Here is a 55,795-nt window from a genome sequence, read left to right as displayed (position 1 = left end):
TGTGCCGAGGCGATCCGGCTTGCCGAACTCCTGCACGAGTTGCTTCCGGAGCAGACGATGCCGGCCTCCGTTCTGGCACTGCTGCTCCTCACCGACGCCCGGCGGCCTTCGCGGGTCGACGACCAAGGGGACGTCGTCACCCTCGACAAACAGGATCGGAGCCATTGGGACACGCCGGCGATCACCCGCGGTATCGACCTGCTGAACGAGTCACTGCTCCGCACTCACGGCCAGGCGGACGCCTACCAACTCCAAGCCGCCATTGCAGCCGAGCACGCTCGCGCTCCGAGCTATGCCGAGACCGATTGGGCGGAGATCCTGCGGCTGTACGACCTGCTCATCTCGATCGCCCCCAGCGATGCCGCCGCGCTGGGCCGAGTAGTCGCTGCAGCCGAGGCAGCCGACCCCGCGACCGGCCTTGCCTTGCTGAACGACCTCCCGCCAAGCCCTCGCTGGCACGCAGTACGAGCTGAACTGCTGGCCCGCGAGAACCGCTTCGCCGAGGCCGCCCAAGAGATGACAGAAGCCCTCGCCGGCGCGTCTACCCAGCCAGAACAACACCACCGCGAACGCCGCCGAGCCCGATTCCTCCACCTGGCAACCTCACCGGACGACGTCGCTTGATCAGGCTTGGGTGCGGGCGTGTTCCGGGGTCCGGCCGGTCCACGTGTGGAAGGCGCGGTAGAAGGAGTTGGTGTCGTCGTAGCCGAGGAGGTACGAGATCTCGCCGGCGGTGAGTTGTGGGGTCGAGAGGTAGTGGCGGGCCAGGGACTCGCGGGTCTCGCGGAGTACGAGTTGGAAAGTGGTGGACTCGAGGTTCAGGCGCCGTTGGAGGGTGCGGGTGCTGACGGCCAGTTCACGGGCGACGGCGGGCATCGTCGCCGAGCCGGCCGGAAGGAGCCGCAGCAGTACCGCCCGGACGAGTTCCGTCGTCGAGGAGTCCCGGTCCAAGTCGCTGAGGCGCCGGCGGAGGCCGGGTTCGAAGTACTCCCACATCTGGGAGTTGGCGGTGAGGAACGGCTTCTCGGCGTCGCGGGCGGAGAAGGTGATCGACGCAGTGGCGGCGTGCTCGATCGTCACGCCGAGGTACTCCGTGTAGGCGGCGGGATCCGCGAGCCGCAGTGGAGCATGGACGTGGACGGGCCGGACCTCGGTGCGGGTGGCGATCCTGGCCAGCGCGACCCAGAAGATCAGCTCGGTGAGCACCAGCGCGTCCGGCGGGTTCGAACCGTGCGGCCAGTGCGTCTCGATTGTCGTTGTGCCAGGCGACGAGTTGATTGCCAGCCGCAACGGCCCGATGAGCTTCTTGTACTGCGCGATCCGGGTCGCGGCGAGCTTGAGATCGGGGCTGCACAGCGCGGCGAAGATCGGCGGGTCGAACGCCTCGACGGAGATCGCGGTGCCGATCCGGATCGGCAGGTGCGGGTCGTCCGCCTCCTCGTCGAGCGCCCGCCACAGCGCGTAGTACTGGGACACCGTCAGCGTCGCGGCAGCCTCGGTGAAGGTCACCTCGGGCAGGGATGCCCTGCGGAGTACGTTCGGCACGGAGATCCCGAGATCGGTCAGCAGCACCGTGGCCGAGGGATTCAGGGTGAACCCGGTCATCGGGACTCCTTCGATCACAGCTGAGCCATGATGACGCGGTCGTAGACCCGGTCGCCGAACAACTTCCGTACGGTGATCAGCAGGCGGGCGTATTTGCCGGCGACGTACCGGGTCTTCGGCCGTCGTGCCTCGAGGGCGCCCGCGATCACCCCGGCGATCAGCGAGGCAGGTGATCCGCCGGCCTCGTAGCTCTCGCGGGTCGTGCCGGCCACCTTGTGGGCGAGGTCGGCGTACGGGCCCTTGCCGGAGCGCTCGAGCATCGGCTCGACCAGGACGTGTCCGAACTCGGTCTCGATGATGCCCGGCTCGATCACGATCACGTCGATGCCGAACGGCTTGAGCTCTAGCCGCAGGCAGTCCGACCAGCCTTCGACGGCGTGCTTCGTCGCGTGGTACCAGGATCCCAGCGGGGTGTAGATCCTGCCGCCCATCGACGACAGGTTCACGATCTTCCCGGCGCCCTTCGCGCGCATGGCCGGCAGCGCGAGCTGGGTCAGCCGGGCCAGGCCGAAGAGGTTGACCTCGAACTGGTACCGGGCGTCGGCGATCGTGGTGTCCTCCATCGCGCCGTACATGCCGAAACCGGCGTTGTTGACCAGCACGTCGACACCGCCGCGCTCAGCGGTGATGCGGTCCACCGCGGCCACGATGTCGTCGTCCTTGGTGATGTCCATCGCCAGCACCGTCGCGCCGAGGTCTTCCAGGTCGCGCATCCGGTCCACCCGGCGCGCCGCCGCGTAGACGACGTACCCGTCGGCGAGCAACCGCTCCGCCGTCGCCTTGCCCATGCCCGACGATGCGCCGGTCACCAGAACGGTCTTCACGAACCTGCCTCCTCGCCAGGTGGTCCCGATGACCACCTGACAATGACGGTAGGCAACGGCAGCCGGTCAGGCACTAGCAAGACGCGCCAATCCACCTGCGGATCACGCCATCGGCCGCGGTCGCATCATCGGCCGCGGTCACATCGGTCGGGGTCCCGTCGTCGGCCTGGGCGCAGGGGTGCTGTTCCCGCGGACCGCGATCGGCAGAACGATCATCAGCAAACCGATCAGCAGCAGCGTGCCACCGGCGATCAGCGCGCCGATGGCGATCGGCAGGATGATCGGCAGCTTGGCCGCGGCACTGACGCTCGCGTCGATACCGGACGAGCCGTCGGCGTTCATGATCAGGATCGTCCAGTCGCCGTCGGCAACGTCCCAGACCAGCGTGCGGGGCCCGGTTCCGCTGTCGGAGGCGACCCAGAAGGACTGCCCGGCCGGATCCGCGGGACTGTCGGTGCCGGGTCGTGTCGTGTAGGTGGCCTTGAACGGATCGACGTCGATGTCGGACAGCTCATCGTGGCCGACACCCTCCAGGTACTTCGCCACCTCGGCGGACGGGCCGATCCCGAGGAAGAGTGGTGTGTCCGCACCCATCATCTCGGCGCGGATCCGGATCTTGCCCAGCATCCCCTGCCCGGAGCCGACCTGAGGACCGGCGAGGTCGACGTCGATCGATGGCACGGACAACGCGGACGTGTCGGTCTGGAACTGCTCCGGCCCGGCCGTGTAGTAGCCGTCGCCGTCGCGCTGCTGGTGCGCCCACAGCCCGATCCCGCCACCGACGAGGAGGCAGCCACCGAGCAGGACGAGCACGCTGCCGAGAATGATCAACAGGGTGCGCCAGGCACTCCACGGTCGCTTCTGAGGCGCGACCTGGCTCGGGTTGGGGTTGGTCGGTGCCGTGGTCATGAGACGACCTCCGCGGGCGTCCTGATCATCCAGACGCCGAGCCAGACCATCGCCAGGCCGAGGCCGATGCCCCACGGCGGCAGCAGCGCGTTGAAGCCGAGCAGGCCGCCGACCACGATGGCGATGCAGATCGCTTTCGGGAACACGCCGGCACGCAGGCTCGCGAGGCCGAAGAGCGCCCAGCCGATGGCGAAGAGGAGATAGCTCGACACTGCGCCGATGACGATCAGACCGGACGGATCCGCATCGAGGATCTGCGGCGCGATGTCGGCGAGGTACGTGACGTAGAACGTCTCGAACCACAGGTCGCCGCCGAGGAACATGGTGCCGACCAGGGCCCCGATCAGCCCGACGACACCGAACCGGCCGGCCTTGTGTGCCTGCCGGCTGTACGCCGCGACGGCGGCGAGGATCAGCAGGCAGAAGGCCACGAAGTACACGATTCCGCTGATCCGGTAGGCGAGGTTCTGCGAGGTGCCCTGCCGATCGTCCCTGTCGACGATGGGGAACATCACCAGCTCCACCACGATCATCAGGGTCCCGGCGGCCAGGGCGAGAGGCCCTGCCAATCGGGCCAGTGGTGCCAGTGACGAACTCGATGGGACTGTGACGGTGGATCTTGGATTCTGCGGTGCGTTCGGCCTGGACATGCCGGCCAACCCCCTCAGCGAGCGGAGGTCTGCCTCAACCCCCAAGAAATACGGACCTCCGGTGGTCCTGCCCCGCACACCGATCGCCAAAGGTGAGACCCGGTGACCGGGTCTTTGACACTCCGTTCCACAATATGTACGTCGTACAGAAAGTCAACAGCCGGGAGCCCTTGGATGACGCAGTCGCCGAACCGCCGGATGGGCCGGCCGCGCGCCGTCACGGAGCAAGCCATCCTCGACGCCGCTCTCTCGCAGCTGGACACCGGCGGCGCGGCCTCGGTGTCGGTCCGGGGGATCGCCGCCCAGCTCGGTATCGCGCCGAACGCCGTCTACACCTACTTCCCCAACAAGGCCGCCGTACTGCGGGCCCTTGTCGAGCGATTCCTCGGGGAGGTCAACCACGACCGGTTCGCCGATCGGCAGATGCCCTGGAGAGAGCGGGTCGAAGCCCTTGCCCTGGAGCTGCGAACCCGACTGGTGGCTCACCCGGGCGCGGTTCACCTGCTCCTGGGTGGTCCCATGGACGGCCCCAACGCGCTGATGCTCCGCGAGTCCCTCGCCGGAGTACTGGCAGACGCGGGCGCCACCGCCGACGACGCGGCCCGCGCCTCGTACGTCCTGGTGGTCTACGTTCTCGGCGCCATCGCCCTGGAAGTAGCCGGCCTCGACCACGCCGATCTCACCGAGTCCGAACGCATCACCACCCGCCGAGCCACCCTCGACACCATCTCCACCACCACCTACCCCCGCACCACGAGCACTGCCGCCACCGTCGCGAAGTACTTCACCACCGAACAGTTCCTCTGGGGCCTGACCCACATCCTCAACGGCCTCGCCCCCACCCCCGAAGCGCCGGCCCGCTGAAGGTCATGCGGAGACCTTCTCTGGGGGCACGCAGTTGGCTATGCAGGCGTGGGGTGGTGGAGGAGCCATGCGTGGGGTGGAGGTTGTGGTGGTCTTGGAGACGAAGGCGACGGAGATTGCCGCCGCGGCCAAGCAGAGCCCCGCGGTGGCGAGCATCGCGGGGCGGAAGCTTGCGGCGATTGTCTCGGTGAGGCTGAGGTCGACGCCGCCAGCCAGTGCCGGGAGTACTGCGATCGCGGCCACGCCACCGATGCGCGACACGGTGTTGTTGACCGCGGAGGCCTCACCGAGGTCGGCGCTGCTCACCGCCGCGAGCACAGCGGCAGTCAATGGTGTGACTGCCAGTCCGAGTCCCAGTCCGTACACAAGATTCCCCGGGAGCACACCGCCCAGGTAGCTCGAACCCGGTCCGAGCGCGGACAGGTAGACGAACGCGATCCCGACGATGGTCATCCCTGCTGCCATCAACCACCCGGGACCGAAGCGGGCCACCAGGGACCCACTGACCGGCGAGATGAGCAGGAAGACGATCGAGGAGGGGATCAGCGCGGCTCCCGCGGCGCTCGCGCTGTAGCCCAGTTGCAGCTCCAGTTGCAGGTAGAGCAGGTACGACGAGGCGGCCAGGGCGCCGTAGAAGAGCAGCGTGCCGGCGTTGATCGCGTCGAACTGGCGCGACTGGAACAGCCGCAGCTGCAACATCGGATGCCGCCGCATCGCCTCGAACGGGAACAGCGTCACCAGGCAGGCGATACCGACCAGGCCGGCGACCACGACCGAAGGACGGGACCAGCCCTTGGCGGCACCTTCGGTGAGCGCGTAGATGACCCCGCCGAACCCGACCGCAGTGAGCAGCGAACCCGGCACGTCGGGCCGGCCGCTGGCCGCGGGATCCCTGCTGTCCGGGACGCTTCGCAGTACGAGCAGCGCGGCGATCACCAGCGGCGCGTTCAGCAGGAACAGCCAGCGCCAGGAGTAGGTGTCCGAAAGCCAGCCACCCGCGTACGGACCGACCGTCATACCGAGTGTCGCAAGCCCCGCCCAGATGCCGATCCCGCGGGCCCGGTCCTCGGGGCGCAGGGTCGCGTTGAGGAGGGCCAGGCTGCTCGGCACCACCAGGGCGCCGCCGATTCCCTGGAGCACCCGAGCCGCGATCAGCAGACCCACCGACGGAGCGAGCGCACACAGCACCGACGCCCCCAGGGTGATCACCAGCCCGACCGCCAGGATCCGTCGCCGTCCGTAGCGGTCCGAGAGACCACCGGCGACTAGGAGGAGGGCCGCGACCGTCACCAGGAAACTCGTCACCACCCACTGCAGTTCGGCTACGCCGGCGTTCTGGTCCTCGCCGATGGCAGGCAAGGCGACCGTGACGACCGAGGCATCGAGGAACCCGATCATCGAGGCCAGCACGGTCGCGCAGATGACCGCGATTCCCGTCCTACTACTCAGCGGGACGGACGGGCTTGCCTGCTCAAGGGACATGCCTCCCACACTGCGGGAATCAGGAGGAACTCGCACCAGTGGGATCCCCTGGTTTGTCCCGGGCCTAGTGCGTGCGTGCCGTGCGGTACGGGTCGCCGGCCGGTAGCCAGGCTGTCTCGAGGTCGAGCGAGGCGAGGTCGCGGGTCAGTACTTCGACGGTGGCGTGCACCGCTTTCCGGGACTCGTCGCGCCGCGTCACCAGGCACCAGGTCCAGTACGGCGAGGGGTCGATCACCTGGCGCCGGACGAGGTCGGGTGGCAGCGGCCCGAGCTGGCTCTTCGGCGAGTTCAGCAGGGGACGGCGGAGGCGGCGTACGTTGTCGAAGAAGGCGTCACCGGTGATCCCGCCGTCGTCGATGTACTCGAGCTTCGCGCCGGTGTCGTGGGCGAACTCCTCTCCATAGGCGTTCCAGGACGACCAGGTGGCGGTGTCGGCGTCCACCGGGACGAGGATGTCCTTCGCCCGGACCGGCGACGCGTCGGCGCCGACGGCAACGGCGAACAGCCGGTCCGCGCCGATCACCTGCGCGTCGAGGTCGAGCTTGGCCAGGTCGTCGGACAGTACCCAGCAGATCGCCAGATCGAGGGTGCCGTCCGCGACCCGCGCCGCCTGGGCGTGCGAGGGCAGCACCCAGGCGTCGATCAGGAGCTGGGCGACACCGGACGCGCGGCTGACGAGGTCGGCCGGGTGCCAGCTGACGTAGCCGAGCCGGACCGGTTCGCTCGCCGCCATACCGCTCGCGGAACGTCGCAACTCGTCGGCCTGCTCGAGCAGCGCCCGCGTCGAGGACAGCAGCGCCTGGCCGCTGGCAGTCAGCGTGACGGACCGGCGGTCGCGGTCGAACAACCGGACGCCCAGGTCCCGCTCGAGGGACTTGATCTGCTGGGAGAGCGACGGCCCGGCGATGTGCAGGCGAGCCGCGGCCCGGCCGAAGTTCAGCTCCTCGGCCACGGCGACGAAGTACCGCAGTTGGCGAAGCTCCATGGGTCGATCGTAAGGCGGTGGGAGGCGTTGCCTCTCAGCAGAGAGCAACTCGGTCGTGGTGAAGCCGGCAGGGACCGAGCAAGCATGATCACCTACCTTGAGAGCCGCCCCGTTCGCGACCGGGGAGATGCTTCCGACGAAAGGCCTGTGATGCTCAGCGATCAGCTCGGTCTCGACCTCCCGGTGTTCGCCGCTCCGATGGCCGGCGGCGCCACTACGGCGCGGCTCGTCGACGCGGCGGCGAAGGCCGGCAGCCTCGGCTTCCTGGCCGCCGGGTACAAGTCACCGGAGGCACTCGATCAGGAGCTGAGCGCGGCGCCGTCCACGGCTTTCGGGGTCAACCTGTTCGCGCCGAACCCGTTGCCTGTCGATCGTGAGGAGTTCCGCCGCTACGCCGGGCTCATCGCCGCGGAGGCGGACCGGTACGGCATCGAGCTAGCAGCCGCCCAACCGATCGAGGATGACGATCGCTGGCACGAGAAGCTCGAGGTACTGCGCGCCCACCCGGTCCCGGTGGTGAGCTTCACGTTCGGCGTCCCGAGCCGCGACGACCTCGCCGTACTGCGTGCCACCGGCGCGTTGCTCCTGCAGACAGTGACCACGATCGACGAGGCCAAGGCCGCCAGTGACGCGGGCGTCGATGCCCTGGTGGTACAGGCCTCAGCGGCAGGTGGTCACTCCGGCACCTTCACCCCGAAGCAGCCGCCGGTAGAGGTTCCGATCAACGACCTGGTCGCGGCCGTACGGCGTACCGTCGGGCTGCCGGTAATCGCCGCCGGCGGCCTGGCGACCGCGGAGGAGGTGGCCGCGGTGATCCGGGCCGGTGCGGATGCCGTTGCCGTCGGCACCATTCTCCTGCGCAGCGACGAGGCCGGCACGTCGGCCACCCACCGGGCGGCGCTGGCAGATCCCAGCCGGGCGGACACCGTGGTGACCCACGCGTTCACCGGGCGTCCCGCACGAGCTCTGCCGAACGCTTTCACGAATCAGTACAGCGATCTCGCGCCTTACGGCTATCCGGCCTTGCACCACCTGACCAGCGGTCTTCGCAAGGCCGCCGCGGCAGCCGGCGACCAGGAGCACCTGCACCTCTGGGCCGGCACGGGATTCAGGCACGCCACCGAAGAGCCGGCCGCCACCATCCTGACCCGCCTGGCCGAAAAGCTCTGACCCCCAAGGGTCGCCTGGTGGATCTCAGTCCGGTTCTCGGTCGTCCGGTTGAGGAACGTGCATCACCTCGAGGATGTCGACGCCGAGCATGTCGAGGTGGTTGAAGACGCCGGCCAGGGCGGCCTGGTCGTGCAGGTAGCCGTGCAGGACGGTCTGCGCGGGCTCGGAGTGGACCTCCATGGACGGGAAGGCGTTCGTCAGCTCGCGGGACAACGTGCCCTTGACGCGGATGACGTAGTGGGTCATGTCGTTGCCCTCTCAGGATGGTCGGGACTGACTGTGCTGCTCCGGTCCCCGGCCGGCATCACCCTTCCCGGGCGATCATTTCTGCTTGGATTCCGCGAGGATCTCGGCCTTCTGGTGCTCGAACTCCTGGTCCGTGAGCACCCCGGCCGTGCGAAGCTCGCCGAGTTCCTTCAGCTGGGCGAGCATCGCGGACCGGGCCTGGGTCGCGGGGGGCGCGAACGAGGTCGGGACCGGGGCGTTGGTGGAGGCCGCCCACGTGCCCTGCTGCCGCTCGGAGACGCGCTGGTGCACGCGGGTCGCCACACCGGCGACGACAGCGGTTCTCGCGGCCGTTCTGAACAATCCCATCGGAACATCCCCTCTGTCAGCCGGTACCTTCGCCGAGCGCCGCCTCGAACTCGTCGTCCGGGATCCGGCCGGAGGCGACCAGGCGGGCGCCCTCGCCGTGCAGCGCGGCGGCGAGCGAGACGACCCACTCGTTCTCGTAGATGACGACGACGCCCAGGTGGCCGGCCTCGATCAGCGACCCGGCCTCGCGGAGGTCGTCGGCGTTCATCAGCCCGGAGAACGAGCCGATGAACGGCGCCAGGGCGGACAGTTCCGGCAGGATGTCGGACGCCAGCTTGACCGGTGCGACCGAGCTGTCGTCGGCCTTGCTCAGGACTTCGAGGTCGAGGATCCGGATGACCCCCCGCTCGGCCAGGTCCAGCAGGACGCCGAACCCGTCGGGACCGAGTCCCTCCGGCGGAATCTGCACCACGAGCAGATCGATCGGCCCCAGTACGTCGTTGGCCCGGGCCGCTGCGTCGGTCGAAGTCGACATCTGGCCTCCTGGCCGGTCGGGTGGAGGCGCGGAGTCGCTCAGCAGGGGACCACGCGGCCGTGCCGCCATTCTCCCAACCGGCCGGCCACGGCGGTATCACCTAGACCGGGTGAGATGCCTGGCAACGTGCGTCCGGCGTTCACCAGAAGGGATCCCGGGTGGGATCACACTCACGAGGTGAGCTGAGGCGGACCGGCGTACTGCATTCTTAGGCCATGGCGCCGCGCAGGTGGACGAGATTCGTGGCGGTCGCGGGACTGCTCACCCTGACGATCCTCGCTCTGCCCGCCCCGGCCGCGGCCACCACCCGGGCCACACCGGACGACGCCGGGCGTCAGCTCGCCGAGCGCTACGCCCCTGTCGTCAAGTTGCAGGTCGACGCGTCGCGCTGTGACGAAGGAGAGCAGTTCCAGCCGACCGACGTCGAGGCCGTACTGGGCAATCAGCAGGTCGCTCTCCGTGGGCCGTGGCGGCCACCCGACCTGGTCCGGACGCAGCCGGAGGCCAAGGACATCAGTCTCGGCTTCCCCGGGCATTTCCTGGACTTCCCGGGCGATCCGCTCCGGCCGGGCTGTGGGTACGCCGAGTGGTCCGCCGACATCAACGCGGCCTTCCCGGCCACGGTCTACGCCCATCTGGCCTCGGACCCGAAGTTCCCGGACAAGCTCTCCCTGGAGTACTGGTTCTTCTACGTCTTCAACGACTACAACAACACCCACGAAGGTGACTGGGAGTCGATCCAGCTCATCTTCGACGCGCCCGACCCGGCGGCGGCTCTCGCGCAGGAACCGATCGCGGTCGGGTACAGCCAGCACGGGGGAGCCGAGCGCGCGTTGTGGGGTGACAAGAAGCTCGAGGTGGTCGACGGCACCCACCCGGTCGTCTATCCGGCCGCCGGCTCGCACGCGAACAAGTACGGCCAGCGCCTGTACCTCGGGCGTGGCTCGGAGGGACTGGGGTGTGACGACACCACCAGACCTAAAGCCGGGATGACGCCGCGGGTCGCCTATGTACCGCTCGCGACCACCGACTACGTCGCCGCCTACCCCTGGCTGGGTTTCGAGGGCCGGTGGGGCGAACGGCAGCGCTCGTTCTTCGACGGGCCGACCGGGCCGAACATGAAGGAGTCGTGGGTCACGCCCATCCAGGACGCCGAGGTCACCTGGCGCGACGACAGCACTACCGTGCCCGCGGGCTCGATCCTGGGGCCGAGCAGCACCACCGTCTTCTGCGCCGCGGTCGCGACAGGGTCGAACCTGCTCCGCGAGACCCTCGACCGGCTCTGGCTCCTCATCCTGCTGCTCGTCGCCGGAGTCGCGCTGGTGTGGTTCGCGGCCAGTCGCACGCGCTGGAGCGACGCCGATCCACTGCCGGCCAGGAAGAAGAGGGCCTGGGGGCAGGCGGTGGTGTCGTCTGCCCGGCTCTTCCTCGGCCGGCCGGGCACCTTCGCAGGGTTCGTGCTGGTGTTCGTCGTCCTGAGCCTTGTGACGGTCACCTTGGCGGGCCTCCAGGCGGACCGCCGCGATGCTCCTGCCGATCTCGGCGCACCCACCCAGAACCCGGCCGGGTTCTGGCTTTCCGTGGTGGCACTGGTCACCACGATCCTCACGCTGGTCGCGTACGTGTCGATGATGGCGGCCCTGACCCGGACCCTCGACCAGCTGGACCGCGGGCAGTCCGTGACGACGGGAGATGCGCTCCGCCACGTCATCTCGTTGTGGCGGCCGTTGGCCAGGGTGGCCCTGCAGTACTACGTGGTGCTCGCCGCGCTGACGTTCTTCGTCGCCACCATCCCGGTGGCGATCTACTACGCGGTCAGCCGGGCGTTCGCCATACCGATCGTGGTGGCCGAGGGCTGCTCCGGATCCGAGGCGCTCAAGCGGAGCCGCAGGCTGGTGCAGGGCCGATGGTGGCGGACCGCCGTACCGCTGGTCATCGTGGTCGGTCTGGGCGTCGCGGCAGGCCCGATCGCCGGGATCATCCTGCTGCTCGCCACCGATCTGTCGGCCTCGCTGATCAACCTGGTGTCGTCGCTGCTCTTCGCCGTCGCGATGCCCCTGGCCGCCCTGGCCGTCGCCTACCTGTACTTCGATCGCGCGGTGGCTGTCAGGCAGGAGACACCGCCGGCTGGACCGGCTGCGACGCCAACAGGTCCAGGCCGAGGTGATGCGCAAGGTAGCGAGCGGCCAGCTGTCCTCTGACACTGTTGCCGGCCTGGTCGAGCCGCGGCGAGAAGGTGCCGAGGGCACCTTTCCCCGGTGACACCGTGACGATGCCGCCGCCGATGCCGCTCTTGCCCGGTACGCCGACGTCGACCAGCCAGTCGCCGGAGGTCTCGTAGAGCCCGGCGATCGCCATCACGGCCAAGGTCGCCCGGGCCACGTCCGGCGCGATCACCCGTTCCTGGGTGATCGGGCAGACTCCACCATCCGCCAACGTGGCACCCATCACCGCCAGGTCGACCGCGGTCACGCTCAGGCAGCTCTGTTTGGTGTACAGGTCGACGGCGTCGCCAGGGTCGCCCGCCAGGCCGTCCACACTCGAGAGGAGCGCGGCCAGGGCACGGTTGCGGTGGTTCGTCGCGAGGGCCGATGCCAGGGTCTCCTCGTCCAGTGAGAGCGGTCGCCCGGCGAAGCGGGACAGCCCGTCGACGATGAACCGCCAGCGGCTCTCCGGCGAGTCACCGGGCGCGAGGGACACGGTCGCGATCGCCCCGGAGTTGACCATCGGGTTGGTTCTCCCACGCTCGGACCGGTCGACCGCCTGCACGGAGTTGAACGGGAGCCCGGTCGCGTTGACCCCGACCAGGTCGCGGACGGTCTCCAGCCCGACCTCCTGGCAGACCAGCGCGAAGACGAGGGGCTTGGCCACGCTCATGATGGTGAACGGCACCCGGGAGTCACCCGCCTCGTACGTCGTACCGTCGGAGGCGGTGACGCACAGGCCGAACGAGTCCGGGTCCACGCGGGCCAGTGCGGGGTACACGTCCGAGACCGTGCCGTCGTCGACGCCTCGGAACATCCGGTGCGCGTCGTCGACCAGGTGGGTCACCGCTCGCGGCCGGGGCAGTTCGCCGGTCGAGACGTAGCGGTCGACCCCGCGCGGGTCCGGTGGATCGAGACTCATCGGTCCTCGTTCCCGGGGCTTCAGAAGTCCCAGACCCGCGGGATGACCAGCAGCGCCACCACAAGCCACCAGGCCATCACCGGCAGACCCAGCTTCCAGTAGTCGCCGAAGCGGTAGCCGCCCGGGTTCATGATCATCATGTTGGCCGGCGTGGAGATCGGGGTCAGCAGCGACGCCGCTCCGGCGACGGCGATCAGCATCAGCACCGGGCGCACCGAGACCCCGGTCGCCTGCGCGGCCGAGACCGCGATCGGAGCCACGATCAGCACGGTCGCGGTGTTGCTGACGATCTGGCCGAGCGTGCAGGTGAGGACGAAGAGCGCCAGCAGCAGCAGGTACGGACGGCCCGGGCCGACCGCGTCGATGATGATCTCGGCGACCTGGTCGGCGGCGCCGCTGGCCTGGATCGCGGTGGTCAGCGGGATGAGCGCCCCGATCAGCACGACGACCTGCCACGAGATCGCCCGGTAGGCCTGCTGTACTCCGACCACCCTGGTCAGCACCATGGCGGTCGCCGCGATCAGGCCGGCGATGGCGGGCGGGACCGCGCCGGTGGCGAGCAGCACCACCATGGCGCCGAGGATGGCGACCGCGACCGAGGCCTTGGCTCCCCAGGGCACGGCCTGCCGCCGGATCAGGTCCGGTGAGTCGACGATCAGGATGCTGCGGTCCTTGGTGAGCTCGTCCAGCTCCGGCCAGGGACCGTGGACCAGGATCGCGTCGCCTTCGGCCAGGGTGGTCGGCTGGTTGCCGCGGTCCTTGCCCATCCGCTGGACCGCCATGATGACGATGTCGTGGGCCCGGTGCATGCCCGGGAAGACCGTCTCGCCGACCAGGGTGGAGCGCGGCGGGATCACCACCTCGGCCATCCCGGCCTCGCGGGTGAGCAGGTCGTCGGCCTGCGTCGGCGCCATGCAGACCGACAGCACGGAGTCGATGGTCAGGCTGCCGACGTAGTCCGACGGTCCGGTCACCACCAGCACGTCGCCGATCTCGAGCTCGCCGTCCAGCCGGGGACGCCCTTGTGAGTCCTGTGCCCCGATGATCTCCACCCCCGGGTACGCCGTGAGGTCGATCTCCCGCAGCGGTTGCCCGAGCAGCGGGGAGAGTTCGCGCACGCGCAGCCGGTAGAAGCCGTCGGTCAGGGCGTAGTGCAGGTCGAGCGTGTGCTTGTGCCGGGCCAGATCCGTGGTCGAGTGGGCCGGCTTGGCGTCCGGCAGCAGCCGCGGGCCGAGCAGCACCGAGATCGTGATCGTGCCGATCACGAGAGGGATGCCGAGCACGGCGAAGGAGAAGAAGGCGAACGCGCCCTCGCCGGCTTCGCGGGACGCCTCGGAGACGATGATGTTGACCGGGGTGCCGGTCAGCATCAACAGGGATCCCGCGCTGCCGGCGAAGGTCAGCGGCATCAGCATCCGCGACGGTGGTTCCCCGATCCGCACCGCGAGCATGACGACGAGGGGCAGCAGCGCCGCGACCGCCCCGTTCAGGGTGATCAGGGCGGTCAGCACGGCGCAGAGGCCGGTGATGGCGATCAGCAGTCTGGTGCGGTTCAGTCCGGCGTACTGGACGATCGTCTGGCCCAGCCAGGTGGTCACGCCGGTGGCGTAGATGCCCTCGCTGACCACGAACAGCGTGGCGATGAAGATGACGACCGGGTCCCCGAAGCCCGCCACCACCTGGGTCGCGTCGAGCACCCCGGTGGCCCAGAGCGCCAGCGCGGTCAGCACCGCGACGAGATCCACCGGGAGTCTGTTCCAGATGAACAGGGCGACGGTGAGCCCCAGGATGATGAGGCTCAGGGTGCTGTCATCCATGACGCCTCTAACCGAGGTGCACGGGGGCGTCCGGGCCCCACGGGATCCCGATCAGGTACCAGGCGATGTAGAACAGCGTCCAGGTGATCAGCACCAGGATGGTGTACGGCAGCATCATCGACACCACGGTGCCGATACCGGCCTTCTTCCGGTACTTCTGGCACACCAGCACGATGAACGGCAGGTAGACCATGAGCGGGGTGATCACGTTGGCCGGACCGTCGCCGACCCGGTAGGCCGCGATCACCGTCTGCGGCGCGATGCCGAGCCGGTAGAACAGCGGGATGAAGATCGGCGCCAGGATGGCCCACTTGGGGATCACGCCGGGCATGATCAGATCGATCACCAGGACGAGCAGGATGAAGCCGATCAGCAGCGGGAGCGCCCCGATGTCGGCCCGCTCGAGCAGGTCGGCCAGGCCGGTCGCGGCCAGCGTCGACATGTTGGAGTAGTTGAAGTAGGCGATGAACTGCGCGATCAGCAGCATCAGGAAGATCAGGCCGCCCAGACCGTTGAAGGTCTTGACGATCGCGTTGATCACATTCGTGCTGCCGGTCAGCGACTGGCTTCCGCGGCCGTAGCCCAGGCCGGCGGCCAGGAACAGCATCGAGATGATGAACAGCAGGCTGCTCATGAAGGGTGAGGTGCCGAAGATCTCGCCGGTCTCGGGATTACGCAGTGGCGCCCCCGGGATGAAGGTGAGGGCCGACACGATGGCGACGGCGACCAGCAGGTAGTACACGGAGAAGCGCAGGCCGCGGGACTCCAGTGCCATCTCCTCGTCGCTGGCCTGGTGCTCGACCGGGGCTTCCTCGGGCCCCTCGGCCCGATCCCACTTGCCGAGCCGAGGTTCGAGGATGCGCTCGGTGATGATCGTCATCACCACGGCGCAGAAGATGGTGGAGGCGATGCTGAAGAAGAAGTTCTGGGTGACGTTGAGGGTCACGCCGGGGGCGACCAGGCCGATCGTCTCGTTGGTGACCTCGGTGATGATGCCGTCCGCCGGGGTGATCAGGATGTTGACGAAGAAGGCTGCGCTGACCCCGGCGAACGCGGCCGCGATGCCGGCCAGTGGATGTCGTCCGAGGGACACGAACGCGGCGGCGCCCAGGGGGATCAGCACCAGGTAGCCGGCGTCGGAGGCCACGCTCGAGATGCCTCCGAGCAGGACGATGATGAAGGTGATGGCACTCCGGGGCGCGACCTTGACCATCTTGCGGATCAGGGCGGCGATCAGGCCGGCCTCCTCGGCCACGCCGACGCCGATCATGGCGACCAGGATGACCGCGACGACACCGAAGTCGTTGAAGTTCTGCACCGCGGTGGTGAAGATGAAGCGGATGCCGTCACCGGTGAGCAGGCTCTCGGCGGTGATCCGCTCCTCTTCCAGGTGGTAGTCGGGGATCGCGGGCGCGGGCGGCGCGTCGTTGCCGGCGACGCTGGTGCCACCCGGGTACTCGGGAATCACCTGGACGCTGTCGGGTTCGGCGACCTGGGTGGTCACGCTCGCGTCGGTCAGGTAGAGGATGTGCGAGAACACGATCACGAGGAAGATCAGCCCGAGGAAGATCAGGGCCGGGTGCGGGACCTTGTTGCCGACCTTCTCGATGCCGTCGAGAACCCGCTGCATGCCGCCCTTCTTGGCCGGCTGTTCCGACTCGACCGCCTCCTCGCTCATGACCGCACCGCCTGGTCCGTGGCCCGGGCAGGCGGGGTGAAGGCGAGCGCGAAGTCGATCAGCAGTTTGGTGCCGAAGCCGGTGGCGCCCTTGTTCCGCCACGTTCTCGGGGCCGGCAACTGGGCGGTTCCGGCGATGTCGACGTGGGCCCAGGGATGCCCGTCGACGAACTCCTCGAGGAACAGCCCGGCGGTGATGGACCCGGCGTTCACGCCGCCCATGTTGGTCAGGTCGGCGATCGACGAGTCGAGCTGCGACCGGTAGGACCGGTGCAGCGGCAACTCCCAGACCGGCTCGTCCGCCCGATCACCCGCCTGTCTCAACTGGTCGACCAGCCCGGAGTCGTTGCCCATCACGCCGGCGATCTCGACGCCGAACGTGCGCAGGCACGCGCCGGTCAGGGTGGCGATGTCGACGATGGCGTCGACGGGTTCCTCGGTCGCCAGCGCCAGCGCGTCGGCCATCACCAGCCGGCCCTCGGCGTCGGTGTTCAGCACCTCGACCGTCTTGCCGTTCCGCATCGTCAGCACGTCGCCGAGCTTCATCGCGGAGCCGGACGGCATGTTGTCGGTGCACATCAGGTAGCCGGTCACCGCGGTCGTACAGCCGAGCCGGCCGAGTGCCGTCATCGAGGCGAGCACCGCGGCCGACCCGGTCATGTCGTTCTTCATCTGCGCGTGGGACTCGTCGCTCGGCTTGAGGCTGATGCCGCCGGAGTCGTACATGATCCCCTTGCCGACGAACGTCACCCGGCCGGTGGGGTCGGCCGGTTCGTACCGCAGCCGGATCATCCGGGGTGGCTCCACGCTGCCGCGGTTGACCCCCAGCAGACCTCCGCAGCCCATCTCGATCAGCTGGTCCTTGTCGAAGACCTCCACCTGGAGGCCGGCCGCAGTACCGACCTCCTGGGCCACCTCGGCCATCCGTACGGCGGACAGCGTGGTGGCCGGGCAGTTGGACAGATCCCGGCCCAGGGAACACGCCTCCGCGATGATGCGACCCCGCTCCGCTCCCGCGCTGACCTGCTCCGCCACGTCGTCGTCCGCCACCAGCAGCAGGGACTCGAGCGTGGGCTCGTCACCGCCCTGGCCGACGAAGAACCGCCAGCGGGCCAGCAGCACCCCTTCGGTCACGGCCTGGGCGAAGTCGCCGGCGGAGATGCCGAGGTCGGCCGAGGGGACCTGGACGGCGAGTCGCTTGTGCCAGGGGACCGCACGGGCGAACTCTGCGGCCAGATCGCGGACGAGTGTCAGGTCGGCCTCCTCCGCGCTGCCGGTGCCGACGGCAACCGCCACGGGACCGTCACCCCAGCGCGCCTGCACAAGGGTCTGGCCACGCTCACCGGTGAAGCCCGCCGACGCCAGGCCGGCCGAGTCGGTGCCGAAGGCGGCGGGCGGCTCGGCGCCGGTGGCGACCGGTACGGCGATCGCGTCGGCCTCCTTCTCCGCCTGCTCCGTCGAGGCGACGTTGATCGCCACCCGGTGCCGGGTGGACGGGATCGGGTCGAAGTCATCAGCGGACGTGTTCACGAGTTCTCCTCCGGCTACAGCTCGACGGGGGCGCGGATGTCGTTCCGGCGGAGCCGGGGTCAGGACTGCAGTGCCGCGATCAGTTCCTCTTCGCGTTCCTTCGTGAGGTTGGTCTGGATGACCGTGGGGTTGAACGGCTTCAGCGCATCGATCACGCGGTCCACGGTGGCCGACCGGGCCAGCAGGAACACGGCCGACTTGCCATCCTGCAACTGCTTGCCGACCTGTTTGATCAGGTCGTCGCTGATGCCGACGTCGGTCAGCTTGCCGGCCACGGCACCGGTCGCCGCGCCGACAGCGAGGCCGGCCAGCGGATTCAGGAAGAGCAGTCCGATCAGGGTTCCCCACAGCGCGCCACCGGCGGCGCCGGCCCCGGTCATGTTCATCGTCTGGTGGATGCGGACCTTGCCCTTGTCGTCCTTGTAGGCATAGGCCGCGTCGTCGCGTTGCAGCAGTTGTTGCTTGGCCAGGTCTTCGGTCAGGGCGAGGACGCGCTCGGCGTCGTCGCGACTGTTCAGACCTAGAACCACGAGATGCGTCATTGCTGGACTCCTCCGTCGCCTGGTCGCGCGTCACCCCGCTCCGCGCTGTGAGCCTCATGCCATCAGAAAAGTCAGCCCGCCGACCTCATCCGAATTGGGTGACTAGTTCCTTCACCCCGCAGGGATGAGTACGCCGGGCCGGATTCGGCCGATGATCCGCAGAACGGCGTCCGGGAGCCGCCAAGCGGTGGCGCTGGGTAGTTCACCCCTCGCGGGGGATGGTGCGAAGGCTGCGCTCGGTCAGGCTCAGGAGTGCGCGGTCTGCGGAGGGCGGCTGCCGCTGTCGCAGTGTCGTCGTTCGAGGAGGGATGGACTTGACTGCTCATTACGCCCAAGGCAACGCCAAGACGATCGACGCCGGCCGACTGTGGGCGGGCGGGGCGGCCACCGCGGTGGTCTGCGCGCTCATCGCCGTCGTCGGCATCCTGCTGGCCCGTGGCGTTTTCGATGTCGCCGTACTCGCCCCCGAGGGCGAGGGCACCTGGGGCGACGCCGACACGGGGAAGTACGCCCTGTTCGCCGCTCTGGCCGCCCTGGTGGCGACCGGGCTGCTGCACCTGCTGCTGCTGTCGACACCCCGGCCACTGCGCTTCTTCGGCTGGATCATCGCCCTGGCCACGGTGGCGGCCGCGTTGGCGCCGCTGGCGACCAACGCGTCGACCGAGTCGAAGGTCGCCACCGGGCTGATCAACCTCGTCATCGGGATCGCCATCGGCTCGCTGCTCACCGGAGCGGCACGGATGGCGGTGCGGTACCGGCCGGTCGACCCAGGTCCTCCGGCCAGGTGAGGGGCGTTTGGCGGGCCAGGTGATCCCCGGAGTCGCGGGCTAGGTGAGGCCGGCGTTGCGGGCTACGCGGAGGGCGGCTGACCGCCTGACGACGCCGAGCTTGCGGTACAGCGACCCGAGGTGGGTCTTGACGGTGTTCTCGGTGATGAACAGCGCGTTGGCGATCTCGGTGTAGGAACTGCCCAGGGCGAGCTCGTCGAGCACGTCCGCCTCCCGCGCGGTCAACCGGATCTTGGCGCCGTTGATGACCGCGTCGAGGCGCCGGGGCGGTGAGACCTGCCCGTCGGGCCGGGTCCGGCCGAGCAGAGTGACCCCTCCTGCCTTGCTCCACTCCGCTCCGTACCCGGTCAGCTTGTCCAGCACGACCGCCGCGAACGGATGGACGTTCGGCCCTTCGACATGTCTGCGCAACAGGCCCACGAAGGCAGGCTCCATCCCGGCCGGCGCGAGCGCGTGCAGGGTCCGCTGGGGAGCGGTCTGGTTCAGCATGTCCACCAGCGCGGTCTCGGCGGCCTCCTCGTCACCGAGGCGCAACAGCAGTACGGTCCGGACCGATGCCGCCGAAGCCGCCAGGACAGGGTGGACGCCCGGGCGGGCCAGTGCGGCATCCATCGCGTCGAGCGTTGCCTGTGAATCGCCGTCGGTGATGCTGGTGATGGCCCGGATCAGGTCGGCCTCCGCGGTGCAGCTGGCCTCCGAAAGGATCCGCAGCTGTTTGTCCATGCCGCCCTGGTCGCCGATCAGCGCGGCCACCCAGAACCGCAGCAGCGCGAAGTCGCGCGCCAGGTACGACGGCAGCGGGCCGGCCGCCGTCGGCTCCGTGGCGAGCTCGGTACCGGCCTGGTCGAGCTGGCCGTTCTCGATCAGCAGCGAGGCGCGCAGGATCGCGCGCAGACCGGCGACCACCGTGTCCGAAGCGGCCACGTCGGTGTCGGCCACCTGCTCGAGCCAGTGCCGCGCCGCGGCCAGGTCGAGCTGGCTCAACGCCGCCAGGCCCAGTACCACGTGCGCCCGGACCGCGTAGTCCTTGAAGAGGACGCGATCCCCGGCCTCGTGGAGGGCGGCCCGCGCGGACTCGGCGGCGTTCTCCACCTGGCCGCGCACGTAGTACACGACGGCGCGATGGGCCAGACCGCCCGCGATGAGCTGGCGATGACCGGCCATCCGGGCCGAGACCAGTGCCTCGTCTAGATGGCGGAGCGCCTCGTCGAGATCGCCGACCCACGTCTCGGTCGCCGCGAGCTCGATGAGGAGCAGGGACAACCGCTCCGGCGCCAGCACCGCCGGGCGCCGGCCGTTGTCCGGAGTACGGTCCAGCACCAGCAGCGACCTGGCGCGGGCGAGCGAGTCGCGGACGTCGTACCAGCCGTAGCGGGACTCCCACAGCCGGAGCGTCAGCGCGTCCGCCCGGAGTGCGTCGTCCTCCGGGGTCGCGGGCTCCGACGCCGAGTTGATCGACGCCTGGTCGGCGGAGGACGTGTCCATCACCGCGCCGGTGACGTCACCCGAGCGGCGGTGCAGGATGCCGCGAACACCGAGCAGGTGCCGATGGGTGTCCAGATAGCCGTCCGGGAGGTTTTCGAAGCCTGCGGCAACGAGTTCGTGGCCGCCGCTGGCGAGGACAGCCGGCCCGTACCGGAGCAGGACGCGGTCGATCAGCCCTGGATCGCCGGCGTCGAGTGCGTTGCGCAGGGCAAGAGAACCTTCGCCACGGTTCTCGTAGTACAGGGCCGCGCGGTGGTGCGCCGCGGTGACCACCTTGGCGTCCTCGGGACTGCCGGCGGCGCGGCGGTGCAGGAGCTCGATGAGCAGTGGGTGGTAGCGGTAGACGGGCTCACTGTCCGCGCCGTTGGTGTACGCGGTGACGAGCAGCCCGTTGCCGGCGAGATCCGCCAGCAGCGCCTCGGCGTTGGGGTCGGCGCTCAGCATGGCGGCCAGCGGCGCTGTCAGCCCGTTGGCAGCAAAGGTGCTGAGCAGCATCGACTGGGTCCGCGTGTCAAGGGTGGCGAAGGTTTCACCGAGCAGCAGGTCCAGCACCGGCTGCTCACTGAGCATCCGGGTACCGGCGTCGCGCGACACGGTGATCGTCCGGGCCGCGAGCACGAGGGCCGCGGCCCAGCCCGCTGTCTTCTCCTGCAGCAGCGAGATGTCTGCCGCGGTGGCGTTTTCATCATGCGCATGAATGAGTTCGGCGGCCTCTGCATCGTTGAACCGCAGTTGACGCGAGCGCAAGGTCGACGCCAGGCCGCGCAGCTCCAGCTCGGTCAGCGGCAGGGGCAGGTCGTAGCGGGTGGCCAGCAGCAGGCGGACCGACTGCGGTGACTTCTTCAGCAGCGTGGACAAAGTGGTCAACATCGTTGCGGAGAGCAAATGAGCGTCGTCCACCACGACAGGCTCGGGCGCCGCCGCCGCGGACGCCTGGCTGAGGACGTCCTCCAGCGAGTCCGGATCCTGGCCGGACACCCACAGCACGGAGCGTCCGGACGTGCTCCGATGAGCCGCCCAGTCGGACAGCAGGACAGTTTTGCCGGTGCCTGCGGGTGCCACCAGCATGGTCAGTGGTGCCGCAGAGCCACGGTCGAGTGCAGCACGGAGCCGCTCACGACTGACCAGCGTCAACGGTGGCCGTGGGGCTCCTCCCATGGCCGGTCGCCTGGTTCCGTCGTGCGCGTGCTCGGGCTCGAAGATCGTCACGCGCCGCCCTCCCTGGCTTGCGTGCCTCGCGTTGAGCCGGTACTCCTCTGGGTCTTCTGTTGCGCCTGTGCTCCTGAGTTTCTCTTTTGGAGACTAGTCGGTCCGTGGCCGTTGCGGGAGAGGCGCGCGTACGGACAATTCTGTCCCTGCCGGGTCAGGAAGCTGCCAGCGTGAGGGTGGTCGTTGCCGTCACCCCCGATCGCAGGTAGGTGATCTCGAGGGTGTCGCCGGCCGATCGGGTCAGGGTAGCCACCACGATGTCCTCGCTGCTGCGGGCCGGTTTGCCGTCGATCATGGTGATGATGTCGCCGGGCTTCAGGCCCGCCTTCACCGCTGGACTGCCTGGCTCGACGGCCAGGACGAACAACCCCGGCTCGGTGCCTGAGGCCCTGGCCATCTCCGGCGGAAGCTCCTGCACCTGGAGCCCGGTGGTCGGGTGGCCGGCCTGGCCCGTCTCGATGAGCTTGTCAGCGATCGGCATGGCGAGATCGACCGGGATGGAGAAGCCCAGGCCGACGCTGCCGCCGCCGGAGACCCCGGCCGAGTTCGGCACGGTCGCGATGGCGCTGTTCACCCCGACCAGCCGGCCCGAACAGTCGACCAGCGCGCCACCACTGTTGCCTGGGTTGATCGCGGCGTCGGTCTGGATCGCGCCGATCAGGTGGTGGGTGACGTCGTCCCCGGGCACCGGCACGTACCGGTCCAGGGCGCTGACGATGCCGGAGGTGACCGTGCTGTAGAGGCCGAGCGGCGCGCCAAGAGCGACGACCGGGTCGCCGACCTCCAGCGCCGCTGACGACCCGAGTGCGATCACCGGATACCCCTTCGAGGCGTCGGCCGCCTTCAGCATCGCCAGGTCCGTGCTGGGGTCACGGCCGATGATCTCCGCGTCCGAGCTGTGCCCGTCGCTGTACAGCACCGACACGCTGCCGCCGTTCGCGGCCAGCGAGATCACGTGGTCGTTGGTGAGGATGTAGCCGCCGTCGCGGATGATCTGGCCCGATCCGCTGCCGGCCTGACCGCCGCGGCGGGCGGAGATCGTGACGACCGACGGCAGGACCTGGTTCGCGACCGGGGCCGCGGCGCACATGGCAACCTGGCCGGCCGCTTGCGGATTGCCTGCCGCCGACGACGTGGTGGCCCCGTCGTCGGACAGCGCCCAGACGATGAGTCCGCCGATGACCGCACCCACCAGAGCAGCTCCGCCGATGCCGGCCAGCAGCGTTCGGTTCCGGAGTACGCCGCCGGCGGAGGTCGGTGCGGCGGGGGCCGGCGCCGCAGCTTCCGGGGCGGGAGTCGGGGCGTCCGGCGCTGGTCCCGGGGTGGGCGTCGGCGCCCCCGGCGCAGGGTCCGGGGCGGGCGTCGGGGGGTCCGGCGCGGGCTGCCCGCTGGGTGGATCGGACATCTCGATCTCCTCCGCGCTGGAATCGTGGCGCACCGGCCGGCGAAGGTGGCGGTTCCGCGAGATCAGCCGTCGAAGCGCCGGTCGGGACACAACCCTTCGTCAAGGATCGCTGCCGCCGCCGCCGAAATACTCACCCGAAAGAGGTGATCCAGGCGCTGGATGGCGCACACTAGGGTCATCGACGATCACGGCGCCGGCTGCTGGGAGGTGCGGTCATGGGAGCGGCGGACAACACGCCCCGGCAGCATTGGCGGCGAAGCGGACTCGCGCGCGCGGTCGTGATCGGGCTGGCTCTGGTGGTCGCGGGCATGGCCTACAGCCTGCTGGTGCCGAACGGGGCGGCGGGCGCCGACGGACCCCAGTCGCAGCAGATCGAGGAAGGCCGCAAGCTGTTCGCGGTCGGTTGCGCGAGCTGCCACGGGCTCAACGCCGAAGGCGGCACTGACGGCGAGGGCGAGCAGGCCGGACCGCCGCTGATCGGGGTGGGCGCGGCCGCGGTCGACTTCCAGGTCGGTACGGGCCGGATGCCGGCGACCCAGACCGGTGCCCAGGTGGCGCAGAAGGAGCCGGTGTACACCGATGAGGAGATCGCGGCGCTGGCCGCTTTCGTCGCCTCCCTCGCGCCGGGCCCCGCAATACCGGCCACGGAGGCGTACGACGTCAGCAAGGCGACAGACGACGAAATTGCCCGCGGCGGCGAACTGTTCCGGACCAACTGCACGGCCTGCCACAACTTCGCCGGCCGCGGCGGCGCCCTGCCGAACGGACGCTATGCGCCCTCGCTGATGAACAGCTCGCCCCGGCACATCTACGAGGCGATGCTGACCGGACCCCAGCAGATGCCGGTCTTCTCCGACCAGGTGCTGCTGCCCCAGGACAAGCGCGACATCATCGCCTACGTGGTGAGCCTGCAGGATCAGAAGGATCCGGGTGGCTTCGGTCTGGGACGGCTCGGCCCGGTCTCGGAAGGGCTCTGGGGCTGGTTCGTCGGCATCGGCGCGCTCATCGCGGTCGCGGTGTGGATCGGGGCCAAAGCCCACTGATCCCGGGCTGAGGCCCGCTGATCCGGCGCAAGGCCCGTTGATCCGGCTGGGGCGCTAGCGGAACAGGTCGAGGCCCTGGCCGATCATCACGGTGGCCAGGACCGCCAGCAGAACGACGAGGATCGTGTTCAGGTTGCTCAGCAGCCACTTCTCGAGCGTCTTCAGCGTCGGGGCCGACCGCTCCGCTCCCGCGATGACGACGGCCAGCAGTGGGACGAGAACCGTCAGCGACGCCGCGATGACGAAGCAGGCCGTCGCACCGACCTCCTGTCCCGTGGTGAGGCCGGATCCACCGATCTGGGTGCCCGCGCCGATGACGAGCGGGAGGTTCTTGAGGTTCGCCAGCGCCGCTCCCGCTCCGGTCAGGACCAGGGCGGGGCCGGAGAGCGTCGTGATCTTGTCGACGATCGCCGGGCGGGGCGGGGTTTCACCGGGCGATGGACGTTTGCGCCAGTACCGGACCGCCAGGACCGCGAACAGCACGCCGACCGCCAGCTTGACGAGGTCGACACCGTCATGCGCCGCCTCCGAGCCGTCATCGGTGGCCACGTCCGTCAGCACCACCACGAGTCCGGTCGCGATCGCCAGGGCGCCGACCCAGCCCACCGCGAAGCTCGATCCGGCGCGAATCGGCTGCCTCGACAGCAGCACCAGCACGATGCAGACCATCGGCACCGGACTCAACGCGATTCCCAGCGCCTGCGGAAGCACCGCGCCGATCACCGGCCAGAAGGTCACCCTGCTCACTATGGAGGAGCGGCACCGGCCCAGCAAGACGCCTCCCCGGCCTCCACCTGACCGCCGGCCCACTGCTCGTGGTTTGTTTGAGTTGACGTGTCAACCTATGATGAGTGACGTATCAATCAAATGGCACGAGAGGACGGCGAGTGGTCATGCAGGTGGGGATCTTCGGAGTGGGAGATGTGGTCGCCGACCCGGTCACCGGTCGCCCACCCACGGAGCACGAGCGGATCAAGGCGGTGCTGGAGTACGCCCAGCTGGCCGAGGATGTCGGCCTCGACGTGTTCGCGATCGGCGAGCACCACAACCCGCCCTTCATACCGTCCTCGCCGACGACGATCCTCGGGTACGTCGCCGCCCGGACGTCCAGGTTGCAGCTGTCGACGTCGACGACGCTGATCACCACGAACGACCCGGTGAAGATCGCCGAGGACTACGCGATGCTGCAGCACCTGGCCGACGGCCGGGTCGACCTGATGATGGGCCGCGGCAACACCGGCCCGGTCTACCCGTGGTTCGGGCAGGACATCCGCAACGGCATCGCCCTGGCGGTCGAGAACTACGCGCTGCTGCGCCGCCTGTGGCGCGAGGACGTGGTCGACTGGGAAGGCAAGTTCCGCACCCCGCTGCAGGGCTTCACCTCGACGCCGCGGCCGCTGGACGACGTACCGCCGTTCGTGTGGCACGGCTCGATCCGCAGTCCCGAGATCGCCGAGCAGGCCGCGTACTACGGCGACGGCTTCTTCCACAACAACCTGTTCTGGCCGAAGCGGCACGTGCGGCAGATGATCGAGCTGTACCGCCGCCGCTTCGAGCACTACGGGCACGGTCCGGCCGACCAGGCGATCGTCGGACTCGCCGCCCAGCTCTACGTCCGGAAGAACTCGCAGGACGCGATCAACGAGTTCCGGCCGTACTACGACGCGTCGCCGGTCTACGGTGGCGGCCCGTCGCTGGAGCAGACCTCGCAGGACACGGCGCTGCTGGTCGGCAGCCCGGACCAGGTGATCGAGCGGATCCTGCAGTTCCGTGAGTACGCCGCCGGCGACTACCAGCGGCAACTGTTCAACGTCGACGGACTCGGAATCCCGCACAGGGCGGTGCTCGAGCAGATCGAGCAGTTGGGGGAGATCGCCGCGGTGATTCGCAAGGAGTTCGCCGTCGGCCGTCCGGAGCACGTCCCGGACGCACCGACCCACGCGTCCCTGAAGGCGGCGAAGGAGCTGTCGGCGGAGGCGGTCCGATGAGCCGGAAGATCGTCGTGATCAGCGCGGGGCTGCGGCAGCCGTCGTCGACCCGGTTGCTGGCAGACCGGCTGGCCGAGGCGGCCCGGCGGCAGCTCGAAGCGCTCGGCGCCGAGGTGGACCTCGAGGTGATCGAGGTGCGCGACCACGGGCACGACCTGGTCAACAACCTGATCGTCGGCTATCCGTCCGAGCAGCTCGAGGAGGTGCTCGACCGGGTCAGCCGGGCCGACGGTCTGATCGCCGTCACGCCGACGTTCAGTGCGTCGTACAACGGGCTCTTCAAGATGTTCGTGGACGTGCTCGACGACAGCGCGCTGATCGACAAGCCCGTGCTGATCGCGGCGACCGGAGGGACCGGCCGGCACTCGCTGGTTCTCGAGCATGAGCTCCGCCCGCTGTTCTCCTACCTGCACGCGGTTGTCATGCCCACCGGCGTGTACGCCGCCCCCGAGGACTGGGGCTCCGGCGCGGAGTCCGAGAGCCCGCTCGCGACCCGGATCGACCGAGCCGCAGGAGAACTGGCCCGGGAGGTCGACCGGCGGGAGTCGCCGCTGCCACCCGACCCCTTCGACTCGCCGGACTCCTTCGAGAAACTCCTTGCCTGACAGGATCCTCGGCTTCAAGAGGCGGCCGGCGGGAACTGGGCGATCAGCTCCTCGACCCGGGCCTGTCGGCCCTCTTGGCGGTGGCGCTCCCAGTCCTCACGAGACATCACGCCGCTGATCAGCTCGAGGGCTTCCTCGAGTTCCTCGTCGAGGTAGGGGTTCGGCATCTCCAGACGGTCCCTCATCGCCTCTTCCGCGCCGAACAGCCGAGCTGCGCGGGCCGGCTCACCCTGACGGATCAGGATGTTCATCGCGGTGTTGGCGAAAGCCATCAGGAGACTCGGGCTGCCCAGCGTCACAACGGTGTCGACCAGGCCGCGGGCCAGCTTGCTCGCCTCGTCGACGCGGCCCGCGACCACGAGCAGGTAGGCCAGATTCTGCCCCTGGACCGCGGCCTCGTGGACGTCGCCGAGGTCTTCGAAGAGTTCCCGCGCCTCCATCATCATCGTCTCCGCGCGATCGAGCCGGCCCAGCTCCTCCTCCACGCCGCCGAGGTTGCCGAGGACCCTGGCCAGCTGCCTCTTGTCGTCGAGCAGGCGGAGCCGGTCCAGAGCCTCCCCGAGGCTGTCGCGGGCGGTCTCGAGAGCGCCGAGCTGGAGTTGAACCGTGCCCAGCAGGCTCAGCGCCAGGGCGATACCGGCGTGGTCGTCGAGCGCCTCGGCCAGCTTCAGGCTTCTCGTCGCCAGCTCCTCGGCACGGGCGGTCTCACCTTGCATGACGAGGAGATTCCCCAGCCCGCGCAGGCACGCCACCAGGTCCGGCGACGGTTCCGCGCCCGCCCGCGCGACCACCAGTTCATGCCAGCGGCGACCCTCGGCGAAGTAGCCACCCAACACCCAGACCCAGCCAAGGGCCGCGCAGAGACGAAGACCGGTCGCGAGGTCGCCGGTGGCGTTGTCGTTCGGCGGAACGGCCCAGCCGAGTGCGGCACGGAAGTTGTCGAGCTCGGTCTCGGCAAGCTCGAGCGCGGTCACGTGTGTGGACTCCTCCCGCATCGCCAGGAGCTTCTCGGCCACGGCCGCGTAGTACGCCGCGTGCGCGCCGCGCGCTGCCTCCGCCTCGCCGACCGCCCGCAGTTCGTCGTCGGCGTACTGGCTGATCGTCTCCAGCAGCGCGATCCGCGGACCTCCGTCCGGGCCCTCCGACATCGTGACCAGGCTGGCGTCGATGAGTTCCGCGACGATGTCGAGCGGGTCCTCCTGAGGCGTGCAGGCGACCGTGGCGACCGCATCGAGGTCGGCGCCACCCGAGAAGACGGCCAGTTGCCGGAAGACGCGACGCCGTACCGGGGTGAGCAGGTGGTAGGACCAGGCGATGGTGTCGCGGAGCGTCCGCTGTCGCTCGGGTGTCACGCTGCTGGGTGAGACGATGTCGAGGGACTGGTCGATGCGGTCCAGCAGTGCCTTGGGGCTGAGCAGCCGGACCCGGGTGGCGCAAAGCTCGATGGCGAGGGGGAGCCCGTCCAGGCGGCGGCAGATGGCCACCACGTCGTCGACGTTGTCGGTGGTGAGAGTGAACCTGGGTTGCACGGCCTGGGCGCGTTGCACGAAGAGCTGCACGGCTCCGGAGCTCTGGGCCGCGGCCAGCGTGAGGTCATCCGGCAACGTCAGCGGTGTCACCGGGTGCTGCCGTTCGGCGATGAGTCCGAGCGGTCGTCGCGACGTCGCGATGACAGCGACCCGAGGTGCCGCTTCGAGGATCTGGGCGACGACCTTGGCGGCGCCCTCGAGCTGCTCCAGGTTGTCGAGGACGAGCAGCAGCGCGTGGCGTGCCAGGTGGTTCAGGAGGCCTGCCGGGGTGCGCTCCCTCGCCCCGAGGTCGAGCACCTCGGCGATCGACGTCCACATCACCTCCTCGCTGACCTCCGCCGCGAGGGGTACGAAGTACACGCCGTCGGGAAAGCTGGTCTTCAGCTGAGCGGCCGCCGAGATGGCGAGGCGGGTCTTGCCGGAGCCGCCTGGTCCAGTGAGTGTCACCAGGCGGTTGTCCGGAGTACAGAGCATTTCCGTCAACCGCGCCAGGTCGGGCTCTCTGCCGAGCAGCGGAGTCGCCGTGGCGGGCAGGCTCGTCGGCGTTCCGAGGGTGCGGAGTGGTGGGAATTCCTCTTGCAGGCCCGCGACCGTCAGTTGGTAGAGATGCTCGGGTTCGTGGATGTCCTTCAGGTGGTGGGTGCCGAGGTCACGCAGGGAGACGCCGTCCGGGAGCTCGGCGAGGTCTCCGGTCGCGGCGGAGATCACCACCTGACCGCCGTTCGCGGCCGAGGAGATCCGCGCGGCCCGGTGCACGTCCATCCCCCAGTAGTCGCCATCGTGCACGCCGGGGGAGCCGGTATGGATCCCCATCCGCACACGCAGCCGCTCGCCACCCGGCCAGTGATGGTCCTCCAGCCGCCGCTGACCCTCCGCGGCTGCCTCCAGCGCATCAGTAGCCGTCGGGAAGACGACGAAAAAGCTGTCTCCCTCCGTACCGACCTCAGTACCGCCGGTCGCCGCCCAGACGCCCCGCAGGATCCGGCGATGACTGTCGAGCACGTCGACATAAGTCGGCCCGAGCCGAGTCAGCAGCAGCGTGGACCCCTCGATGTCCGAGAACAACATCGAGACCCTCCCCGCCGGCAAGTCCCTCATCCGCCGCCCCACATGCCGAAAGTCTCCCAGACCACGCGCCCCTACTGCTCGCCAATTTGCCCGGCGGTAGGACGTCGCAGTACGGCGGTCACGCATAGTCTCGCCGCATGAACACTCCGTCGACGCCGGTGTTCCTCCGCCCACTCGCCTTGCCAGACGTGGAGATCTACGCCTTCTGGGGCCTGGACCGCCGCTTCTGCGAACACGCCGGCTGGACCGTCGACAAACCCCTGCCCGCCCACGAGGCGCACTGGCGCAGTTTGATCACCGACCCGAAACCCGGCCTCGAGCACGGCTTCAACCACCTTGGCCTCGATGAGCTCCGAGCCGAAGCCATGGATGCGAACCACGCGTCAGTCCGCATCCTCACCTCGCTCGCCATGACCGAGACCGGGAAAGGCACTGAAGAGGCCTTTCTGGGCACGACCAGCTTCTACCGCCAGTTCTCTGTCACCAAGGCGGAATGGGATCGCCGTACGGCGTCCTGAAGTTGCCCAAGGCAACCATCGGCGCTATTGGCCCAGGCGGAGGTAGAGGTCGCGTAGGAGGGCGATCTCTGCGCCGTGATGGCCGCGCCCGCGCCTGCGGCCTCCTCCAGGTCACCGGCTGTCCGACCGGGCTGAATCACCACCTCAATCACATCGACGATGTGATGCCCGGTCACCACATCGCTTCCTAGGTTCGCCTTGAAGCCGCGGTATCCGCCTCGGCAACTCGGAACGAGGGAAGCGGTCATGACCGTCACCACCACCAAGCTCACCCGGGCAGCCGGCCTGTCGGCGGTTGTCGCCGGCCTGCAGTTGATCTCCGTGCCCACTGTGCGCGACGCCCAGCTCGACCCGGCCGGTGCGGAATGACCCCGCGACCCCGGCCAGTCGACCGAAACCGTCCGGCCGCTGTGAAGGGGACCCGATCGGGGCGGTGGGTTCCTGTCGCGCTGGTGGGGCTCAGCCTGATTCCCGTTCTCGCAGGCATCTCCCGGCTCGTCGTACTCGCGGGCGGCCCGGAGATGCTGCTCCCGGCGGATCCTCGCTCCGAGGCCTCGCCTGTGCCCATCGTCCTGCACGTCGTGTCCGCGATCGGCTTCGCCGTCCTCGGCGCGTTCCAGTTCTCGGCCGGGATCCGTCGCCGCCGGCCGCGTTGGCACCGTCGCGCCGGGCGCGTGCTGGTGGTGCTCGGCCTGGTGGTCGCGCTCTCGGCCCTGTGGCTGACGCTGTTCTACCCCCGCCAGGAGAACACCGGTGATCTCCTGTACCTGTTCCGGTTGCTGGCCGCTTCAGGGCTCGGCGCCAGCATCATCCTCGGCTTCGCCGCCATCCGGAACCGTGAGATCGCCCGCCACCGTGCCTGGATGATCCGTGCGTACGCGTTGGCCCTGGGCGCCGGCACCCAGGTGTTCACCCAGGGCATCGGAGAGGCCGTCCTCGGTGCCGGCGCGATCCGCACCGACCTCATGCTGGGGTCAGCCTGGGTCATCAATCTCGCCGTCGCCGGGTGGGTCATCCGCCGACCGGCGGCTCGCCGAGCACGCACCAGAGCAGCGTTGGTGGGGTCCCCATGAGCCCGCGGCCGCACGCACCCGAGTACTACGAGTTCCGGATCGACGGACACCTCGACGACCACTGGTCGGTCTGGCTGGACGGTCTGACCCTCACCCACGGGGCCGACGGCACCACCACGCTGCGCGGCGCCGGGATCGACCAGGCGAAACTCCACGGCCTGCTCACCAAGCTGCGCGACCTCGGCGCCGTCCTGATCTCCGTCGAGGCGATCGACCCACCCGACCGGTACGGCGGCCGGCCGGCCGGGCTCAGCCCTTCGGACGCGGCAGATCCATCACCGCGGTGAGGGCGTTCGCGCGAAGCTCGGGTGTGACGGCGTGGGGGTCGAGGAGTTGCTGCAGGAACAGACCGGCATCAAGCGCCAGCACGAGGGCAGCCACCTCGTCCGCCGTCAGCGGCAGCTCGTCCCCACGTGCCGCGTCACGCTCGGAGATCGCAGCGGCCAGCCTGTCCCGCATCCGCTGGTAACGCTCGGCGAGGGCGGCCTTCGCTGCCGCATCGCGGGCGGCGTACAGCCAGAACTCCAGCATCAGCAGTCCGAAGGAGCCGCCCGCGGCGTTCTGCTCGATCGCTGCGTCACGCAGGCTGGTGCGCAGGTCGGCAGTCGAGGCGTTCTCGAGCAGCAGGTCCAGCTGGGCGAGCTGGTCCTCGAGGTGGCGGTCGATCAAAGCGAGGATGAGCGCGTCCTTGCCGGCGAAGTTGGCGTACACCGCGCCTTTCGTATAACCGGCGGTTCGGGCGATGTCGTCGATGGTGGCGGCATGGAAGCCACTCCGGGCGAACTCGGCCGCCGCGGCGTCCAGCACCCGGTTCGTCGTCTGCGCACGGCGTTCTGCCTGTCGCAATGTCAGCTCCTCGGTCAGTTAGATACCAACAGGTATATAATACTAGCGGGTATGTAACTTGTCATCGCACAGGCTGGGAGATGGTGACCGTGGAGGACCAACGAGGTAGGCGTGACGGTGGACCACGTGCGAGTCGCGTGTCCGCGCGGACCCTTCGCGGGTGGCGGTGGCGCCTGGGGAATGCGCTCGTCACCGTCTTCGCGCGAGCGGGAGTCGGGCCGATCGCGCTGCTGACCACGACCGGTCGTACGACGGGGCGCCCGCACACGGTGCCCGTCGTACCGATCGACCACGCCGGCTCGAGGTGGCTGGTGGCGCCGTACGGACCGGTCGGCTGGGTTCACAACGCCCTCGCCGGCGGCGCTGTAGTCCTGTCCTACGGGCGCCAGCGGATCAGCTACACCGTGCGCGAAGCGACACCGACCGAAGCCGGGCCGGTCCTCAAGCGCTACGCCACGGTCGCTACGCGGACACGACACTGCTTCGCCGCCGGGATCGATGACCCGGTCGAGGCATTCGTCGCCGAGGCGAGCGAACATCCGGTCCTCGAACTCCGGCCAGCTCTGGCTTGACCTGGAGTGCGCTGGGGCTCACGCCAGCTGTACCGCCGTCGCCCGCCGGCGTCCCGCAGTACCGGCCCCACGTGGGTCAGTTGGTCAGGTGGGCGGTGATCTGCTCGGTGCCTCCTGGGTTGTCGGTGATGTCGGCGGTGCCGTGGGCGTTGCGGTAGCGGCCGGTGCCGCCGGTGACGGCGAACGTGGTCTTGAGCGGCTCGGTCGGTGGTCCGGTGGGGCCGTCGGCGATGGCCTGGAGGGTGAGTTGTCCCTCCGGGAGGGCGATCGTCATCTGCCAGTTGCAGGTCATCGCCTGCGGGGTCGCCTTCACCACGGTGCAGGTGACCCCGTCGGTGCCGACGGGCTTGCCGTTGCGGAAGACCTTGTCGGAGCTGACGATCTGGTCCCCGAGCCCGAGGGCGGGTCCGGGGGTGCCGACGTCGATGACGGCGAACTGCTCGGTATGGGCGGTGAGGTTGAGTACTTCGCCGCCGGACCCGTAGGCGACCGATCCGCCGAGGGCGCCGGCGAGGCAGGCTGTGACGACGGCCGCGGCGGTGTGGATGCTGCGCATTGGAACTTCTCCTTGTACGAGTAGTGGTGTTGCAACGAGAGTGCGGCGATACCCGCCGCCCGGACATCCGTGGCAGCTACGGAGTTAGCCCACGGCAACTCCCTGTTCAGCGGCAGGGCTCTGGGGTCTACTGAGACTCGTGACTGCGGCACCGGGCCTGTCCGCACTGATCGGTCGCGACAAGGAAGCGGCCGTACTGCGGCGCGCGGTCGACGGGGTGGGCTCCGACACGGGCGGGGTCGTCGTGGTCACCGGCGAGGCGGGCATCGGCAAGTCGCGACTGCTTCGTGAAGCCGCCCGCTCTGCCGCAGAAGCAGGCCTGACGGTGCTGTCGGGACGCGCGGTCCCGCAGGGCGGGGCCTATCGTCCGCTGGTGGATGCTCTGCTCGGACAGTTGCGTGACGCAACGGTCACCGAGTCGCCGGACCTGAGGCCCTTCCGGTCCGCGCTGTCTCGCCTGATCCCCGGCTGGTCCGGATCGGACCCGGTCGCCGATCCGGCCGTCGACTCCGTGGTTGTCCTTGGTGAGGGTCTGTTGAGGCTCCTGCGCAGGGTAGGCGGTGACACCGGATGTGTTGTCATCCTGGATGACCTGCACTGGGCAGATGCCGACAGTCTCGCGTTGCTCGAGTTCCTCGCCGGTGCGGTCGGTACGTCGCGAATCCTGGTCCTGGGCGCAGCACGGTCCGACGAGCGGTGGGCTCGGGACCGGCTCGTCGCGAACGAGGACGTGCTCACCATCGCCCTGGAGCGGTTCGACCGGGAGGACATCGTCGCGCTCCTGACCAGCCGCTGGCAGCAGGAGGCGCAGCTGCCGCCGGAGTTCGAGGACCTGATCGTGGCGCGTTCCGAAGGCGTGCCGCTCGTGGTGGAAGAGCTTCTGGCGGGGCTGGTGGAGTCGGGAGCCCCGACCAGCGACGTACAGCAACTAGCTGTTCCGGCCGGACTGGCGGCACTCGTGGCCCGCCGCCTGGCGGCTTTGACGGAGGATCAACGCAAGGTCGTTCACGCGGCCGCGGTGCTCGGCCGTGAGGTCGACTGGGCGTTGCTTCCATTGGTGTCCACCCTCGACGAGGACGCCGTTCTCGGCGGGCTTCGTGCCGCCGCCGACAATCACCTGCTGGTACCGGCCGGGTCTCCTGGGCGGCTCAGTTGGCGTCACGGGCTGATCCGTGACGCCGTCCTCACCATGCTCGGACCCGGTGAGCACAGCGTGCTGGCCCGCCGCGCGGCCGAGGCACACCTCAGCGGGACCAGCGCTGCTCAAGACGACATCGCCGCAGCGGTAGAGCTCTTCGTCGTCGCAGGTGACGGGCCACGCGCGGCGCAATTACTGACCGACCTTGCCCGGCAGGCGATCGCGGTCGGTGCCCTCGGTACCGCGGACGAGCAGCTCGAGTACGCAGTACGGCTTGCGCCGAGCGGGTCTGATCTTGCTGCCGAGCGGGTCCGGGTCCAGACGTTGTCGGGGCGGATGGATGCCGCGTTCGCAACAGGTGACGCGGCCCTCGGGAAGATGTCGGGCGACCGGCATGCCGAGCTGTGCTTTCAGCTGGCGCAGGCCGCGCTGGCGGCCGGTCGCTGGGATCGCGCAAGCGGGTACCTGGAGCGAGCCGGCCGACCGGCGGATGCCCGTACTCCAGCGATCGCCGCTGACGTTGCCTTTGGCAACGGTCAGGTGAGCCAGGCGGCAGAACTCGCCCACCGGGCAGTGGAGCAGGCGGAACGCGACGACATGCCGGAGCAGTGTTGCGCGGCGCTGGAGGTCCTCGGGCGCTGCGCTCGGGAGACCGATCCGGAAGCTGCGGCCGCCGCGTTCCGGCGGGCCGCGCAGGTCGCCGCCGACCACGGACTGACACCCGCCAGGATCAGTGCGCTGCTCGCGCTCGGCACGATCGAGCTGCTCGACTCGGAATCGTCCGCCACCCTGATGGAAGCCCGCCGGCTGGCGCTCGACTGCGGGATGCTCGGCCGGGTGTGCGACATCGACCAGTTGCTCACCGATTGCGCTCTGGTCGTCGACGGTCCTGCGGCGGGCGAGTCGGCGGGTCGGCGTACTGCGGAGCTGGCCGCGGGCATCCGGCTGTACCGGGTACAGGCGATGACCGAGATGATGGTGGCGTCCGGAGCCGGAGCGCGGGGTGATCTGGCGGCGATGGCGGCGGCTCTCGATGCTGCCGCGCGGCGGCCCGACGCACCGTTCGAGGTGACCGCCGGGCGGCCTTGCATCGAGGCGATGGTGCCGCTCGTCGGCCACGATCTGCCGCGGGCCGGAGAGTTGCTCGACCTCGGCATCGGCGCGCTGGCGGCGCGTGGTTCGTCGGCGCCGATCGGCCATTGGGGCCTGTGGGCTTTGGTCCGGACCGTGCTCGACGACCGGGGAGCCGAGGCTCGCGAGACGTTGCGGCACGCGCCGCCGGTGATGCGGGCGATCAATCGAGCCGCACTGGACTTCGCCGACGCGGTTGCCGCCGGCCGAGCGGGCCGCTCGGCTGAAGCGATCGCCCTGCTGGCTGCCGGAACCGAGATCCTGCCGAGCCAGCACTGGTGGCGCAGGCTGTTGCTGTTGCTTACCGCCGAGGCAATGATCGCCGACGAGTGGGGCGACCCCGTCTCCCTGCTGCGAGCGGACCTCACCGCTTTCGAAGCCGATGGCGACGACCAGCTCGCGCGGACCTGCCGGACGCTGCTGCGCCGAGCCGGTGTGACCGTACGCCGGGGCCGCGGGAGCGCCGCAGTACCGCCGGCGCTGCGCGCGATCGGGGTGACGAGCCGCGAGATGGACGTCCTCGGCCTGGTCGCCGATCGGCTGACGAACCAGCAGGTCGCCGAGCGGCTCTTCCTGTCGCCGCGCACGGTGGAAACCCATGTCACGAACCTGCTGGCCAAGACGGGGACCACCAGCCGGGCCCAACTCGTCGCGTACGCGGCACGGGTTGATCGCGATGCCTTAAGTCCGTAGGGAGCACGGATCCGCGGGCGGTGCCGCAGGCGGAGTCTCGGAGCTGTTGACCTCGTGTCCAGACGAGGTCCGGACCGGAAGGACTCCCGAAATGATCATCGGCTACGACTACATGGGTGCGATCGCCCAGGGCCGCATCGCCGACCACCGTCGCGATGCGGACCGATGCCACTTCAGTGCGGGCAAGGAATCACGCTGGCGCCCGCGGCTGATGGCGGCTCTGCGGGCGATCGCCTTCGCCTCGGCAGCGCAGTACTCGCTGCCGTCCCTGCCCGAGTTCCGCGACTACCCGGTACGCCGGCCGTGAGCGCGAACCGGAAGTCCACGACGAGCAGAGTCGAGCAGATCGACGTACTCGTCGTGGGCGCGGGGCCTGCGGGTCTCGCCACCGCGATCAGTCTGGCCCGCCACGGGAGCTCGCCGCTCGTGGTCGAACGGCATCCCGGTACGTCGATCTTCCCGCGGGCGACGCTCGTCAGCACCCGGACGATGGAGTGCCTTCGAACCTGGGGTCTGGACGAGGACGTCCGGGCCGGCGGGATGGACGTCCAGCCGATGATGTCGGTGTCGGCCACGTTGGCGGACCCCCGTCACACGCTGGTGTCGATGGGAGTCCCGTCGGCCGGCGAACTGCGGTCGATCAGCCCCACGACGCCGTGCCTTTGCCCGCAGGACCACCTCGAACCTGTCCTCGCGGAGCACCTCCTTGGTCTCGGCGGCGAACTGGTCTTCGAGACTGAGGTGGTCTCCTTTGATCAGGACGCCACTGGGGTGACGGTGTCGCTGCGCGACCGCAGTACCGGGGCTGTTCGAGTGGTGCGAGCTGCGTACGTCGTGGGCGCCGACGGTGCCCGCAGCACGATCCGGGCGGGCCTCGGGGTGCGGATGGAGGGGCCGGACAATCTCGCCAACCTCGTCAGTGCGCTGTTCCGCGCCGACCTTCGGGACACGGTGGGGGAGCGGCCGTGCGGGTTGTACCGGATCGAGACGCCGGAGGCCGCGGGTGTTCTGCTGCCGACCAGCGCTGGCAATCGCTGGGTGTACGGGCGGGAGTGGCATCCGGAGCTCGGTGAGCAGTTGACGGACTACACGATCGAGCGTTGCACCGAACTGATCCGGGCAGCGACCGGGTTGCCGGAGCTGGACCTCAGTGTTGTTGCTGTGCAGGCGTTCGAGTTCGCGGCGCAGGTGGCCGAACGCAGTCGTGAGGGCCGGATCTTCCTGGTCGGGGACGCCGCCCATCGGATGACCCCGGTCGGAGGGATGGGCATGAACACCGCCTTCCTGGACGGCCACAACCTCGGCTGGAAACTGGCCTGGGTACTGCGGGGCTGGGCTGGCGAGGCGCTGCTGGACAGCTACGAGGCCGAGCGGCGACCGGTCGGCGTACGGAACACGCTGAGATCGATGGGTGACACCGGCCGGTCCAACGCCGACGGCCTCACCGACGACCTCGGCGTCAGGTACTGCTCGGAGGTCATCCCCGATGGTGGTGGACAGGACTCGGGCGAGTTCCGTCAGTCGGCTCGCCCCGGCGACCGTGCCCCTCATCTGCAGGTCTGCGTAGAGGGATGCGCGGTGTCGACCCAGGACCTCTTCGGCGAACATCTAACCTTGCTGCTCGGCGCTGCTGGTGACCCGTGGGAAGGAGCAATCGCCGACTGCCCGCTGGTCGTGCTGCGCTGTGGCACCGACTTCCAGGACCCGACCGGCACCTTCCACAACCTCTACGGCATCGATCAGGACGGCGCCGTCCTCGTCCGCCCCGACGGCCACGTCGCCTGGCGCTCCCGAACCGCCGCCACAGATCCGCTGACCACCCTCTACTCAGCAATCACCACCTCCCTCGGCGTACCGAACCTCCGGCAGCCCAGGTCAGCCGCGTGACCCGGGCTGTCGGATAGGGCTTTGCTAGGTCTGAATCGCGCCGAGCTGTTTCAGCTGTGAGAGGACGTCGACGACTCCCCAGGTCTCGGCGATCCGGCCGTCGGCGAAGCGGAGGATGAAGATCTCGTTGTAGGTAACGGATCTGCCGGTGGGTGGTAAGCCCATGTATTCACCCTGGTGGGTCCCGGTGACCGTGTGCCGGGCGACCACCCTGTCGCCCTCTTCGATCAGATCCTCGACGGCGATGTGGAGGTCGGGGAACGCTCGGTGGAGCCTCGCGTACACCTCCTTGATCGCTCGCGCCCCGGTCTCCAGAATCGGTAACGGGGTGCTCATCCGCACATCGGGCTGGAAGACCTCGTCGACAGTCGTCGAGATGAGTTCCTCATCGTGGGTGTTGCTGGCGTCGAGGACGCGCCTGAACGCCGCTTTGTTGCTTGTTTCCTGGCCAGTTGACGAAAGGGTGTCGTTCATACCCAGGCGACGAACGAGCACCCGCCCGGGGGACAGCCCGCGTCAGACCTGTTCGAGCCGCCGGGTCAGGAACCGCCGCTCGGGGGCCGAGGTGGCCAGATCGAGCGCCCGGCGGTACGCCGCCCGGGCCTCCTCGTCACGGCCGAGACGCCGCAACAGCTCGCCGCGGGTCGAGTGGAAATAGAGGTAGCCGTCCAGGTCGAGTCCATCGACCGTGCGCAGCGCCGCGGCGGGGTCGCCGGCCTGGGCCAGCGCCACGGCGCGGTTGAGTTCGATCACCGGGGAGCCGGTGAGTTCGACCAGCCGCCGGTACAGCTCGGCGACCTGCGGCCAGTCGATCCGCTCCCGAGCCTGCAGCGACGCGATCGCGGCCTGGGCGACGTAGGCGCCACGCCCGCCAAGCTCCATCGCCCGGTCGAGCACCGCCCGTCCCGCCGCGATCTGGCGCAGGTCCCACAGCGAACGGTCCTGATCGTCGAGCAGGACGAGGTCCTCGCCGGAGAACCGGGCCTGCCGCCGGGCGTGGTGGATCATCATCAGCGCGAGCAGCCCGTGCGCCTCCGGCTCGTCCGGCATCAGCGCGACGAGCAGTCGCCCCAGCCGGATGGCTTCGCCACCGAGGTCGAGCCGGCCGCTGTAGCCCTCGTTGTAGATCAGGTAGATGACGGCCAGCACCGCATCGACGCGGTCTGGAAGCAGGTGCGCGCCGGGCACCGCGAACGGGATCCCGGTCGCCTTGATCTTGGACTTGGCGCGGGTCAGGCGGCGCTTCATCGTCTCCTCGGAGACCAGGAACGCCCGAGCGATATCGGCGGTCTCCAGGCCGCCCAGCGCCCGCAGCGTGAGCGCTACCTGCCCTTCCAGCGGCAGCGCCGGGTGGCAGCAGGTGAAGATCAGCTCGAGCCGTTCATCCTTGATCACCGTGTCGTCCAACTCGTCCATGACGTTCTCCGGCACCGGCAGCAGGTGGATCTTCTCGGCCAGGGTGCGCTCCCGCCGGATCCGGTCGATCGCCCGGTTGCGGGCCGTCGTCACCAGCCACGCACCCGGGTTGGCAGGCACGCCCGCCACAGGCCAGCGCTCCGCTGCGGTCGCGAACGCGTCCTGCACGGCTTCCTCGGCCTTGTCGAAATCCCCGAGGAACCCGATCAGCGAGGCCAGCACCCGGCCCCACTCGTCCCGGAAGACCTCCTCAAGCACGGTCTCGCCGCAGTACCGGCCTGACCTCGACAACGCCGCCGAGCCGGGCGGCCGGGATGCGTGCGGCCAGTTCGATCGCCTCGTCCAGGTTTGCCGCCTCGATCAGGCAGAAGCCGCCGAGCACTTCCTTGGTGTCCGCGAACGGGCCGTCAGTCACCAGCGTCCGGCCACCGGCCACGCGCACGTTGGTGGCCGTCTCGACCGGCTGTAGCCGTGCGCTCTCGACGCAGCGGGGGTCATCGGCCAACGCGAAGTACTCCGCGTACGCCGCCTCACGTTCGGCTTGGGGCAGCGCCTCCTGGTAGCCGGGCTCGGCGTAGATGAGCAGGGCGTACTGCATCACAACCTCCAGGGCAGTGGGCTCTCACCTGAAAGACGAACGAGAAGCGGTGCGGGGGACACGACCGGCTCACGACTTGTTCCTTCGCTGCCGGGTCCGGAACGCGGCGACGCTCTCGCGGTGCGCGCCAGCGCGAACGTCTCGTAGTACGCAACACTCCTTGACCCATCACAACCTCTTCGTCAGCTTGAAACAGGTGAACGAGCGTTCACCTGTCACATCAGCTCGCAGTCAAGCGGCACCACGATGGCCAGTGACGCCAATATCCTGCATCACGTCGGACCCATCACTCGCGATCTCGACACGGCGATCGGACACTACGAGCGGCTCGGCTTCTCGTTCACGCCGCTGCCGCGCATCCCGGCTGCGCCCGAGGTCGAGCCAGGCGGGCCTGGTTGCAAGCTGCTGCAACGGCCGTGCAACACGGCGGCTCACGATCTACTCATGGACTGGTTCGGGACTGAACCGTATTCCCAGGGAGATCGTGATGAAGAACATGACGGAAGAACACAGGAACCAGGAACTTGTCGCGGCGGTCTGTCGGGAGCTCTACCTTCTCGCCGGTCGCGCGGAGCAGGCTGCGGCCGACGAGGCTTGCCGGGTGCCGTACTGGCAGGCGTGCCCGCCTTCGGTGAACGTGCACTGGACCGCGGCTCAGTTGCTGCGGGCCGATGCGAATCGACTCGAGTCCGGGGCCGGCTCGCTGGCCGAGGCGTGCTGAGGGGGGTGGCGGTCGTGAAGCAGATCCGGATCGTTCGTCCCAAGCCCCAGCGACCCTCGGTACCGCAACTGCCGGACACACGGACCCCGTCCGGCCGGCGGACCCTGCCCTTCTGACTAGGTCGCGCGGGAGCTCGTACGTGAAGGTGTGGCATCCAGACATGACAGCCCCGGGCGCTGCGAGGCCGACCCTGGCAGCGCTGGTGCGTGTTCTGGTTTCACAGGAGCGGACGTCGCTTTCTCTCGTTGACGAGTGCCTTCGCCGAATCGCAGAGCTAGACTCGGGACGCGACGGGCTGGGTGCCGTCCTCGCGCTGAACCCGCAGGCGAGGGCGCAGGCGGAGGCTGCGGATGAGCAGCTTGAACGCACCGGGCGGCAGCGCGGCCCGCTGCACGGAATCCCGGTCCTGATCAAAGACGTCTTCGAGACCGAGGGCATCCCGACGACCTTCGGCTGCGCGGCGTTCCAGGGCTACGTGCCCAGGCAGGACGCGGTCGCCGTACGGCGGCTCCGAGCGGCCGGCGCGATCGTGCTGGGCAAGACCAGTACTCCGGATCTAGCGATGTCCTGGCTCTCCGACTCGTCGAACGGGAGCAACACAGTCAACAGCCGATCGGCCGCGCACGAGCCCGGTGGTTCCAGTGCGGGGTCGGCAGTGGCGGTGGCGTCCGGGCTCGCTCCTGCGGGCCTCGGGTCAGACACCGGCGGCTCGGTCCGGGTGCCGGCCTCCTTCAACGGGGTCGTCGGCCTACGCCCGACCACGGGGCTGGTGTCCCCGGATGGCATGTCGTCGCTCGTGACGGCGCAGGACACCCCGGGTCCGCTGGCCGGCTGTGTCGACGACGCCGCTGTGCTGCTGCAGGTTCTCGCTGGTCACCAACGGCCGGTAGACGGGGCTCGCCGCCCGCTCGGTAGCTACCGGCTCGGTGTTCTCGCCTTGCCCGCCGAGCCGGTGGTATGGGATGGCGCCGACGAGGTCGCCGCCGTGGTCGACGCGGCGCTCGCACGGCTGGCCGGTGAGGGTGCCCGCATCCTCGATGACGTGGTGGTGCCGGACCTGCCTGCGCTGATGCGCGACAGCTCCCTGTACCTCACCACCGCACGAGACGACATCGACGCGTTCCTCGCCTCACGCCCCGAGCTCGGCAGCAGCTCCTTCCTCGACCTGTACTACGCCGAGGTGTTCCCCGAATCGCTCGACCTGGCCGAGCTGCTCGCGACGCGCAGCCAGTCCAGCGTCCAGCTGCGTGCCGAGCGACTGGCGAACCGACGCCGGCTGCAGGACGCAGTCGTGCGCGAGATGAGGAGTCTCCGCCTGGACGCCCTTGTCTACCCGACCGTGCGGGTGCCGGCACCCCTTCGAGACCGCAACCGCGAGTCGCTCCCCAGCCGGCTCCTTCCTGTCAACACGTTGATCGCGTCGCAGGCCGATCTACCGGCGCTGACCCTGCCCGCCGGTACGACGGACGCCGGGCTGCCGGTCGGACTGGAGCTGCTCGGCCGGCCAGGAACCGACGGTCCGCTCCTCGGGCTGGGTCGCGCCGTCGAGGGTGCCCTCAGGGACGGATAACGCCCATGCGGCACTCGAGATCCGTCCACATCGCCTCGTCGTCGAGCAGTGCCCTGCCGCGGTCGAGGGCGTCCCAAGCGAGCGTGATCACGGCTTGCAGGAGTCGTACTGGTTCGACTGCCTCGAGTACTGCGAGCGCACCAGTCGGCGTGAGGTCCACGATCCCGTCGGTCTGCTCGAGGCGGCACAGCCCCGGCTGGAGTAGACCGCTGAGACCGAACGCGAAGTACGTCGGCCGGGAGTTCTTTTCGGCGAAGGCGAGATCCTGCAGGGTGCTGGACCCGCCCAGCACGAACATCGAGTCGAGTCCCGCCGAGCGCGCACCGGCGATGTCGGTCTCGAGCCGGTCGCCCACCACGATGGTCGCGTCCCGCTCGGTGCCGAGCCGGGAACGCGCGAAGTCGAACAACGCCGCTTCCGGCTTGCCGGTGACGTGGGGGACGGCCGGGGTCGTCGTCCGCACCGCCCCGACGAGAGCTCCGTTGCCGGGAGCCTGTCCCCGCGAGGTCGGGATAGTCGCATCCAGGTTGGTCGCAACCCAGATCGCACCTGCCTGAACGAGATAGCCCACTTCCGCGAGCTCGCGCCAGCTCACCTCCTGACCGGCCCCCTGAACCACGGCTTCGACAGCCGTCGTACCGGAAAGCTCCGCTACGCCGAGCGGAGTCAGACCAGCCTCGGTCAGCCCCTCGGCGACGCCCGGACCACCGACCGCGAGCACCGGGGTGCCCGGCGACAGCCGGCCTGCCAGGTATGCCGCCGCGGCCTGCGCGCTCGTGACGACGGACCAGGCGGCAGGTTCCAGTCCCAACCGCCGGAGATGGTGGGCGACCGCGGCCGGCGGCCTGGACGCGTTGTTCGTCGCGAACGCCACCGGCATGCCGGCGACCACGGTGTTGAGGTCCGCGATCGCGCCGGGCACCTCCTTCGACCCCCGGTATACGACACCATCCAGGTCGCAGATCACTCCGCGGTAGTTCGCCACCAACGGCCTGCGGGCTGCGCTCACGAACCCGCCTTCTCGGGGACGCGAGCAGCCGTCGTCGACTCGCTCGCCCGGCGAGCACTCTGCACGAGCAACTGACGCGCGGCGGCATCGTCATCGCCAGGAGCACCGCTCGCCGCGGCCACCAGAGCCCGCGAGAACCCGAAGGTCACCCGCCACGGCACGCCCTGCTCTGCGGCGAGCGCGCTGACCGCACCGAGGTTCGCGCAGGCTTGGTCGAGCGACTGCCCGCCGGACAGCAGGAGTACGCCGGGCGTACCGCTCGGCAGGGCCCACTCCAGCAGCTGCAGGGTCTGTCGGGCCACCTGGTCCGGAGCGGCGGGGGACGGGTGCGACAGCCCGGCGACAACCATGTTGACCCGGATCAGAAGCTGTCGGGCATCGACGCCGGTCCGCTGGAGCTGGTCGCGCAGGGCCAGCAGGGCGTTGGTGGTCGTGGCCTGGTTCACGGTGATGCTGGACGAGCCGAGATCCGGCATGGCGATCGTCAGGACCGGCAGGAGACCCGCCGCCTGGGTTGCTGCCGCAGCGGAAGCGAGCTTGTCGGCCTCGATGTGGGTGGCGCCGTGGGGCACGTCCAGGGGAGAGAGGTGGGCGCGCCATTCCACGAACGAGGCGCCGTCCCGCGCCGCCTCGACAAGCCGGTCTCGGACGCCGGTCCCGGTCGGCGCCATCCGTACTCCGACCAGTGGCGGCGCGGCCGGCGACTCGGACAGCTGCCGGCGCAGCGGCAGTGTCGCCGCGAACGTCTCCGCTGTCAGGAGCAGGGCAGAGATGTGGTCTGTCAGCGCTGTTTCGCGCAGCGCCAGCTCTGCCGTGCTCGGGACGAGCGCCTCGGCGTACTCGTCGGCGACCAGCATCCCCTTGGGCGGTGCCAGGATCGCCGCCGCGGTCTCCTCGATCGTGCGCATCAGGACTCCTTGCAACGAAGGGTGGCGGTGTCCCGTTCGACGCTACGAGTCAACGCCGCTGGGCCCCTCACCCCTGCGGCTGAGGTCGCGGGTGACCTTTGCCCGTTGACCACCTGTCCCGAGCGAACCCTGCGACCACCCCTGCGGTCACCCCTGGGGTGGATGCCCGCAGCTCCGGCGCGAGGTGTGCTGGACGGGCCAGCCCACTAATCCACGCGAGGAGTGCCGATGCCGACCGAACGCTCGACGTTGACCCAGTTCCTGGCCGAGGAGCGGCGACGTCATCCCGGCCTGTGCGCGGACCTCAGCTCACTGATCGCCGACGTCGCCCTTGCCTGCAAGGCGATCTCGCACCGGATCACCACCGGCGCCCTCACCGGTGTGCTCGGAGGCAACGACGTCGTCAACGTCCAGGGCGAGCAGCAGCAGAAGCTCGACGTGCTGGCCAACGACATCTTCCTGCGGACGAACGAGGGCGGCGGGATGCTCACCGGCATGGCGTCCGAAGAGCTCGACCTGCCCTACGCCATCCCGTCGCGCCATCCGCGGGGGCAGTACCTGCTGACGTTCGACCCGCTCGACGGGTCGTCGAACATCGACGTCAACGTGTCGGTCGGCAGCATCTTCTCGATCCTCCGCGCACCGGTGCCCGGCGCCCACGCCCAGCCCGGCGACTTCCTGCAACCGGGCACCGAGCAGGTTGCCGGCGGCTATGCGATCTACGGTCCGTCGACCGTCCTGGTCCTCACCGTGGGCACCGGCGTCCACGCCTTCACGCTCGACCCGAGCGTCGGCGAGTTCCTGCTGACCCGGCAGGACATCAAGCTGCCGGCCTCGACGGCGGAGTTCGCGATCAACACCTCGAACCGGCGGTTCTGGCAGCCGGCCGTGGCGCGGTACGTCGACGAGTGTCTGGCCGGGACCTCGGGTCCTCGGCAGAAGGACTTCAACATGCGCTGGGTCGCCTCGCTGGTGGCCGAGACCCACCGGATCCTGACCCGCGGTGGCGTGTTCCTGTATCCGCGCGACTCGAAGGACCCGGCGAAGGAAGGCAGGTTGCGCCTGCTCTACGAGGCGAACCCGATCGCGTTCCTGATCGAGCAGGCGGGCGGCCTGGCGTCGACCGGACACGGGCGGGTGCTCGACGTCAGGCCGGCGCAGCTGCACCAGCGGATCGGATTCATCTTCGGTGCGCGTGAGGAAGTCGAGCGCATCGAGCGCTACCACGCCGAGCACTCCGGCGGTGACGCCGAGGAGCAGGACCACCCCCTGTACGGCTTCCGCGGCCTCTACCGGTCCGCCAGCTGAGGAGCGCCCATGACCACCCAGCACCCTGTCGTCGCGATCACCGGGTCGTCCGGCGCCGGCACCACCTCGGTGATGCGCACCTTCGAGCAGATCTTCCGGCGGGAGAAGGTGAACGCCGCCTTCGTGGAGGGCGACAGCTTCCACCGCTACGACCGGATGGGCATGAAGGAGCAGATGGAGAAGGCTCTGGCCTGTGGTGACCACACCTTCAGCCACTTCGGCCCCGAGGCCAACCTGTTCGAGGAACTTGAGTCGCTGTTCCGCGAGTACGGCGAGACGGGTGGCGGGCGGGTGCGCAGGTACCTGCACGACGAGGGGGAGGCCGCGCCGTACCGGCAGGAGCCCGGGACGTTCACGCCCTGGGAGGATCTCGCGACGGGTACCGACCTGCTGTTCTACGAAGGGCTGCACGGTGCCGTCGTCACCGAGGGGGTCGACGTCGCCCGGCACGCCGACCTGCTGATCGGCGTCGTCCCCGTGATCAACCTCGAGTGGACGCAGAAGCTGCACCGGGACAAGGCCAAGCGCGGCTACTCCACCGAGGCCGTGACGGAGACGATCCTGCGGCGGATGCACGACTACGTGACCTACATGTGCCCACAGTTCTCCCGGACCCACGTCAACTTCCAGCGCGTCCCGGTGGTGGACACGTCCAATCCCTTCATCGCCAGGACGATCCCGGCGCCGGACGAGTCGATGCTCGTGATCCGTTTCAAGGATCCGCAGGGGATCGACTTCCCCTACCTGCTGTCGATGCTGCACGACTCGTTCATGTCGAGGCCGAACACCATCGTCTGCCCCGGCGGAAAGATGGATCTGGCGATGCAGCTGATCTTCACGCCGATGCTGTGGCGGCTGCTCGAGCGCCGTCCGAAGACGCCCTGAACCCGCCCTGACATTCGGAGTTCCCCCACCCAGGAAGGCCATCGCCTGTGACTGTTCGTGTTGGAATCAACGGCTTCGGCCGCATCGGCCGCAACTTCTTCCGCGCCGTCCGCGCGTCGGGGGCCGACATCGAGATCGTCGGCGTCAACGACCTTGCCGACAACACCGTGCTGGCGCATCTGCTCAAGTACGACTCGATCCTCGGCCCCCTCGACGCCGACGTCACCGTGACGACCGATTCGATCGTCGTCGGTGGCGCCTCCGTCGCGGCATTGGCCGAGCGTGACCCCGCAGACCTGCCGTGGAAGGACCTCGGCGTCGACGTCGTGGTCGAGTCGACGGGCTTCTTCACCGATGCCACCAAGGCCCGGGCCCATGTCGACGCCGGCGGCGCGAAGAAGGTGATCATCTCCGCGCCGGCGACCAACGCGGACGCCACCTTCGTCATGGGCGTCAACCACGACCAGTACGACGCGGACGCGCACACGGTGATCTCCAACGCGTCCTGTACGACCAACTGCCTCGCGCCGATGGCCAAGGCGCTGCACGACGGTCTCGGCATCGTCAAGGGCCTGATGACCACGATCCACGGCTACACCGCCGACCAGAACCTCCAGGACAACATCCACAAGGACCTGCGCCGGGCCCGCGCGGCCGCGATCAACGTCGTACCGACCTCGACAGGGGCGGCGAAGGCCATCGGGCTGGTGCTTCCCGAGCTCGCGGGCCGGCTCGACGGCTATGCCCTCCGGGTCCCCGTTCCCACCGGCTCGGCGACCGACCTCACCTTCGAGGCATCGCGGGACACGACCGTTGCCGAGGTCAACGAGGTCGTCAGGGCTGCCGCCGAGGGGGTGTTGAAGGGCTACCTCCGGTACAGCGAGGCCCCGATCGTCTCCTCCGACATCGTGACCGACCCGGCGTCGTGCATCTTCGACGCGCCACTGACCAAGGTGCTCGGCAACCAGGTCAAGGTCGTGGGCTGGTACGACAACGAGTGGGGCTACTCCAACCGGCTGGCCGACCTCGTCGCCCTGGTCGGACGAGGCGCGTGAGCCGGTGACCACGATCGACGAGCTCGGTACCGAGCTGGGCGCTCGCTGATGCGTTCGTGAGTGACGGCTTCGGCGTCGTCCACCGCAAGCAGGCAGGAGGGTCACCGATCGTTCAAGCGACGGTGGTGGTGACCGGAGGGCGCCGGCCGGCTCGTGACAACACCGAGCCGGCCACCAGCCCCAGGGTCGCCCACAGCAGGGCGAGCAGGCCTAACGACTGGACCCGGAATCGCCAGACGAGCGCTGCGCCGACGTCGGAGGGGATCGCGTCGGGAGCAGCCGGCAGACCGGCGAACAGCAGCACGCAGCCCACGGCCAGAATCCCTGCGGCGGCCCAGGAGATGCGCGTGGACGACCAGCTCCGCCGGTGGCCGGTGCGGACGACGGTGACGACAGCCGCGGCGATCAGTGCCGAAACCACGATCGACGTGACGTAGAGAGTCGTGCGCTGGGTGACCGTGTCCGGGTCACCCACGGCCGGCGGGTTGGCCGGGTACTTGAGACCGGGCCCGAGGGCCAGGACGGCGAAGCATGCCACCGCGACCAGCAGGGCGCTGCGCAGCTCGCCCAGGTCCCAGGTACGGCGGACGCGGGCCAGGACGACGGCGTACACGAGCGAGAGCAGCAGCGCCGCGGCGATCACCGCGAGCGCGCCTCCCACCTGCTGCAGGCCACGGCCGACGAGTTCTGCGTCGTGGGTGTGTTCGGGGGTGGGGCCGCTGTGCGAGTGCTCGGCCGTCGCACGGCCCTCCTCCACCGCCAGCGCGATCCGGATCGTCGGCTCGACGACGAGCAGGGAGAAGACCGCGGCGGCGCCACCCGCCGCGGCTCCGCCCATGAGTGAGGCTCGAAGCGTGGTTGGCCACAGGCTCATCGGGTCACTGCCTAGTGGCACGGCACGCCGAGCGCGTGACGGCCGTCGTGGGTGAACTCGTGGACGTACGGCGCGATGCCTGACAGCAGGGCGCCGTTGTCCTGGAGCATCAGGTACAGCAGCAGCATGGCCAGCAGGGCGGTGAGATAGGCCCAGGCAGGGACCCGCTGAGCTGCTGCTGGCGTGACGGTGCTCGACATGGTCGTGTCTCCTTAACTGGTTGATGGACGGACGGGTTCCGGCGACGCGTTGTCGAGCGCGCGCCGGTAGACGTCGAGGTGTTGCGCGGCGGTGCCGGCCCACGAGTAAGAGGCGGCGACCTTCGGCCCGCGCTCGGCGAGCCGCTGCCGCGTGGCCGCATCGTCGACCAGCCGAGCCAGGCCCCGGGACAGGGAGTCGGAGTCGCCGGCCCTGGTCATGAGCGCGTCCCGCTCGTGCGTGAGGAACTCGTGGAAGACGTCGATGTCGGAAGTGACGACAGGGAGACCGGCAGCCATGGCTTCGAGGACGACCAGGCCCCAGCCCTCCTTGATCGACGGGAAGGCGAAGCCGTCCGCGGCGGCGAACCACTCCGGCAGTTCGTCGTGGGAGACAGTGCCGAGGAGTACGACGTCCTCGTCGAGCCGCAGCCCGTTCGATTCCAGCGAGTCGAGCACTCCTTGGCGGTACGCCCGGTAATCCTGGAACGAGTGGCCGCCGACGATCGCCAGCATGGGTGGGTGCGGGTGCGTCGCCTTCAACTGCGCCATCGCATCGATCAGATGGGCGGTGCCCTTGCGGGGCTCGATGCCGCCCACGGTCAGGTAGAGGAACCGGTCACCGGCACCGATGCGATCACGGAGTTCCTGCCGGCGTTGCTCGGTGATACCGGCGCCGAACCGGTCGGTGCGTACCCCGTTGGTGACGATGTCGGCCTTGACTCCGTAGTCGTCCAGCAGTTGTTGCTGCCAGCCCCGACTCACGACGAGGACGTCGTCAGGCTCGAGGATCGCGTTGCGCTGACAGTCGATCAGGGCCTGGGTGGTGAAGTCGTCGACGTGGTGCACCGTGCGGATCACCCGGTACGGCGTACCGGCGTCCCGCACCCTGGCCGCGGCCCGGGCCGAGATGCAGTCCTGGCTGTGCACGATGTCGAACCGGTCGCCGATCTCGCCGAGCGCGGTGGTGAGCGCCGCGATCGAGTCGAACACGCGCTCCTCTAGCGTGGCCGCCGGCTCCGGTGCGTCGACCAGGTGCACCGGCACGTCCACCTCGCGGAAGAACCCGCGGCCGTTCTCGGACAGCGCCACCACGGTGACGTCGACTCCCTCGGCCTGCAACGCCTCCGCCAGCTCAAGGGTGTGGACGACGCCACCGCGTGGCTTGACGGAGTACGTCGTGAGCGCGAGGCGCAGGGGTGATCCCATCGGGCGCCCCCTACAGCTCGGTGGCGACGAGGGCCGGGTCGCGCAGGGCGATCGCCGATGCCGCCAGGGCTGCCCGCGCGGCCGTCTCTGTCACGATGCAGCCCGCCTGTCGCAGCGTCTCCTGCTGGGCCGCGAAGCCCTGCGGGTCGCGCTCCGTGCCGAGCACGTAGGCGACGACCGCCGCGCCGGAGGCGGTGACCTTCTCGATCGCGGCGGCGAGCGTGCCGGCCGGGTCGTCGTGTGCGCCGTCGCCGATGACGACGTCGAGCAGGACGGCCGCGACGCGGTTGTCGTCGACCTGGCGCTCGAGGAACTCGATGCGGGCCTGCGGATCGATCATCGGGTGCGGGCGGCCCTTGGTGTACTCCTCCTCGCCGAGGTCGAGGAACAGGTGGGCATCCGGCGCCGCGGTGTCGACGGTCAACGACTTGTCCAGCGGCACGTTGGAGTGGATCGGGCCGAGGTGGTCGGTCGCGATCGTCAGAGCCTCGTAGCAGAGCGTGCCCCCGCTATAGAGACCGACGACCTTGCGGCGGGTGGAATCCAGGCCGGTGATCAGGCCCGCCACCTGCTCGGCCAGGTCCTGCACCAGGTCGGGGGCGGAGCCGCCGATCAGGCCGAGGGTCCGGATTGCGCCCTGCTCGAGTGTGTTCACGACGGTGACGTTGTCGGCGGTCGAGAGCTTGTCGCGCAGACCCATCAGCGCCGCGACCGTCGGCTTGGACGGCACCTTGAGCAGCCGCTCGGCGACATCGCGGGCCGGTGGCTTCGAGACCAGCAGGATCGCCTGGGTCCGGTCGTCGGCGTCGAGGGCCCGGATCGCGGACTCGGCCATCAGCCCGCCGACCTCCGGCGAGAGGTCGCGGCCGCCGACGCCGATGACGTGGGACACCCCGACCCCCCAGCGGTCCAGCAGGCTCATCACCTCCTGGGCGCCGGTCCCGGCCGCGGCGACGATGCCGACCGGCCCGGCCGCCACCCGGTTCGCGAACCCGAGCCCGGCACCGGCGATCATCGCGGTACCTGCTCCGGGTCCCATCACCAGCCGGCCGAGGTCGCGGGCCCGCTCCTTGAGTTCGATCTCGTCGGCGAGCGGCACGTTGTCGCTGAACAGCAGGACGTCGAGACCCGCGCTGAGCGCCTTGTGGGTCTCCAGCGCCGCGTAGGCGCCTGGTACCGACACGATGGCCACGTTGGCGTCGGGGTGCTCGGCAACCGCTCCGGCGAGATCTGTGGTGCTCTGCGCGGCGACCTCGTCCTCGCCGGTGTTCGCGGCGAAGAGAGTGGCCTCGGCGCTCTCGAGGGCGGCGGTCGCCGCCGCGTCGTCGTCGGCCCGGACAGCGAGCACCAGATCGTTCGCCGCGGCTTCACCGGAATCGCCCGCGATGCCCTGCTCCTCGAGGGTCGCGAGGTTCGCCGGCGTGGCCATCAGGGCCCAGCCCCACGAGACGCCGGGCGATCCGAGGATGGCGCGGGTCGCCTCGAGGAGACGAACGCTGTCCTTGTAAGAGTTCTTGCGTACGGTGACGCGGGTGCTCATCCGACAAGCTCCTTGGTGTCGACAGAGGTGGGAACATCAGCAGCCAGGATTCGGGTGCCACGGTTTCCCTCCACGACGCCGTGTGGTTCGTCGAGGGTGGCGTAGACGAGTTCAGGGGTCGTGATGGCCGCGAAGCGCGGCCGCTCCGCCGAGGTCGAACCCTCGACGAACTTGATCGCCGCGCTGATCTTGGGACCCATGCTCCCGGCGGGGAACTGGCCGTCCGCGAGGTGCTGCCGGGCTTCGCGCGCCGTCAGGTCCTCGACGGACCGTTCCCGCGGAGTCCCGAAGTCGAGCTTGACCGACGGGACGCCGGTGACCATGACCAGAGCATTGGCATGCGCCGCCACCGCGATGCGTTCGGCCGCGAAGTCCTTGTCGATGACGGCATCCACGCCCCGGAGTACGCCGTGGTCGTCGACCACCGGGATACCGCCGCCGCCGGCCGCGACGACGATGTGACCCGACCGGGTCAGTGCCGCGATGGCGTCGGCCTCGAGGATCGCCTGCGGCGTGGGGGAGGGGACGACTCGCCGGTACCCCCGGCCGGCGTCCGGAACCATCGTCCAGCCGCGGCTCTCGGCGAACTTGGCGGCCTCGGCCTCGGGGAAGAACGGCCCGATGGGTTTGCTCGGGTTCGCAAAGGCCGGGTCGTCCTTGTCCACCACGATGTGGGTGACCACGGAGACCGCACCTGAGACCTCCGCGCCGCAAACCTCGTGCAGAGCAAGGCAGATCAGGCTGCCGAGGGCGCCCTGTGTCATCGCGCCGAGGGAGAACAGCGGAAGCGCCGGGACCAGCCGGGCGCCCTCCTCGTGCTGGATGGCGAGGTTCCCGACCTGCGGCCCGTTGCCGTGGACGATGATGACCTGCCAGCCCTTGCGCAGCAGGGACCGGACCGATCTGGCCATCGCCAGAGCGTTCCGGTACTGCTCGTCGAGGGTTCCCCGCTGATCCTCGCGGGTGAGGGCGTTGCCGCCGAGGGCGATGACCGCGATATCACTCATGAACAGCTCCACTGTCGGACGAATCTGCGCCAGCGACTAGAACATAGCAGACGGACGTGTCGTATAGTAGATGAAAGAGCCGCCTGACCGACGGAGATGTGCCATGACCGACGAGATGACCGCACGTGCGCTTCGCTCCTCCTGGCAAGCCGCGGAGCAAACCCTCTACTCGATGGGTGGAGGCGACGTCGGGCGCTACGAACGCGCTGTCATGCTGGTGCGGGCGGTCTTCGACGAACTGCGCGAGACGGAGTCGACGGCCACTCTGGTCGACAGGTGGCCGGACGCCGGCGCGATCGTGGCGGCTGCCGCGGAGCGCGCCGGGCTGGGGCTCGGGTCGCTGCCTGTCGATCAGGTCGCCGGCGCCGGCTTCGCGCTCCGCCATGCCGCGTTGCGCGAGGCGGAGACCCGGCGCGCGCGGGCCGAGCTCATCGCCGCCGCGCGGGCCGAGGGTGCGGAGTGGGTCGCCCTGCACGAGACAGGCGACCCGCTCGCCGGGTTCGCGGACCCTTACGGCTCGATCCGGCTGCACCTCACCTCCGGGTTGGCGATCGTGGCCGGCGTACAGCCGGACCCGGCCACCGGGGCCGTCGCCCACACCCTCACCGTGGTCGGCCTGGATCCGCTCAACGGCGAGCTGGTCGACGACGATCCGGGGATCGCGGACCTGACGTACTCCGACTGCACCTCGTTCCGCAGCGGCGAGGTCGCGCTGCGCGGACTCGTCGAAGAGGTCGCCACTCAAGGAACGTGTCGGATAATGGACGATTGTGTCGTATATGAAGTATGGTGAGTCATTGACCTGCCCGCCTCGCGGACAGCGTGGCGCGCTCGGAAGGAGCCCTCGTGAACCGGACAGCCATTGCCACCATCGACGACGGTAGTCGACTGAGCGATCTGATCCTCGAGCTTCAGGAGAAGGGGCTCAAGGTCACCGGCCCGTTGGAGCGAAGGCCCGGCGGTGCCGGACCCTCGGACGCCGGCATGATCTGGGTGGAGGGCACGCCGGTCACCGTTCCGGTCGATGCCGAATACGTTGCGAGTACGCCGTTGTCCCTGGTGGCCGAGGATTCCGGTCACGCGATCTACCGCGACGGGGTCAGGCTCGCCTCCGCCACGCCGGCCGGTCGGCCGCGGTTCTACGACCTCACGACCGCCGACGGGACGCCGTACTGGAAGCTCGCCCTGATGCACCTGGATTCTCTCGCGAGCACTGTCCTGCAGACCTGTGCCTACTGGGGCAACGACGACCAGTGCACGTTCTGCGGGATCGGTGTCTCGCTCTCGTCGGGCAACACGGTCAAGGTGAAGCGGCCCGAGCAGCTCGCGGAGGTCGCCGTCGCGGCTCGTGACCTCGACGGCGCAGTGGACATCACGCTGACCACCGGCTCGACCTTGGGCAGGGACCGCGGCGCCTACTACGTCAGCAAGTGTGGTCATGCCATGAAGGAGGCCTCGGGTCTGCCGGTCGAGGTGCAGTTCGAGCCGCCGACGGATCTCGCCGTCATCGACAGGGTGCACGACCTCGGCATCGACTCGCTCGGCATCCACGTCGAGTCGTTCGACCCCGACGTGCTGGCGAGAGTCGCGCCGCCCAAGGCAAGGACCGGCATCGAGCGGTACTTCGAGACCTGGGAGTACGCGGTCGAGCGGTTCGGCGAGGGGCAGGTCTCGACCTATGTCATCCTCGGGATGGGCGAGGATCCCGAGGTGACCCTGGCCGGGTGCAAGCGGGCCATCGACATCGGTGTCTACCCGTTCATCGTCCCGCTCCGGCCGGTCCCGGGCAGTCTGATGGCGGATGCGACCCCGCCGAGCCGGGCGTACACCGAGAGGATCGCCCGGGCGGTGGCGCCGGAGCTCGTCAAGCGCGGGCTGACTGCAGACAAGGTCTCGGCGGGCTGCGCGAGGTGCCAGGCGTGCTCCGCTCTCGGGTCGCTGGAGCGGACCATTCAGCTGGGAATGCCCAAGCTTGGGGGCGCTCTGCCGGGGCGTGCGTCGTGAACCGCTCGGCGGACATCGGTATCTGGCGCGCGGCCGGGCCGGATCTCACGGTGCACTACTCGATCCGTCACCAGGTCTTCGTGCTCGAGCAGCACGTGATGATGCTGACCGACATCGACCTGCGTGACATCGAGCCGAGCACGATCCACGTGCTGGCCGCCCGGGGAGCACGGGCCGCCGGCACGGTGCGCGTCTATCCCCTGGAGAACGGTCTTTGGCAGGGAGACCGGCTCGCCGTGCTTCCCTCACACCGCTCGTCCCTGATCGGCGCCGAGCTCGTCCGCTTCGCGGTCGCGACCGCCGCCGCCAACGGCGGTGGCTGGATGCGGGCGCAGATCCAGCTGCCCAACGTGCGGTTCTTCGAGCGGCTCGGCTGGGTCCGCTCCGGCGATCCCGAGCCGTACTGCGGGTTCGACCACCAGCCGATGCTCTTCGACCTGGCTGAGGCGCTCGCACCGCAGCACCTCGGCCGGCCAGACCAGGTGCTGCTCGAGGACGCGATGGAGACGCCGAGCCTGCGGGCAGGCTAGATCCCGACAGCTAGATCCTGGCAGCTAGATCCACAGACCGGTCACGGCCTCGGTGGCGAGGTCCACCATGATTGCCTCGCTTCCGCCGCGCGCCAAGGTCAGTTGGCTGGCCCCGGTCACCTCGCCCACCGGCTCGCACGTCAGGCCGTGCCGATGGAACACGGTCTGACAGTCAGCGACCCGGTCCGCCGTCGTGGTGAGCCAGAATCCGTAGGTAGGAAAGGCGAGCAGCCATCGGAGCGGATCCGTCTCCGTGGGGTATGGCATCAGGTCGAGGTCTACCCGCGCGCCGTGCCGGGTGAATTCGAGCAGCATGGCCAGCGAGCCGAGAGCCCCGGCCATGGAGACGTCCTTGGCGGCCACCGCGGCCCCGGTGCCGGCGACCTCGGCGAGCAGGCGCACGTCGCGGGCGAGGGTCGCGGACTGCTGGTCGATCGAGGTGAAGAAGGGGAAGTCCGCGCGCAGGGTGCCGTCCAGGCAGGCGGCGAACAGCACGGTCTGGCCCGGCCGGACATTTGCCATCGACAACGGACGCCGCACCTGTCCGAGCGCGAAGGCGGACAGCGACGCGTCGGAGTCCGCCCGGGTCAGGTGTCCCCCGACGATCGGCACGTCGTACATCAAGGCCGCGTCGCGCATGCCGCGCAGTACCTCCGAGACGTCCGCGTCGCGACCGACGACCGTGTTGACGATGGCCTTCGGGATGCCACCCATCGCGGCGACGTCGTTGACGTTGGCCAGTACCGCGGCGATGCCGGCGCCGTACGGGTCCTTGCGCACGAAGGCGGGGGCGATCGCCTCACCGCAGACGACCGCGCTGGCTCCGTCGAGCTCCACCACCGCGCCGTCGTCGCCCGGACCGTGCACGGGGTCGCTGGTGTCGACGAAGGTCCGGACCCGGGCGATGGCGGACTTGCCCGAGACGCCGGCGTGCGAACGCACCGCCGCCACCAGGTCGTCCAGCGGAGGTTCGGTGCGGAGCAGGGGTGGACTGGTCATGTCGCGTATCTTATAGTAAATGCCCATATCGGTCGAGAGATGTCAGCCCGGCCGGATCAACCGTCGAAAGGCTTCCTGATGAGTGTGCCCCCTGTCGTCGAACTGCCGAACGTCGTGGACGTGGTCAACATCGGGCTGCCGTTGTTCGAGACGGCGCTGCGCGCCCAGGAACAAGCGGTCA

Annotated in this window: 56 protein-coding genes (2 of these 56 cut by a window edge); 25 read left to right on the top strand and 31 right to left on the bottom strand. The window is 69.4% G+C overall.

All coding sequences use genetic code 11. The annotated features are described in order from the left end of the window. Window positions 1-624, top strand: partial view of an RNA polymerase sigma factor gene (locus EV648_RS21585; protein ID WP_132294610.1) — the final stretch only. It extends 633 nt beyond the left edge of the window; 624 of the gene's 1,257 nt are visible here — the last part of the coding sequence; the start codon falls outside the window, past its left edge; it ends in the stop codon at window positions 622-624. On the opposite strand, the gene EV648_RS21580 is transcribed toward EV648_RS21585, so the two are convergent. The 4 genes from EV648_RS21580 to EV648_RS21565 form a co-directional block, all read right to left on the bottom strand. Further along, window positions 625-1,605: an AraC family transcriptional regulator gene (locus EV648_RS21580; RefSeq protein WP_132294607.1), complete on the bottom strand. Its 981-nt coding sequence runs from the start codon at window positions 1,603-1,605 to the stop codon at window positions 625-627. A gap of 14 nt (window positions 1,606-1,619) precedes the next feature. Further along, the gene (locus EV648_RS21575) at window positions 1,620-2,429 is read right to left on the bottom strand and encodes an oxidoreductase (RefSeq protein ID WP_241995448.1); all 810 of its coding nucleotides are present in this window, start codon (window positions 2,427-2,429) and stop codon (window positions 1,620-1,622) included. 138 nt (window positions 2,430-2,567) lie between these two features. Continuing rightward, window positions 2,568-3,338, bottom strand: a complete 771-nt coding sequence (locus tag EV648_RS21570) for a hypothetical protein (protein WP_132294604.1) — start codon at window positions 3,336-3,338, stop codon at window positions 2,568-2,570. Beyond that, window positions 3,335-3,907 carry a hypothetical protein gene (locus EV648_RS21565; RefSeq protein WP_132294601.1) on the bottom strand — a complete coding sequence of 191 codons (573 nt, stop codon included), beginning with the start codon at window positions 3,905-3,907 and terminating at the stop codon, window positions 3,335-3,337. The genes EV648_RS21570 and EV648_RS21565 overlap by 4 nt, the downstream gene beginning before the upstream one ends. 255 nt (window positions 3,908-4,162) lie before the next feature. On the opposite strand from EV648_RS21565, the gene EV648_RS21560 reads away from it, so the two are divergent. Then, window positions 4,163-4,852, top strand: coding sequence for a TetR/AcrR family transcriptional regulator (locus tag EV648_RS21560; RefSeq protein ID WP_132294598.1), 690 nt, complete (start codon window positions 4,163-4,165; stop codon window positions 4,850-4,852). A gap of 3 nt (window positions 4,853-4,855) precedes the next feature. Here EV648_RS21560 and EV648_RS21555 read toward each other — a convergent pair whose 3' ends face one another. Together EV648_RS21555 and EV648_RS44945 are read right to left on the bottom strand one after the other, a co-directional pair. Continuing rightward, complete coding sequence (locus EV648_RS21555) at window positions 4,856-6,334, bottom strand: MFS transporter (protein ID WP_132294595.1); 1,479 nt, start codon at window positions 6,332-6,334, stop codon at window positions 4,856-4,858. A gap of 64 nt (window positions 6,335-6,398) precedes the next feature. Beyond that, on the bottom strand, window positions 6,399-7,319 hold the full coding sequence (locus tag EV648_RS44945; RefSeq protein WP_132294592.1) for a LysR family transcriptional regulator: 921 nt from the start codon (window positions 7,317-7,319) through the stop codon (window positions 6,399-6,401). An 84-nt stretch (window positions 7,320-7,403) separates the two neighbouring features. Between EV648_RS44945 and EV648_RS21545 the strand changes: the two genes are divergently transcribed. After that, window positions 7,404-8,489 (top strand): nitronate monooxygenase family protein, encoded by a 1,086-nt coding sequence (locus EV648_RS21545; RefSeq protein WP_241995446.1) that lies wholly within the window; start codon window positions 7,404-7,406, stop codon window positions 8,487-8,489. A 24-nt stretch (window positions 8,490-8,513) separates the two neighbouring features. On the opposite strand, the gene EV648_RS21540 is transcribed toward EV648_RS21545, so the two are convergent. From EV648_RS21540 to EV648_RS21530, 3 genes are all read right to left on the bottom strand, one after another. Next, entirely contained in the window at window positions 8,514-8,735 is a 222-nt protein-coding gene (locus EV648_RS21540) for a hypothetical protein (protein ID WP_132294589.1), read from the bottom strand. Window positions 8,736-8,810: 75 nt separating this feature from the next. Beyond that, window positions 8,811-9,083, bottom strand: a complete 273-nt coding sequence (locus tag EV648_RS21535; protein WP_132294586.1) for an SHOCT domain-containing protein — start codon at window positions 9,081-9,083, stop codon at window positions 8,811-8,813. 16 nt (window positions 9,084-9,099) lie between these two features. Then, window positions 9,100-9,558 (bottom strand): DUF6325 family protein, encoded by a 459-nt coding sequence (locus EV648_RS21530; RefSeq protein ID WP_132294583.1) that lies wholly within the window; start codon window positions 9,556-9,558, stop codon window positions 9,100-9,102. Window positions 9,559-9,773: 215 nt separating this feature from the next. Here EV648_RS21530 and EV648_RS21525 point away from each other — a divergent pair, with 215 nt between their 5' ends. Next, a complete protein-coding gene (locus EV648_RS21525; RefSeq protein ID WP_132294580.1) occupies window positions 9,774-11,759 on the top strand; it encodes a hypothetical protein in 1,986 nt (661 codons plus the stop codon). Here EV648_RS21525 and glsA read toward each other — a convergent pair. Genes glsA through EV648_RS21500 form a run of 5 tightly spaced genes read right to left on the bottom strand, consistent with a single transcriptional unit; the run spans window position 11,665 to window position 18,250 of the window. After that, window positions 11,665-12,684, bottom strand: a complete 1,020-nt coding sequence (gene glsA / locus EV648_RS21520; RefSeq protein ID WP_132294577.1) for a glutaminase A — start codon at window positions 12,682-12,684, stop codon at window positions 11,665-11,667. The genes EV648_RS21525 and glsA overlap by 95 nt on opposite strands. Window positions 12,685-12,704: 20 nt before the next feature. Then, a complete protein-coding gene (locus EV648_RS21515; RefSeq protein WP_132294574.1) occupies window positions 12,705-14,501 on the bottom strand; it encodes an SLC13 family permease in 1,797 nt (598 codons plus the stop codon). A gap of 7 nt (window positions 14,502-14,508) precedes the next feature. Next, window positions 14,509-16,179: an AbgT family transporter gene (locus EV648_RS21510; RefSeq protein ID WP_132294571.1), complete on the bottom strand. Its 1,671-nt coding sequence runs from the start codon at window positions 16,177-16,179 to the stop codon at window positions 14,509-14,511. Beyond that, window positions 16,176-17,708 carry a M17 family metallopeptidase gene (locus EV648_RS21505; RefSeq protein ID WP_199234744.1) on the bottom strand — a complete coding sequence of 511 codons (1,533 nt, stop codon included), beginning with the start codon at window positions 17,706-17,708 and terminating at the stop codon, window positions 16,176-16,178. The genes EV648_RS21510 and EV648_RS21505 overlap by 4 nt, the downstream gene beginning before the upstream one ends. 59 nt (window positions 17,709-17,767) lie before the next feature. Beyond that, complete coding sequence (locus EV648_RS21500; RefSeq protein ID WP_132294568.1) at window positions 17,768-18,250, bottom strand: DUF1269 domain-containing protein; 483 nt, start codon at window positions 18,248-18,250, stop codon at window positions 17,768-17,770. Window positions 18,251-18,564: 314 nt separating this feature from the next. Here EV648_RS21500 and EV648_RS21495 point away from each other — a divergent pair, with 314 nt between their 5' ends. Continuing rightward, window positions 18,565-19,038, top strand: a complete 474-nt coding sequence (locus EV648_RS21495) for a DUF6069 family protein (RefSeq protein WP_241995444.1) — start codon at window positions 18,565-18,567, stop codon at window positions 19,036-19,038. A 39-nt stretch (window positions 19,039-19,077) separates the two neighbouring features. Here the strand turns inward: EV648_RS21495 and EV648_RS44180 are convergent, their stop codons facing one another. Continuing rightward, window positions 19,078-21,732, bottom strand: a complete 2,655-nt coding sequence (locus EV648_RS44180; protein WP_132294562.1) for a LuxR C-terminal-related transcriptional regulator — start codon at window positions 21,730-21,732, stop codon at window positions 19,078-19,080. A 154-nt stretch (window positions 21,733-21,886) separates the two neighbouring features. Further along, window positions 21,887-23,137: a S1C family serine protease gene (locus EV648_RS21485; RefSeq protein ID WP_199234743.1), complete on the bottom strand. Its 1,251-nt coding sequence runs from the start codon at window positions 23,135-23,137 to the stop codon at window positions 21,887-21,889. A 215-nt stretch (window positions 23,138-23,352) separates the two neighbouring features. On the opposite strand from EV648_RS21485, the gene EV648_RS21480 reads away from it, so the two are divergent. Further along, window positions 23,353-24,180: a c-type cytochrome gene (locus EV648_RS21480; RefSeq protein ID WP_132294559.1), complete on the top strand. Its 828-nt coding sequence runs from the start codon at window positions 23,353-23,355 to the stop codon at window positions 24,178-24,180. 54 nt (window positions 24,181-24,234) lie between these two features. On the opposite strand, the gene EV648_RS21475 is transcribed toward EV648_RS21480, so the two are convergent. Continuing rightward, the gene (locus EV648_RS21475) at window positions 24,235-24,918 is read right to left on the bottom strand and encodes a GAP family protein (RefSeq protein WP_132294556.1); all 684 of its coding nucleotides are present in this window, start codon (window positions 24,916-24,918) and stop codon (window positions 24,235-24,237) included. Between the two features lie 155 nt (window positions 24,919-25,073). Between EV648_RS21475 and EV648_RS21470 the strand changes: the two genes are divergently transcribed. Further along, complete coding sequence (locus EV648_RS21470) at window positions 25,074-26,168, top strand: LLM class flavin-dependent oxidoreductase (protein ID WP_132294553.1); 1,095 nt, start codon at window positions 25,074-25,076, stop codon at window positions 26,166-26,168. After that, entirely contained in the window at window positions 26,165-26,773 is a 609-nt protein-coding gene (locus EV648_RS21465; RefSeq protein WP_132294550.1) for an FMN reductase, read from the top strand. Before EV648_RS21470 ends, EV648_RS21465 begins: the two co-directional genes overlap by 4 nt. 14 nt (window positions 26,774-26,787) lie before the next feature. Here EV648_RS21465 and EV648_RS21460 read toward each other — a convergent pair whose 3' ends face one another. After that, window positions 26,788-29,370 carry a tetratricopeptide repeat protein gene (locus EV648_RS21460; protein ID WP_158294042.1) on the bottom strand — a complete coding sequence of 861 codons (2,583 nt, stop codon included), beginning with the start codon at window positions 29,368-29,370 and terminating at the stop codon, window positions 26,788-26,790. A 137-nt stretch (window positions 29,371-29,507) separates the two neighbouring features. Here EV648_RS21460 and EV648_RS21455 point away from each other — a divergent pair, with 137 nt between their 5' ends. The 4 genes from EV648_RS21455 (at window position 29,508) to EV648_RS21445 (ending at window position 31,248) form a co-directional block, all read left to right on the top strand. After that, window positions 29,508-29,888, top strand: coding sequence for a GNAT family N-acetyltransferase (locus EV648_RS21455; RefSeq protein WP_132294544.1), 381 nt, complete (start codon window positions 29,508-29,510; stop codon window positions 29,886-29,888). A gap of 246 nt (window positions 29,889-30,134) precedes the next feature. Then, complete coding sequence (locus EV648_RS44775) at window positions 30,135-30,257, top strand: hypothetical protein (RefSeq protein ID WP_255512857.1); 123 nt, start codon at window positions 30,135-30,137, stop codon at window positions 30,255-30,257. An 83-nt stretch (window positions 30,258-30,340) separates the two neighbouring features. Beyond that, a complete protein-coding gene (locus EV648_RS21450; protein WP_241995442.1) occupies window positions 30,341-30,961 on the top strand; it encodes a DUF2306 domain-containing protein in 621 nt (206 codons plus the stop codon). Next, window positions 30,958-31,248, top strand: a complete 291-nt coding sequence (locus tag EV648_RS21445) for a hypothetical protein (RefSeq protein ID WP_132294538.1) — start codon at window positions 30,958-30,960, stop codon at window positions 31,246-31,248. The genes EV648_RS21450 and EV648_RS21445 overlap by 4 nt, the downstream gene beginning before the upstream one ends. On the opposite strand, the gene EV648_RS21440 is transcribed toward EV648_RS21445, so the two are convergent. Then, the gene (locus EV648_RS21440) at window positions 31,211-31,807 is read right to left on the bottom strand and encodes a TetR/AcrR family transcriptional regulator (RefSeq protein ID WP_132294535.1); all 597 of its coding nucleotides are present in this window, start codon (window positions 31,805-31,807) and stop codon (window positions 31,211-31,213) included. The two genes, EV648_RS21445 and EV648_RS21440, sit on opposite strands and share 38 nt — an antisense overlap. A 137-nt stretch (window positions 31,808-31,944) precedes the next feature. Here EV648_RS21440 and EV648_RS21435 point away from each other — a divergent pair, with 137 nt between their 5' ends. Further along, window positions 31,945-32,379, top strand: a complete 435-nt coding sequence (locus EV648_RS21435) for a nitroreductase family deazaflavin-dependent oxidoreductase (RefSeq protein ID WP_199234742.1) — start codon at window positions 31,945-31,947, stop codon at window positions 32,377-32,379. A gap of 76 nt (window positions 32,380-32,455) precedes the next feature. On the opposite strand, the gene EV648_RS21430 is transcribed toward EV648_RS21435, so the two are convergent. After that, entirely contained in the window at window positions 32,456-32,935 is a 480-nt protein-coding gene (locus EV648_RS21430; RefSeq protein ID WP_132294529.1) for a hypothetical protein, read from the bottom strand. Between the two features lie 139 nt (window positions 32,936-33,074). On the opposite strand from EV648_RS21430, the gene EV648_RS21425 reads away from it, so the two are divergent. The 3 genes from EV648_RS21425 (at window position 33,075) to EV648_RS21420 (ending at window position 37,784) form a co-directional block, all read left to right on the top strand. Beyond that, complete coding sequence (locus EV648_RS21425) at window positions 33,075-35,897, top strand: AAA family ATPase (protein WP_132294526.1); 2,823 nt, start codon at window positions 33,075-33,077, stop codon at window positions 35,895-35,897. 91 nt (window positions 35,898-35,988) lie between these two features. Continuing rightward, window positions 35,989-36,204: a hypothetical protein gene (locus tag EV648_RS42670; protein WP_158294041.1), complete on the top strand. Its 216-nt coding sequence runs from the start codon at window positions 35,989-35,991 to the stop codon at window positions 36,202-36,204. Next, on the top strand, window positions 36,201-37,784 hold the full coding sequence (locus EV648_RS21420) for an FAD-dependent monooxygenase (RefSeq protein WP_158294040.1): 1,584 nt from the start codon (window positions 36,201-36,203) through the stop codon (window positions 37,782-37,784). Before EV648_RS42670 ends, EV648_RS21420 begins: the two co-directional genes overlap by 4 nt. A 24-nt stretch (window positions 37,785-37,808) precedes the next feature. Here EV648_RS21420 and EV648_RS21415 read toward each other — a convergent pair whose 3' ends face one another. Genes EV648_RS21415 through EV648_RS21405 form a run of 3 tightly spaced genes read right to left on the bottom strand, consistent with a single transcriptional unit; the run spans window position 37,809 to window position 39,798 of the window. Continuing rightward, on the bottom strand, window positions 37,809-38,258 hold the full coding sequence (locus EV648_RS21415) for an ester cyclase (RefSeq protein ID WP_132294520.1): 450 nt from the start codon (window positions 38,256-38,258) through the stop codon (window positions 37,809-37,811). A gap of 42 nt (window positions 38,259-38,300) precedes the next feature. Next, window positions 38,301-39,458, bottom strand: a complete 1,158-nt coding sequence (locus EV648_RS21410) for an RNA polymerase sigma factor (RefSeq protein WP_241995440.1) — start codon at window positions 39,456-39,458, stop codon at window positions 38,301-38,303. Next, window positions 39,451-39,798, bottom strand: a complete 348-nt coding sequence (locus EV648_RS21405) for a YciI family protein (RefSeq protein WP_132294517.1) — start codon at window positions 39,796-39,798, stop codon at window positions 39,451-39,453. The genes EV648_RS21410 and EV648_RS21405 overlap by 8 nt, the downstream gene beginning before the upstream one ends. Before the next feature lie 487 nt (window positions 39,799-40,285). On the opposite strand from EV648_RS21405, the gene EV648_RS21400 reads away from it, so the two are divergent. Beyond that, window positions 40,286-40,519, top strand: a complete 234-nt coding sequence (locus EV648_RS21400) for a hypothetical protein (protein ID WP_132294514.1) — start codon at window positions 40,286-40,288, stop codon at window positions 40,517-40,519. Between the two features lie 202 nt (window positions 40,520-40,721). Next, window positions 40,722-42,089, top strand: coding sequence for an amidase (locus EV648_RS21395; protein ID WP_158294039.1), 1,368 nt, complete (start codon window positions 40,722-40,724; stop codon window positions 42,087-42,089). Here the strand turns inward: EV648_RS21395 and EV648_RS21390 are convergent. Next, the gene (locus EV648_RS21390; RefSeq protein WP_132294508.1) at window positions 42,076-43,098 is read right to left on the bottom strand and encodes an HAD-IIA family hydrolase; all 1,023 of its coding nucleotides are present in this window, start codon (window positions 43,096-43,098) and stop codon (window positions 42,076-42,078) included. The genes EV648_RS21395 and EV648_RS21390 overlap by 14 nt on opposite strands. Further along, window positions 43,095-44,006, bottom strand: coding sequence for a class I fructose-bisphosphate aldolase (locus EV648_RS21385; protein ID WP_132294505.1), 912 nt, complete (start codon window positions 44,004-44,006; stop codon window positions 43,095-43,097). The genes EV648_RS21390 and EV648_RS21385 overlap by 4 nt, the downstream gene beginning before the upstream one ends. Window positions 44,007-44,234: 228 nt before the next feature. Here EV648_RS21385 and EV648_RS21380 point away from each other — a divergent pair, with 228 nt between their 5' ends. Genes EV648_RS21380 through gap form a run of 3 tightly spaced genes read left to right on the top strand, consistent with a single transcriptional unit; the run spans window position 44,235 to window position 47,254 of the window. Next, window positions 44,235-45,314: a class 1 fructose-bisphosphatase gene (locus EV648_RS21380; protein ID WP_132294502.1), complete on the top strand. Its 1,080-nt coding sequence runs from the start codon at window positions 44,235-44,237 to the stop codon at window positions 45,312-45,314. Window positions 45,315-45,323: 9 nt separating this feature from the next. Further along, on the top strand, window positions 45,324-46,199 hold the full coding sequence (locus tag EV648_RS21375) for a phosphoribulokinase (protein ID WP_132294499.1): 876 nt from the start codon (window positions 45,324-45,326) through the stop codon (window positions 46,197-46,199). Between the two features lie 47 nt (window positions 46,200-46,246). After that, window positions 46,247-47,254 (top strand): type I glyceraldehyde-3-phosphate dehydrogenase, encoded by a 1,008-nt coding sequence (gene gap / locus EV648_RS21370; protein WP_132294496.1) that lies wholly within the window; start codon window positions 46,247-46,249, stop codon window positions 47,252-47,254. Window positions 47,255-47,366: 112 nt separating this feature from the next. On the opposite strand, the gene EV648_RS21365 is transcribed toward gap, so the two are convergent. Genes EV648_RS21365 through EV648_RS21345 form a run of 5 tightly spaced genes read right to left on the bottom strand, consistent with a single transcriptional unit; the run spans window position 47,367 to window position 52,081 of the window. Next, entirely contained in the window at window positions 47,367-48,128 is a 762-nt protein-coding gene (locus EV648_RS21365; RefSeq protein WP_132294493.1) for a CbtA family protein, read from the bottom strand. A gap of 11 nt (window positions 48,129-48,139) precedes the next feature. Continuing rightward, complete coding sequence (locus EV648_RS21360; protein WP_132294490.1) at window positions 48,140-48,328, bottom strand: CbtB-domain containing protein; 189 nt, start codon at window positions 48,326-48,328, stop codon at window positions 48,140-48,142. 12 nt (window positions 48,329-48,340) lie between these two features. Continuing rightward, the gene (locus EV648_RS21355) at window positions 48,341-49,534 is read right to left on the bottom strand and encodes an MSMEG_0565 family glycosyltransferase (protein WP_132294487.1); all 1,194 of its coding nucleotides are present in this window, start codon (window positions 49,532-49,534) and stop codon (window positions 48,341-48,343) included. A 10-nt stretch (window positions 49,535-49,544) separates the two neighbouring features. After that, window positions 49,545-51,074 carry a protein FdrA gene (locus EV648_RS21350; RefSeq protein WP_132294484.1) on the bottom strand — a complete coding sequence of 510 codons (1,530 nt, stop codon included), beginning with the start codon at window positions 51,072-51,074 and terminating at the stop codon, window positions 49,545-49,547. Further along, complete coding sequence (locus tag EV648_RS21345) at window positions 51,071-52,081, bottom strand: carbamate kinase (RefSeq protein ID WP_132294481.1); 1,011 nt, start codon at window positions 52,079-52,081, stop codon at window positions 51,071-51,073. The genes EV648_RS21350 and EV648_RS21345 overlap by 4 nt, the downstream gene beginning before the upstream one ends. 103 nt (window positions 52,082-52,184) lie before the next feature. Between EV648_RS21345 and EV648_RS21340 the strand changes: the two genes are divergently transcribed. From EV648_RS21340 to EV648_RS21330, 3 genes are read left to right on the top strand one after another with little or no spacing between them, the layout of a single operon-like run. Next, window positions 52,185-52,874 (top strand): hypothetical protein, encoded by a 690-nt coding sequence (locus EV648_RS21340; RefSeq protein WP_132294478.1) that lies wholly within the window; start codon window positions 52,185-52,187, stop codon window positions 52,872-52,874. A 53-nt stretch (window positions 52,875-52,927) separates the two neighbouring features. Continuing rightward, on the top strand, window positions 52,928-54,085 hold the full coding sequence (locus tag EV648_RS21335) for an MSMEG_0568 family radical SAM protein (protein WP_132294475.1): 1,158 nt from the start codon (window positions 52,928-52,930) through the stop codon (window positions 54,083-54,085). Continuing rightward, window positions 54,082-54,615: an MSMEG_0567/Sll0786 family nitrogen starvation N-acetyltransferase gene (locus EV648_RS21330; RefSeq protein WP_158294038.1), complete on the top strand. Its 534-nt coding sequence runs from the start codon at window positions 54,082-54,084 to the stop codon at window positions 54,613-54,615. Before EV648_RS21335 ends, EV648_RS21330 begins: the two co-directional genes overlap by 4 nt. A gap of 24 nt (window positions 54,616-54,639) precedes the next feature. Here the strand turns inward: EV648_RS21330 and EV648_RS21325 are convergent, their stop codons facing one another. Continuing rightward, the gene (locus EV648_RS21325; protein WP_158294037.1) at window positions 54,640-55,614 is read right to left on the bottom strand and encodes an AIR synthase related protein; all 975 of its coding nucleotides are present in this window, start codon (window positions 55,612-55,614) and stop codon (window positions 54,640-54,642) included. A gap of 78 nt (window positions 55,615-55,692) precedes the next feature. On the opposite strand from EV648_RS21325, the gene EV648_RS21320 reads away from it, so the two are divergent. Further along, window positions 55,693-55,795 carry the beginning of a DUF1116 domain-containing protein gene (locus EV648_RS21320; RefSeq protein WP_132294466.1) on the top strand. It continues 1,313 nt past the right edge of the window, so only the first 103 of its 1,416 coding nucleotides appear in the window; the start codon lies at window positions 55,693-55,695; its stop codon lies off the right edge, out of view.

The sequence above is a fragment of the Kribbella sp. VKM Ac-2568 genome, assembly GCF_004345365.1.
GTDB lineage: Bacteria > Actinomycetota > Actinomycetes > Propionibacteriales > Kribbellaceae > Kribbella > Kribbella orskensis.
This window is presented reverse-complemented; position numbering and strand designations above follow the sequence as displayed.

Coding starts and splice junctions, on each gene's coding strand:
- EV648_RS21580 (WP_132294607.1), bottom strand. CDS start 1,605: ATGACCGGGTTCACCCTGAATCCCTCGGCCACGGTGCTGCTGACCGAT.
- EV648_RS21570 (WP_132294604.1), bottom strand. CDS start 3,338: ATGACCACGGCACCGACCAACCCCAACCCGAGCCAGGTCGCGCCTCAG.
- EV648_RS21560 (WP_132294598.1), top strand. CDS start 4,163: ATGACGCAGTCGCCGAACCGCCGGATGGGCCGGCCGCGCGCCGTCACG.
- EV648_RS21555 (WP_132294595.1), bottom strand. CDS start 6,334: ATGTCCCTTGAGCAGGCAAGCCCGTCCGTCCCGCTGAGTAGTAGGACG.
- EV648_RS44945 (WP_132294592.1), bottom strand. CDS start 7,319: ATGGAGCTTCGCCAACTGCGGTACTTCGTCGCCGTGGCCGAGGAGCTG.
- EV648_RS21545 (WP_241995446.1), top strand. CDS start 7,404: ATGATCACCTACCTTGAGAGCCGCCCCGTTCGCGACCGGGGAGATGCT.
- EV648_RS21540 (WP_132294589.1), bottom strand. CDS start 8,735: ATGACCCACTACGTCATCCGCGTCAAGGGCACGTTGTCCCGCGAGCTG.
- EV648_RS21535 (WP_132294586.1), bottom strand. CDS start 9,083: ATGGGATTGTTCAGAACGGCCGCGAGAACCGCTGTCGTCGCCGGTGTG.
- EV648_RS21530 (WP_132294583.1), bottom strand. CDS start 9,558: ATGTCGACTTCGACCGACGCAGCGGCCCGGGCCAACGACGTACTGGGG.
- EV648_RS21525 (WP_132294580.1), top strand. CDS start 9,774: ATGGCGCCGCGCAGGTGGACGAGATTCGTGGCGGTCGCGGGACTGCTC.
- glsA (WP_132294577.1), bottom strand. CDS start 12,684: ATGAGTCTCGATCCACCGGACCCGCGCGGGGTCGACCGCTACGTCTCG.
- EV648_RS21515 (WP_132294574.1), bottom strand. CDS start 14,501: ATGGATGACAGCACCCTGAGCCTCATCATCCTGGGGCTCACCGTCGCC.
- EV648_RS21510 (WP_132294571.1), bottom strand. CDS start 16,179: ATGAGCGAGGAGGCGGTCGAGTCGGAACAGCCGGCCAAGAAGGGCGGC.
- EV648_RS21500 (WP_132294568.1), bottom strand. CDS start 18,250: ATGACGCATCTCGTGGTTCTAGGTCTGAACAGTCGCGACGACGCCGAG.
- EV648_RS21485 (WP_199234743.1), bottom strand. CDS start 23,137: ATGTCCGATCCACCCAGCGGGCAGCCCGCGCCGGACCCCCCGACGCCC.
- EV648_RS21480 (WP_132294559.1), top strand. CDS start 23,353: ATGGGAGCGGCGGACAACACGCCCCGGCAGCATTGGCGGCGAAGCGGA.
- EV648_RS21470 (WP_132294553.1), top strand. CDS start 25,074: ATGCAGGTGGGGATCTTCGGAGTGGGAGATGTGGTCGCCGACCCGGTC.
- EV648_RS21465 (WP_132294550.1), top strand. CDS start 26,165: ATGAGCCGGAAGATCGTCGTGATCAGCGCGGGGCTGCGGCAGCCGTCG.
- EV648_RS21460 (WP_158294042.1), bottom strand. CDS start 29,370: ATGTTGTTCTCGGACATCGAGGGGTCCACGCTGCTGCTGACTCGGCTC.
- EV648_RS21455 (WP_132294544.1), top strand. CDS start 29,508: ATGAACACTCCGTCGACGCCGGTGTTCCTCCGCCCACTCGCCTTGCCA.
- EV648_RS44775 (WP_255512857.1), top strand. CDS start 30,135: ATGACCGTCACCACCACCAAGCTCACCCGGGCAGCCGGCCTGTCGGCG.
- EV648_RS21445 (WP_132294538.1), top strand. CDS start 30,958: ATGAGCCCGCGGCCGCACGCACCCGAGTACTACGAGTTCCGGATCGAC.
- EV648_RS21430 (WP_132294529.1), bottom strand. CDS start 32,935: ATGCGCAGCATCCACACCGCCGCGGCCGTCGTCACAGCCTGCCTCGCC.
- EV648_RS42670 (WP_158294041.1), top strand. CDS start 35,989: ATGATCATCGGCTACGACTACATGGGTGCGATCGCCCAGGGCCGCATC.
- EV648_RS21415 (WP_132294520.1), bottom strand. CDS start 38,258: ATGAACGACACCCTTTCGTCAACTGGCCAGGAAACAAGCAACAAAGCG.
- EV648_RS21405 (WP_132294517.1), bottom strand. CDS start 39,798: ATGCAGTACGCCCTGCTCATCTACGCCGAGCCCGGCTACCAGGAGGCG.
- EV648_RS21400 (WP_132294514.1), top strand. CDS start 40,286: ATGAAGAACATGACGGAAGAACACAGGAACCAGGAACTTGTCGCGGCG.
- EV648_RS21385 (WP_132294505.1), bottom strand. CDS start 44,006: ATGCGCACGATCGAGGAGACCGCGGCGGCGATCCTGGCACCGCCCAAG.
- EV648_RS21380 (WP_132294502.1), top strand. CDS start 44,235: ATGCCGACCGAACGCTCGACGTTGACCCAGTTCCTGGCCGAGGAGCGG.
- EV648_RS21375 (WP_132294499.1), top strand. CDS start 45,324: ATGACCACCCAGCACCCTGTCGTCGCGATCACCGGGTCGTCCGGCGCC.
- EV648_RS21365 (WP_132294493.1), bottom strand. CDS start 48,128: ATGAGCCTGTGGCCAACCACGCTTCGAGCCTCACTCATGGGCGGAGCC.
- EV648_RS21360 (WP_132294490.1), bottom strand. CDS start 48,328: ATGTCGAGCACCGTCACGCCAGCAGCAGCTCAGCGGGTCCCTGCCTGG.
- EV648_RS21355 (WP_132294487.1), bottom strand. CDS start 49,534: ATGGGATCACCCCTGCGCCTCGCGCTCACGACGTACTCCGTCAAGCCA.
- EV648_RS21350 (WP_132294484.1), bottom strand. CDS start 51,074: ATGAGCACCCGCGTCACCGTACGCAAGAACTCTTACAAGGACAGCGTT.
- EV648_RS21345 (WP_132294481.1), bottom strand. CDS start 52,081: ATGAGTGATATCGCGGTCATCGCCCTCGGCGGCAACGCCCTCACCCGC.
- EV648_RS21340 (WP_132294478.1), top strand. CDS start 52,185: ATGACCGACGAGATGACCGCACGTGCGCTTCGCTCCTCCTGGCAAGCC.
- EV648_RS21325 (WP_158294037.1), bottom strand. CDS start 55,614: ATGACCAGTCCACCCCTGCTCCGCACCGAACCTCCGCTGGACGACCTG.